Source organism: Brevundimonas sp. GCM10030266, from assembly GCF_042666595.1.
In the GTDB taxonomy this organism is placed as follows: domain Bacteria; phylum Pseudomonadota; class Alphaproteobacteria; order Caulobacterales; family Caulobacteraceae; genus Brevundimonas.
In genome coordinates this window covers 388,735-444,082 of record NZ_JBHTCY010000004.1, presented here as the reverse complement: position 1 = coordinate 444,082, position 55,348 = coordinate 388,735, and the positions used below count along the sequence as shown (strand labels likewise).

Below are 55,348 nucleotides of genomic sequence, written 5' to 3'. Positions count from 1 at the left end.
GCGCTGGTCGCCCCGGTCACCATCGGCGCGGGCGCCATGGTCGGCTCCGGCTCGGTGATCACGGCTGATGTCGCGCCGGGCGACCTCGCCCTGGCCCGCGCGCCGCAGACTGCGCGAACCGGCTGGGCGACGAAGTTCATGGACATGATGCGGGCGAAGAAGGCGCGGGGCTGATGGCCCTCCGGAAACTGCTCTTCGGCGGTGTCCTGTTGGTCGTAGTCGCCGGCTTGGCAGGCCTTGCTGTCGTCGTGGTGCGGGACGGCGCGGTATCAGAAGGGCTTGCTGATCCTCACAACGCCCTGCCTCTCGCGTTCGAACCACCCGTCCAGCCGGATGAGGTCGGGCCGGTGCGCGTTCGGTTCAACTGCCCAGAGAGACCCGGGCAGGGGGCGGTTACGGTCAAGGTGCTTTACGCCGGGCATCCGAACGAGGCTGGACGGCCCTATGCGAACGAGACCTTCGAAATCCTGCTGGACCCCGTCCATGCGACGGGCCGCCAAGGCGAGGTGATTGTCGTTCCGGCCAAGGCCATGGATCGACGCGTTCGAGATCTGGTCGACAAACCATTCGGGGCCGACGTGCATGTGACGGGTCAGAACGACCTTTCCGGACACCGCTACGTTCTCCCGGAGGAGGATGTGTCCGGTGTCATCGAGGTCAGTTGCCGGACGTCCTGATTCAGGTGTCGCCGTTCATAAGGTCGCGCCCCGCGCTTCCCCGTGGGTCGATCCCCCGATAAAGGCCCGTCTGCAAGCCGCGAATCCCTCCCACCCGCAAGCGAGCCGTCCATGTCCGATCTCCAGAAGAAGAACGCCGGCGAAGCCGCCGCCCTCCGGGTCGAGCCCGGCATGGTCGTGGGCCTTGGTACCGGCTCGACAGCGGCGTGGTTCGTCAAGGCGCTGGCGGCGCGAAAGCTGGAGGGGCTGCGCTGCGTCCCGACCTCGGAAGCCACCGCTGAACTGGCCCGCGAACTGGGCCTCACGCTTTCGACGCTGGAGGACACCCCGCGCATCGACCTGACCGTCGACGGCGCCGACGAGGTCGGTCCCGGTCTGGCCCTGATCAAGGGCGGTGGCGCGGCCCTGCTGCGCGAGAAGCTGGTGTGGGAGGCCTCGGCCCGCTGCATCTGCATCGCCGACAAGGCCAAGGTGGTGCCGGTGCTGGGCCAGTTCCCGCTGCCGATCGAGGTCGTCGCCTTCGGTCACAAGACCACGGGTAACCGTATCGCCGACGTCCTGATCGACCACGAGATCGACATGCCCGCCCGCGTCCGCATGGCCGAGCGCGGTCTGGTCCGCACCGACGGCGGCAATCTGATCTATGACGCCAAATGCGGCGCCATCCACGACCCGGTCCGCCTCGCCGACGATCTGAAGCTGATCACCGGCGTGGTCGAGCACGGCCTGTTCCTCGACCTCGCCGACGAAGCCATCATCGGCACGGACGACGGGGTTGAGGTGCTGCTGCCCTGACCCCAGATAGCCGGTTCAACCAAGCGAGACTGATATGGCCGACTATGACTACGATCTCTTCGTCATCGGCGCCGGTTCGGGCGGGGTGCGGGCGGCGCGGCTGACCTCGCTGGGCGGCAAGCGGGTCGCGATCGCGGAGGAGTACCGGGTCGGCGGCACCTGCGTGATCCAGGGCTGCGTGCCGAAGAAATTCATGGTCATGGCCTCGGAGGTCAGCCACAGCCTGCACATCGCCGAGGGCTACGGCTGGTCGTTCGACAATGCGAAATTCGACTGGCCGACCTTCCTTGAGGCCAAGGATGTCGAGATCGCCCGCCTGTCGGGAATCTACGCCGCCAACCTGGGCAAGGCGGGGGTCGATCTGGTCCATGGCCGCGCCGTGTTCAAGGACGCCCACACCGTTCAGATCCTGAAGAAGGACGGTAGCGTTGATCGCGAGATCACCGCCGACAAGATCCTGATCGCCACGGGCGGCCGTCCCTGGGTTCCGGAGGCCCTGCCGGGCATCGAGCACGCCATCACCTCGGAAGAGGCCTTCCACCTGCCGGAACTGCCCAGGCGCATCCTGATCGCTGGCGGCGGCTATATCGCGGTGGAGTTCGCGGGCATCTTCGCCGGTCTGGGCGTCGAGACGACCCTGATCTATCGCGGCCCCAACATCCTGCGCGGCTTCGACGACGACGTCCGCGCCCATCTGGCCGGCGAGATCGAGAAGCGCGGCATCAAGGTCATCCTGGGCTGTCAGCATGAGGCCATCGAGAAGACCGACACCGGTCTGGTGAACCGCCTCGAGAACGGCATGGTCATCGAGACCGACGTGGTCATGTTCGCCACCGGCCGCATTCCCTATGTGAAGGGTCTGAACGTCGAGAAGGCGGGCGTCGAACTGACGGAGCAGGGGGCGGTCAAGGTTGACGGCTTCTCGAAGACCAGCGCCGACAACATCTGGGCCATCGGCGATGTCACCGACCGGATGAACCTCACCCCCGTCGCCATCCGCGAGGCGGTCGCCTTCCACCAGACCGTCTTCAAGGACAATCCGCAGGCCTTCGACTACGAGGCGGTGGCCACCGCCGTGTTCAGCCAGCCGCCCGTCGGCGTCGTCGGTCTGACCGAGAGCGAGGCGCGTCACTCCTGCCCGGGGGAGGTCGATGTCTACATCACCCGGTTCCGTCCGATGAAATACGCCTTCACCGGCTCGGACGAGCGGGTGCTGATGAAGCTGGTTGTCGACGCCACCAGCCAGAAGGTCGTCGGCGTCCACATCGTCGGGCCCGAGGCGCCCGAGATGATCCAGCTCGCCGCCATCGCCGTGAAGGGTGGCCTGACCAAGGCCCAGTGGGACGCCACCTGCGCGGTCCACCCGACCATGGCCGAGGAGTTGGTGACCCTGCGCGAGAAGCAGTCGCCGGGCAATATGTCGGCGGGCTGAGCAGAACGCGGCAAAGCGTTCATTGTCCCGCCCGATTCATCGGCCTATCTTGGCGGCATGAATACGCGCTGGACCCCCGAGAGCTGGAGACAGAAACCCGTCGTGCAGATGCCGACGGACTATCCCGACATGGCCGAGCTGCTGCGTGTCGAGGATGAACTGCGGGCCATGCCCCCGCTCGTCTTCGCGGGCGAGGCGCGGCGGCTGACGTCCAAGCTGGCCGAGGTGGAGGCGGGCAACGCCTTCCTGCTTCAGGGCGGCGACTGCGCCGAGAGCTTCAAGGAGTTCTCGACCGACAACATCCGCGACACCTTCCGCCTGATCCTGCAGATGGCCGTGGTCCTGACCTTCGCGGGCCGCAAGCCCGTGGTGAAGGTCGGCCGCATCGCCGGCCAGTTCGCCAAGCCCCGCTCGTCCGGCGTGGAGATGATCGACGGCGTCGAGCTGCCCAGCTACCGCGGCGACATCATCAACGGCATGGCGTTCACGGCGGAGGAGCGGGTTCCCGATCCGCAGCGCCTGATCAAGGCCTACAACCAGTCGGCCTCGACGCTGAATCTCCTGCGCGCCTTCGCCGGCGGCGGCTATGCCGACCTGTACAACATCCACCGCTGGACCATGGGCTTTGCGGCCGACAGCGCGGCCGGCGCCCAGTACCGCGAACTGGCCGACAAGATCACCGAGGCCCTGGCCTTCATGGAGGCTGTCGGCGTCACGCCCGAGACCCATCCGGACCTGAGCCGGGTCGAGGTCTTCACCTCGCATGAGGCCCTGCTGCTGAACGTCGAGAGCGCCCTGACCCGTCTGGACGGCGCTTCGGGCGAGTGGTTCGACACCTCGGCGCACATGCTGTGGATCGGCGAGCGCACCCGCCAGCTGGACGGCGCCCACGTCGAGTTCATGCGCGGCGTGAAGAACCCCATCGGGGTGAAGTGCGGGCCGACCATGACGCCGGACGACCTGCTGCCGCTGATCGACGCCCTGAATCCGGACAACACCCCGGGGCGCCTGACCCTGATCGGCCGCTTCGGCTCGGACAAGGTCGGCGACCGTCTACCGGCGCTGATGAGCGCGGTGAAGGCGGCGGGCAAGCGCGTCATCTGGTCGATCGACCCGATGCACGGCAACACGCTGAAGGCCGGCAACGGCTACAAGACCCGCCCGTTCGAGCGGATCATGACCGAGGTGCGGACCTTCATCGACGTGGCCGAGGCCGAGGGCGTCCACCCCGGTGGCGTGCATCTGGAGATGACCGGCCAGAACGTGACGGAATGCCTTGGCGGGGCGCAGGCCCTGACCGAGGACGACCTGTCCAGCCGCTACCACACCCACTGCGACCCGCGCCTCAACGCTGATCAGGCGCTGGAGCTGGCCTTCCTCGTCGCCGAGCGGCTGAAGTCCGGCCGTCAGTCGCGGTCCGAGGCGGCCTGATCCGATGCAGAGCGTCGGGCGCCCGGACGGAGACAGGCCCGGCGGTCGCTGCGGTTACCAGGGCGCGCCCGGCGCCTTCAGTCACGAGGCCTGCCTCGACCTGCGTCCGTGGGACGAGGCGACGGCCTATGAGACCTTCGCCGAGGTGATCGACGCCCTCAAGGCCGGCGACATCGGCGCCGCCCTGATCCCGGTCGAGAACTCGACCATCGGCCGGGTCGAGCCCGCCGCGACCCTGATCGAGCAGTCCGGCCTGACCGTGGTCTCCGAGGTCTGGCGCCCGATCCGTCTGGCCCTGATGGCGCCGCACGGGGCCAGCCTCCGCACGGTGAAGACGGCCGAAAGCCACCCGATCGCCTTGCGCCAGTGCCCGAACTCGCTGGCTGCGCTGGGTGTGACCGCCGTCGAGGCGTTCGACACCGCCGGCGCCGCCCGCGCTGTGGCGGAGGCGGGGGACATAACCCGCGCCGCCGTCGCTCCGGCTCGCGCGGCTGAGGTCTATGACCTGTCTATTCTCCGCAACGACATTCAGGATTCCGGCGACAACCGCACGCGTTTCGTCCTCCTGAGCGCCGGAATCGCTTGACCGCGCACGATTGTTGCGGCTTTTGAGGCTCATGGTCCGTTCGCAAGCCATCGCTGCGACTTCTTTCGCCCGCTTCACCGCGGCCGCGGACCTGTATTTCTACGGCTTTCGATACGCCGGCTGAGGCGTCAGGCGCTGCGTCCTGACGGCCTCGCCGGCGACCGTCCCGTTAGGGGCGGCGGCTCGCAAAAGCTTCAAGTCGTATCGAAATCGAAAGTCCTCCTCCCGTGTCTCAATCCGCTACCCTGCAGCAGGTCTGGCCGCATTCCATGACCAATCCCGCTGAACTGTCCCCCGAACACATGGCCCTGGCCGCGCTGCGCCATGAGATCGACCTGCTCGATGACGAGCTGCTGGCGCTGTTCGAGCGCCGCCTCGCCATCGCCGCCCGCGTCGGTCAGGCCAAGGACGCCCCCGCCGGTCCGCACGTCAAGCTGCGCCCGGACCGTGAGAAGACGGTGCTGGACCGTCTGCTGGCCAAGGCCGCACCCGAAAACGCGGAGGCCGTCGAAAGCCTGTGGCGTCAGATCGTCGGCTGGGGTCTGGCCCGCCAGGGGCGGATGCAGGTGCAGGTCTGGGCGCCGACCGAGCCGACCCGCGCCTTCGACGGCGCCCGCCTGCGCTTCGGCGCCGCCGCCGACATGCGCGCCGTGCGCGATCCTCAGGCCGCGCTGAAGTGGGCCGCCGAGGGACATGGCGTCGCCGTCCTCGCCATCAACACCGAGGATGCCTGGTGGACCGGTCTGCGCCGCGAATGGACCGGCCTCAGCGTCTTCGACGGCTTCGGCGGCGGTGTCATCCCGACGGCGCTGGCGGTCGGCAAGATCGATCCCGCGGCCCTGCCGAACGGTCGTCGCGTGATCGTCGATGTCGGGGGCGATGCGGGCGATGGCGGCGGCGTTCGCCGTCAGGGCCTCGCGACCCACCACGGCTGGACCCTGTCCCTGACCGATGCGCCGCTCAGCGTCGGCGGCGCGGAAGGCTGCGTGGGGGCGCTGGGCTGAGAGAAAGGTTCCAGGCTAGAGGTTCTGGGTTCCAGGTTTCGCGGGCGGTCAAACCTGGAACCTGAAACCTGGAACCTCCCCCTTTCAGACGGCCATATTGTCGATCAGCCGCGTCCGTCCGATCTTCGCCGCCGCGAGGACGCGGGCAGGCGCATCCAGTTCGGTCTCGAACACCGACAGGTCGTCAGCCCGTCGGATCGCGACATAGTCCACGCTGTCGAAGCCGGCGGCCTTCAGCGCGGCCTCGGCCCATTGCTCGGCCTCGGCGACAGACCCGCCTCGCGCCCTGACCCCGGCCTCCGCCAGAACGCCGTTCAGCTTGCGGGCGATCTCCAGTTCGGCCTCGGACAGGTAGGCATTGCGGCTGGACAGGGCGAGGCCATGGCCGTCGCGGGCGGTGGGCAGACCGATGATCTCGACCGGCATGTCCAGATCGCGGACCATCCGGCGCACCACCATCAACTGCTGCCAGTCCTTCTCGCCGAAGACGGCCAGGTCCGGCTGCACCTGATGCAGCAGCTTGGACACCACCAGCGCCACCCCGCCGAACATCTGCGGCCGGAAGGCGCCTTCCAGCCCCTCGGCCGGGCCGCCGACGCTGATCGTGGTCGTCACGCCGCCCGGATACATCTCCGCCACCGCCGGGGCGTACATCAGGTCGCAGCCGGCGCCCGCCAGCAGCTCTGCGTCGCGTGCCTCCTGCCGGGGATAGGCGTCCAGATCCTCGGTCGGGGCGAACTGGGTCGGGTTGACGAAGACGCTGGCCACCACCTTGTCCGCCCGCCGTTTCGCCTCGCGGACCAGCGACAAGTGGCCGTCGTGCAACGCTCCCATGGTCGGAACGAACCCGACCGTGAACCCCTGACGCTTCCAGCCGCTTACGGTCTCGCGCAGGTCGGCGATGGTGCGGGCGGCGGGCAGGGGAAGGGCGTCTGGCATGGTGAACGTATTAACCTTGCGCGTTAGGCGTGTCTGTGAACCGTACGGCAAATGCTGCCGGGTAGGGTGTGGCTTATGACGCCGAGCCTCCTGATCCGTCCAGTGCTGGCCTTGTTCCTGACCGCGGGCGTCAGCGCCTGCGGTATGGTCGACAGCGATCCGAACCGTTTCGAGAACCTCGCCAACCGCATCGCCAGCGTGTCGCTGGACGGTTCCGCGCCCGCCACGGCCGAGACCGTGAGCCGCGCCGCGCCGCAGGAGCGCGCCGAGGCGAAGGGCCTTCGCCCGGCTCTGACCGTTGAAGTTCTTGAAGATGTCGAGCTTTGGGACGCCCGCTACGGCGCCATGGGCGATGTCGGGCCTGTGGTTGTTGACGCCGTCGCTGATGAAGCCCGCGCCCGCATTCAACAGGCGGTGGACCGGCCTCAACTGCGTGAAGCCGCGCCGCTGCGCGTGATGGAGGTCGAACGCCCCGCCGAGCCGGTGGCCCGACCCGTTGCGCGTCCCGCCGCTAACCGGACCCCGTCCGCTTCAGCCGGTCTGGTGCAACTGGGCGCCTTCTCCAATGAACAGTCGGCCCGCGCCGCCTGGACCCGGCTCAGGTCCGGCGCCGCCGGCTGGGCGCTGGACGGCCTGTCCCCGACCTTCGAGCCCGTGTCGGTCAACGGCCGTGATCTGGTGCGTCTGAAGGTCCGCGCGCCCGCCGCGGGCGCCGCGGCTGTCTGCGCCGCCGCCGGGATCGACGATCCCTGGTGTCGCCGCTCGGCCTGACCGCGCATCCACAGACCTGATGATCCCGTTCGTTGACGGTCGGTCCGGGTAGGCCAATTCTGCGTCCCCAAGGCCGCGCCTGAGTCGGCGGCTGTTTCAGGACTGAATTCCATGGCTGACCCCACGGTCATCGTCGTCGGCAACGAAAAGGGCGGGGCGGGCAAATCCACCCTGGCCATCCACATCGTCACCGGCCTGCTCCACGCCGGAAAGCGCGTGGCGATCATTGATCTGGACCTGCGCCAGCGCTCGATGAGCCGTTTCTTCACCAATCGCGGCGCCTGGGCGGCGGCCAACGGGCACATCCTGCCGATGCCGACCGAGCCCGACATGGGCGACGGCAAGGCCCTGGCCAAGGCCGAGACGGCCGAACAGCTGGCGCGGTTCGAGGCCGCCTTCACCGAGGCGCGCGCCAACGCTGACGTCATCCTGATCGACACCCCGGGGGGCGACACCGTCCTGTCCAACGCGGCGCACGGCCTGGCCGACCAGATCGTCACCCCGATGAACGACAGCTTCGTCGACTTCGACCTGCTGGGCACGGTCGATCCGGTCACCCTCGATCTGCTGAAGCCGTCCATCTATTCCGAGAGCGTCTGGGAGGCCCGCAAGCAGCGCGCCATCGCCCAAGGGCGTCACGCCCAAATCGACTGGATCGTGGTCACCAACCGCCTCGCCGTGGCCGAGGCCCGCAACCGCCGCCGTCTGGAAGAGCGGATGCAGAAGCTGGCCAAGCGCGTCGGCTTCCGGATGGGGCCGGGCCTGCGGGACCGGGTCATCTATCGCGAGCTCTTCCCCTTCGGTCTTACGGTGGCCGACCTGTCCAATGACGTGCGCCCCGTGGCCGTGTCGTTGGCCCATGTCGCCGCGCGTCAGGAACTGCGCAATCTGATGCAGGCGCTGGGCCTTGAGGGCGGGAAACTCGACAACCCGCTCGACGCCGCCGCTTGAGCCCGCTCTGGCTCGTTCTGGCGGCGATCGCCGTCTGGGCCCTGATCCGTCTCGGTCGTCAGGGTGAGCGGGCCGGGCGGGGCCACTGGCGCGTCACCGCCACCCTGTTCAGCGCCGTGATGATCGCTGGCGGCGTGCTGGCGCTCAGCAAGGGCTCATGGATGCTGGGCGGGGGTCTGGTCGCGGCCGGGCTCTGGCTGACCGTGGCCTCGCGCCAGCGCACCGTCGCCCCCCGCGCCGAGCGCATGACCGACAGCGAGGCCCGCTCGATCCTCGGCGTGTCCGCCGACGCCTCGAAAGCCGAGATCAACGCGGCCTGGAAGAAGGTCATGGCCCGGGCCCACCCTGACACCGGCGGCACCGAGGGGCTGGCCGCGCGGGTCAACGCCGCGCGGGATCAGCTGTTGGGACGGTAGGGCGGAGGATTACTCCTCCGCCGCAGCCTTCTTCTTCGCCGGGGCCTTCTTGGCGGCGGGCTTCTTCGCGGCCGCCTTCTTCGGCGCAGCCGCCTTCTTCGGAGCGGCCTTCTTCTTCGCCGCAGGGGCCTTGGCCGCGCGTTCGGCCAGCAGCGGGATGGCCGCCTCCAGCGTCATGTCTTCCGGCGCAGTGCCCTTCGGAATGGTGGCGTTGACCTTGCCCCATTTCACATAGGGGCCGAAGCGGCCGGCCATGACCTGAACGGGGGCCTTGTCCTCGGGGTGCTCGCCCAGTTCCTTCAGCGGCGCGGTGGCCGCGCCACGGCCCGGACGACCGGCGCGCTTCTCGGCCAGAAGGGCCACGGCGCGGTTCAGGCCGACCTCGAAAACCTCTTCGATGTCAGACACATTCGCGTAAGTCCCGGCATGGAGCACGAAGGGTCCGTAGCGGCCCAGGCCGGCCGTGATCATCTTCCCGTCCTCGGGGTGGACGCCCACCTCGCGCGGCAGGGCCAGCAGGCGCAGGGCCTGTTCCAGCTCCAGCGACGCCGGGCTCCAGCCCTTGGGCAGGGACGAGCGTTTCGGCTTGTCCGCGTCCAGCGGCATGGTCTCCACATACGGACCGAAGCGACCGATCTTCAGCTCGACCGGCTGGCCCGTGACCGGGTCGTTGCCGAGCGTGCGATCACCCCCGTCCGCCCCGCCGCCGTCCGCGTCCGGCGCCGCCACCGGGCGGGTGTATTTGCAGTCCGGATAGCGCGAGCAGCCGACGAAGGCGCCGAAGCGGCTGGTCTTCAGGCTCAGTTGGCCCTGATGGCACAGCGGGCATTCGCGCGGATCGGAACCGTCTTCCTTCATCGGGAAGATGTGCGGCCCGAGGCTCTCGTTCAGCGCGTCCAGGATGGCCGTGGTGCGCAGCTCGCCCGCGGCGCTCGTGGCCGCGTGGAAGTCGGTCCAGAAGTCGCGCAGCAGCACCTTCCAGTTCAGCTCGCCCGCCGACACCTCGTCGAGGCGCGTCTCCAGCGCGGCGGTGAAGTCGTACTCCACCCATTTGCGGAAGAACTGCTCCAGGAAGGCCGTGACCAGCCGGCCCTTGTCCTCGGGATAGAAGCGGTTCTTGTCGACGCGGACGTATTCGCGGTCGCGCAGGGTCGTCAGGATCGAGGCGTAGGTTGACGGACGGCCGATGCCCAGCTCTTCCAGCTTCTTGACCAGGGTCGCTTCCGAATAGCGCGGGGGCGGCTCGGTGAAGTGCTGCTCGGTGCGGATGGCCTCGACCTTGGCGGTCGAACCTTCCTTGAGCGCGGGCAGGCGGGTGGTGTCGTCCTCGTCGTCCTCGCCGGTCTTCTGCTTCTCGTCGCGGCCCTCTTCATAGACGGCCATGAAGCCGTCGAAGGTCACGACCTGACCGGTGGCGCGGAGCGCCGTCTGGCCGCTCGGCTCCTCGATCTCGACCGTGGTGCGGTCCAGCTTGGCGGACTCCATCTGGCTGGCGATGGTCCGCTTCCAGATCAGTTCGTAGAGCCGCTGAAGGTCACTCTCGAGACGCAGGGTCTCGGGCGCGCGGGTCATGTTGGTCGGACGAATGGCTTCGTGCGCTTCCTGAGCGTTCTTGGCTTTCGTCTTGTAATATTTGGGTTGTTCCGGAACGTAGGCCGGGCCGTAGCGCTGCGCGATCACCTCGCGCGCCTGGGCGATCCCCTCGGGGCTGACGTACAGGCCGTCGGTCCGCATGTAGGTGATCAGGCCGCCCTGATCGTCCACGCCCTCATACAGCTTCTGCGCCGCCTGCATGGTGCGCTGGGCGGTGAAGCCCAGCTTGCGCGAGGCTTCCTGCTGCAGGGTCGAAGTCATGAAGGGCGGGCTGGGCGAGCGCCGCACCGGCTTCTTCTCGACCGAGTTGATCGTGAACACCCCGGCGTTGATGGCGTCGCGCGCGGCGGTCGCCATGGCTTCGGAGATGATGTCCAGACGCTGCACCCGCTTGCCGGCGTGCTTGACCAGACGCGCGGTGAACGGCGGGCTGTCGGCGGCCAGGTCGGCCTCGACGGACCAGTATTCCTGCGCCTTGAACTTCTCGATCTCCATCTCGCGATCGACGACGATGCGCAGGGCGACCGATTGCACCCGACCGGCCGAGCGCGCGCCCGGCAGCTTGCGCCACAGAACGGGCGACAGGGTGAAGCCCACCAGATAGTCCAGCGCGCGGCGGGCCAGATAGGCCTCAACCAGCTCCATATCCACGTCGCGCGGCGCGGCCATGGCTTCCAGAACGGCGGACTTGGTGATGGCGTTGAAGGTGACGCGCTGGACGGTCGTGTCCTTCAGCGCCTTCTTCTTCTGCAATACCTCAAGCAGGTGCCAGCTGATCGCTTCTCCTTCGCGATCCGGGTCGGTCGCGAGAATGACGCGGTCGGACTTCTTGGCGATCTCGGCGATCTCGCTCAGCCGCTTGTTCGCCTTGGCGTCGACCTCCCAGGTCATGGCGAAATCGTCGTCGGGCAGCACCGACCCATCCTTCGACGGCAGGTCGCGGACGTGGCCGTAGGAGGCCAGGACCGTGTAGTCCGAGCCGAGGTATTTGTTGATGGTCTTGGCCTTTGCGGGGCTTTCGACAACGACGAGATTCATTAGGGGAGGCGCCTTTCGAAGGGGCGGGAACGTGGTTGGCCCAAGCCTCGCTGTCAATCGGGAGGCGAGCAAAGGCGGTCAAAGAGAGGCCATTCCGCCCGGAAGAAGTGTCGCACGGCCCGCCAGATCGAGCTCCAGCAGGGCCGCGGCGACCGCGCTGACCGGGGCGTTCGCCGCCCGGGCCAGTTCATCGCGCGGCGTCGGCGTCGGCGAGAGCAGGGCGGCCACCCGCTCGATCAGGGCCTGGTCCACCGCATCCGGCGCGCCCTCGAACGGATTGTCCGGCGCTGGTTCGCGCACCGACCGGACCCGTCCGAACTCCCGCTCGATGTCGTCCAGCCCCTCGCACAGGATGGCGCCCTGACGCAGCAGTTCGTTCGGCCCCTTGGCGCGGGGATCGAGCGGCGAACCCGGCACGGCGAAGACGTCGCGGCCCTGTTCGGCGGCCAGCCGGGCGGTGATCAGGGAGCCGGACCTGATCTCGGCCTCGACCACGACGACGCCACGCGACAGACCCGAGATGATCCGGTTGCGGCGCGGGAAGTCCTTGGCCTGCGCCCGATGGCCGACCGGGCTTTCCGACACGATACAGCCCTGTTCGACGATCTGCCGGTAGAGATCGGCGTTGTCGGGCGGATAGACGTCGTCCACCCCGCCGCCCAGCACGGCCACCGTGCCCGTCGGCAGGGCGCCGGTATGGGCAGCGCCGTCGATGCCGCGCGCCAGTCCCGACACCACCACATGCCCGGCCCCGCCCAGTTGCTGGGCCAGCCCGCGCGCAATTCTCTGTCCGCCCGCCGAGGCGATGCGGGCGCCGACCACGGCGATACAGGGGCGGTGCATCAGACCGGCGTCGCCCAAGGTCCACAGCACCGGCGGCGGCGGATCGACGGCGCCCAGCATCTCCGGATAGTCGTCATCCCCCAGCACGATCAGCCGGGCGCCGATCCGGGTTCCGGCGGCGATCTCGTTCTCGATCTCATCGACGGAGGGCAGGGCGTGGGCCGCGCCGCTCTTGCGGATGAGATCGGGCAGGGCCTCGACGGCCCGTTCGGCGCTTTGGAACCGGTCCAGCAACTGGCGGAAGGTGACAGGACCGATGCGGTCGGTGCGGGCGAGCCGCAGGCGGGCGAAACGTTCGGCCCGCGACAGGCTCACGCCTTCTTCGCGCCGATCCGGGGTTCGGCCCCCTTGAGCAGGCGGCCGATGTTCTCGGCGTGGCGGATCCAGATCAGCAGGGCGGTGAAGATCGCCAGCATGAGAATGGCCGGCGGCGCGGGCAGGCCCAGCGCGGCGAGTGGCAGCAGGGCGTAGATCGGTGCGGCCGCCGAGGCGACCAGGGCCGACAGCGACGAGATGCGGAACAGGGCGGCGACGAGGATCCAGGTCGCGCCCGCCAGCAGGCCCAGTGGCCAAGCGGCGGCCAGCAGCAGGCCGAAGAAGGTCGCCACCCCCTTGCCGCCCTTGAAGCCCAGCCAGACCGGGAACAGGTGGCCGAGGAAGGCCGCGCCGCCGGCGACGGCGGGGGCGATGTCATTGGGAAACAGGAAGCGCGCGATCAGCAGGGCGGCCGCGCCCTTGCCGGCGTCCAGCAGCAGGGTGGCCAGCGCCAGATCCTTGCGCCCGGTCCGCAACACGTTGGTCGCGCCGATGTTGCCGGAGCCGATGTTGCGAACGTCGCCGGCGCCCGCTGCGCGGGTCAGGACAACGCCGAACGGAATGGAGCCCAGCAGGTAGCCGCCGACCGCCACAAGGGCGAGCGTCCCGATAGCGGGTCCGACCAGATCCTGCACCTCAACCCCCATACATCCTGAGCGCGTATATCACGGCTTCACGCGCCGTGAAGGCCACAGTCTCGGATGATTCGCCACCGCGCCCTCAGAGGCGGATGTGAATGCATCGCCGATATTCTGTTTGGCGAGAATGAAGGGGCGCTTTTCACAGAACCGTGTTACGGTTGTGTTGTCGTCAGGGTGCAATCGGGAGTGGCCCGGCGCCTGACCGTCTTCGGGGGAGGACAGGATGAAGTTCGACAAGGACGGGCGGCTGAACACCGCAGCCTGGGTGGCGTCACCCAATTTCTACACCGCGCCGAACCCGCGCGAGATCATCGTGATGCACTATACGGCGGGCTACAGCGCCGCGTCGGCGATCAACACCTTCAAGGCGAAGACCTCGAAAGCCAGCGCCCACTTCGTGGTCGAGGTGGATGGGGCGATCACCCAGATGGTCTCGACCAACCATGCCGCCTGGCACGCGGGCGGCGCTGTCTATGAGGGGCGCGGTTCCGTGAACAGCTTCTCGATCGGGATCGAGATCGTGAACCCCGGCTATCACTTCAGCAACGGCGCGGGCGGCTACCTGAACTGGCAGCGCAAGCCGGTCAGCGCGACGCTGCTGAAGCCCTTCCCGGGCATGACAGAGGCGCACGACCCCTGGGCCGGTTCGGCCAAACTGTTCTGGCCCAACTATCCCGAAACCCAGCTGGCCGCGGTCGAGGCCCTGACCCGCGCCCTGTTGAAGGCCTATCCCTCGATCCGCGACGTCGTCGGCCACCGGGACGTGGATACGGTCCGCCGGCTGAAGGTCGATCCCGGGCCGGCCTTTCCGCTGCGCCGCTATCGTCTGCTGACCGACATTCGTTCGGATGAGACGCCCGCGCCCCTGACCATGCGGGTCAGGGCCGACGACGGCGTGCTGAATGTGCGCGGTGGACCGGGCACCAGCTTCGGCCTCATGGGCTGGGGGCCGCTGCGTAATGGCGACGAGGTGCAGGTGCTGGAGCGCACCGACAGCTGGTATCGCATCCAGCGCTGGTTCCAGGGTGCGGCGCGGCAGGGCTGGGTCTTCGCCCGATACCTTGAGCCGGTCGGCTAGGCCTCGAACACCGTCCGGCCGCCGACGACGGTGCGCCGGACCTTGCCCTGCAGCCGCCGCCCGTCGAACGGCGAGTTCTTGGACTTGGACTTCAGCGCCGCGGCGTCGACCACGATCGGGGCGCCGACATCAAACAGGACAAGATCCGCCGGAGCGCCGACCGCCAGGACTCCGGCCTCCAGGCCCAACAGGCCCGCCGGGCCGGAGGTGAGGGGACGCAGCACGTCCAGCAGGTCCAGCCCGTCCTCGTGATGCAGGCTGAGCGCGGCGGGCAGCAGGGTCTCCAGACCCACGGCGCCCGGCGCGGCCTCGGCGAAGGGACGGCGCTTGTCCTCGGCCGGAGCCGGGGCGTGGGCGCTGGTGATGGCGTCGATCAGGCCGTCGCGCACCGCCTCGATCAGCGCCTGACGGTCGCTCTCCGCCCGCAGCGGCGGGTCCAGCCGGTAGAAGGTACGGTAGTCGCCGATATCCAGCTCGTTGAAGCACAGGTGGTTGATCGACACCGAGGCGGCGACCTCCAGCCCCTTGCCGCGCGCCCGCGCCAGCGTTTCCAACCCGCCCTCGGTCGAGATCTGGTCGACCAGGAAGCGGGCTCCGGTCTGCTCGACCAGCGCCAGATCGCGCTCCAGCTGGATGCGCTCGGCGATGGCGGGCACGCCCGAAAGGCCCAGACGGGTCGCCAGCTCGCCCGAGGTCGCCACCGCGCCCTCCGAGAGCCAGGGATCGGCCGGACGACAGGCGATCAGGGCGTTGAAGGCGGCGGCGTAGCTCATCACCCGTTGCAGGGTGCGGGTGTTGGCGATGACCTTGTCGCCGTCGGTGAAGTAGAGGGCGCCGGCCTCGTCCATCAGGCCGATCTCGGCCATGCGCTGGCCGTCGCGCCCCTTGGTCGCCGCGCCCGCCGCGCGGACGTTGACGAGGTCCAGCGCCGCGCCGCGCCGCTGGATGTGGTCGATCATCGCCGGATCGTCGATGGCCGGATCGGTGTCGGGCTGGACCACGATGGTGGTCACCCCGCCCGCCGCCGCCGCCAGACTGGCCGACTTCAGAGTCTCCTTGGGCTCGTCGCCGGGCTCGCCGGTCTTGACCCGGATGTCGATCAGGCCGGGCGCCAGGCACAGGCCGCCCGCGTCGATGACCTCGACCCCTGCCGGGGCGCTGGCCTGCGTGCCGTGGATCACCTCGGTGATGACGCCGTCGACGATCAGCACGGCGCCGGGGCCGTCATAGTCAGTCGCCGGGTCCAGCAGGCGGGCGTTCAGAATGGCGAGGGCGCTCATTGGCTGGCTCCTTCGCGGCGAACGGACAGGGCGGCCAGCACGGCCATGCGCGCGGCGACCCCCATCTCGACCTGATCCTGAATGAGCGACACCGACAGGTCGTCGGCCACGTCCGAGTCGATCTCCACGCCCCGGTTCATCGGACCGGGGTGCATGACCTTGGCGCCCGGCTTGGCCCAGGCCAGCTTCTCGCGGTCCAGACCCCAGAAACGGAAATACTCGCGGGTCGAGGGCACCAGCGCGCCCTCCATCCGCTCCAGCTGCAGGCGCAGCATCATCGCGACGTCAACGCCTTGCAGGCCATCCTTCATGTCGTGGAAGACCTCGCAGCCCCAACGGTCGGCGTCGCCGGGCACCAGCGTCGGCGGGCCGATCAGGCGGACGCGCGCGCCCATCATCGACAGCAGGGCCACATTAGAGCGGGCCACCCGGCTGTGGGTGATGTCGCCGCAGATGGCGATGGTCAGGCCGCCCACGTCACCGAAGGCGCGACGCAGGCTCAGCAGGTCCAGCAGGGCCTGGGTCGGGTGCTCATGGCGTCCGTCGCCGGCGTTGACCACCGCGCAGCCGACCTTCTGCGACAGCAGGGCCGCCGCGCCGGAGGCCGAGTGGCGCACCACCAGCACGTCGGGCTTCATGGCGTTCAGGGTGGCGGCCGTGTCGATCAGGGTCTCGCCCTTGGCCACCGAGGAGGTCTTGGGCGTCAGCGAGGTCACGTCGGCGCCCAGCCGTTTAGCCGCGATCTCGAACGAGGCGCTGGTCCGCGTCGAGTTCTCGAAGAACAGGTTCATCACCGTGCGGCCACGCATGATGTCCAGCGACTTCGAACTCTGCCGGTTGAAATCGACGAAGGCGTCGGCGAGGTCCAGCAGGGCCGGGACGGTCGCGGCGTTCAGATCGCCTGCGGACAGGAAGTGATCGCGGGGAAACGGCGCCAGCCGTTCGTGAATCAGGTCGGTGACATCGGGCTGGGTCATCGAGACGCGGCTATAAGCGGTGATCACACCAAATGGAACAGCGCCAGCAGGATCGGAATGGTCAATGCGCTGCCGACCGTAGTCGAGGCCACGATCCCGGCCATCAGCGGGGCGTCGCCGCCCATCTGGCGGGCCAGCAGATAGGCTGCCGCCGCGCCGGGCGCCGCGCCGCACAGCAGGGCCGCGCCCTGGGCCGTCTCGTCGCCGCCGAACAGCACGCACAGCCCCCACATCAGCGGCGGCATGATCCCCAGCTTGACGAAGGTGACCGCCGCGATGGTGCCCTTGCGCCGCGCCACCTCGCCGAAGCTCAGCCCCGCGCCGGCCACGATCAGGCCCAGCGGCAGCGCCGCCGCGCCCAGCAGTTCCAGCGTATCGGACACGCCCGGGATGGGCGGGATCTTGAGGAAGTTCAGCGCCAACCCGGTCATGCAGGCGACGAGGATCGGATTGGCCAGCATCGCTCTGGTCAGGGCCAGCGGCGAGACGCCCCGCTGGTCGGCGCCCCAGCGGGCCAGAACGGCGACGCAGGCGATGTTGGTCACCGGAATGATCGAGGCGATCATCACCGCCGCCAGCGCCAGTCCCTCGGCCCCGAACGTCGCCTGGATGACCGGCAGGAAGACGAAGCTGTTCCAGCGGATCACGCCCTGGAAGACGCTGGTGTAGGCCGGGCCCTCGATCTTCAGGAACGGCTTGGCGGCCAGCGCGCAGGCGCCGACGATGATCACCGCCGTCACCGCCGCGCCCGCCGAGGCCGTCGCTCCGCCGCCGGAGAGGTCCGCCGCCCAGATCGAGGGGATCAGGAAGCCGGGATAGAGCAGGTTGATCGACAGCTTTTCGATCGGGCGCCAGGTCGCGTCCGGCAGGAAGTCGGACTTTCTCAGGCCGTAGCCGATGGCGATCAGGCAGAAGACGGGGATGATGCCCGCAAGCAGGCCGATCATCCGTTCAGGCGATCCAGCGCGCCCTGCAGGATCCAGGCGGCGGCGGTGCGGTCCACCACATCCGACCGGCGCTTGCGGGTCAGGTCCAGCTCGTCGATCAGGAACCGCTCGACCGCCGTGGTCGACAGCCGCTCATCCTGGAAGGTCACGGGCACCGCGCGCAGCCGCTGCAGATTGCGGGCGAAGGCGCGGCAGGACTGGGCGCGCGGCCCCTCGGTCCCGTCCATGTTCAGCGGCAGGCCGATCACCAGACCCGAGGCGTTCCGCCCGTCCATCAGTTTGAGGACCGCATTGGCGTCGTCCGTGAACTTGGTCTTGCGGATCAGCTGCAGCGGGCTGGCGATGATGCGGGTGGCGTCCGACGCAGCGACGCCGATGGTCTTCTCGCCCAGATCCAGCCCCAGCCAGGGGGTGTTGGGCGGCGTCTGGGCGGCGAGTTCTTCGAGGGTCAGGACGGTCACGGTGTCGCGGTAGGACTGGCGCGCGGCGAAGGCAAGGCGCAATGCTCTGCTATCGTTGATACGGGGAGTAGAGTGCGATGACGCGACCGATCCTGTTCGCCGCCGTCCTGATGACGCTGACCGCCTGCGATCCGGGGACTGAATCCCGGCAGGATGCCCGACCCCAGGCGCAGGCCCCGACGCTCGCCCTGCCGGCGTCCCAGGCCGCGCCCGCCGTCACACCGCTGGTCGCATCCGGCCCCGCCGCGACGGTCCAGCCCTCGACCGACATCGAAATTCAGCACGCCGCCTCGGTCGTGAAGCTGGACCTCCTCGCGAAGCAGGGCGGGGCGACGGTCAAGCTGTTCGGCACGGCGGGCGGCGATCCGGCCATGAACGGCCTCTACACGGACATTGCCTTCTTCAGATCCTCCGCCGAGGGCTGGGCCGTGTTCCGTATCGGCGACGTCCTGGACTACGAGATCCTGTCCGAGGCTCCGGGCCGGGTCGATCTGAAGGTCGAGGAGAGCGTGATGGATGATGCGACGGGCCAGATCGGCAAGCGCGAGCGTCGCCTGATCGTCAGCTGGACGCCCGGTGCGGACGAAGCGCCGCCGTCCGCCGTCACGGTCACGTCCGCCCGCTGACCGCGGTTCTGCGGTTAAGGCTGCGTCAAGTCTTTCCCGCCAAAGGTGCGCGCAGGACAAAATGTCCTGCGGCCGCACCCGCGTCCGCTCCGGAAAACTGGACGCACGTCGATGTCGCTTTTCAGCGTCAACACGAACGTGGGCGCCATGGTCGCCCTCCAGAGCCTCGCGGTCATCAACCGCGAGCTGATGACGGTTCAGCGCCGCATCTCCACCGGCCTCAAGATTTCCAGTCCCAAGGACAACGGCGCCATCTGGGCCATCGCCCAGGGGCAGCGCGCCGAGTCCAAGGCCTATGACGCCGTCATCGCCTCGCTCCAGCGCGGCCAGTCCGCCGTCGATGTCGGCATGGCCGCCGGCGAGACCGTCTCCGACCTGCTGATGCAGATGAAGGAGAAGATGGTCGCCATGTTCGATTCCAGCCTGACCACGGCGTCCCGCAAGGCGCTGGATCAGGACTACCGGATGCTGCGCGACCAGATCGATCGCACCGTCAACAACGCGGGCTTCAACGGACTGAACCTCGTCGGCCCGGCGGCCACCGCGCGCGGCGTTCAGGCCCTTGCCGACACCCGGGGCGAGACCACGGTCGATGTTGACGCCATCGACCTGTCCACCGGCGGTACGCTGCTGGCCGGCGTTCCGGCGGACCTGACCACACTGAACAATCTCGTCGACATCCCGGCCATCACCGCCGCCATCGACAATGTGAATGCGTCGCTGGGCCGTCTGGGCACGGGCTCAAAGGCGCTCGACACCCATCTGAACTTCGTCCGCAAGATGCAGGACACGCTGGATGCATCGGTGGGCCGTCTTGTGGACGCCGATCTGGCCAAGGAAAGCGCGCGTTTGCAGGCCTTGCAGGTCCAGCAGCAACTGGCGATCCAGGCCCTCGCCATCGCCAACCGCACGCCGACATTGCTCCTCCAGCTGTTCCGCTGACGGACTGCGACTGTCGCAATCCTTGTGAATCCGGGGAGGGGCGGTTAGGTGCTGCGGGTTCGCCCTTGCCCGCAAGGCGCGATTTCACTGACTCGTTGTTCGATTGGAGGGCCGCATGGCCGTCGACGTCGCGACCGTGCGCAAGGTGGCGCACCTCGCTCGCATCAAGACCCCCGAGGAGCGGCTGGAGCCGCTGGCCCAGGAGCTGAACGGCATTCTGGCGTGGATCGAACAGCTGAATGAGGTCGACGTCGATGGCGTCGAGCCCATGACCTCGAACGTGGCCCAGCCCCTGCGCCTGCGCGACGATGTCGTCACCGACGGCGCCAAGGTGGACGCCGTCCTGTCCAACGCTCCGAAGTCGGCGGACGGCTTCTTCGTCGTGCCCAAGGTGGTCGAGTAAGAACATGACCGACCTGACCAAACTGACCCTCAAGGCCGCCCTCGACGGCCTCAAGGCCCGCGACTTCTCCTCGGAAGAGATCACGAAAGCCTTCGTCGCCAACATCGACGCAGCGAACCCGAAGCTGAACGCCTACGTCGTCCAGACGACCGACAAGGCGCTGGAGATGGCCCGCGCCTCGGACGCCCGTCTGGCCAAGGGCGAGGGCGGGGCGCTGGAAGGCGCGCCGCTGGGCATCAAGGACCTGTTCTGCACCGACGGCGTCCAGACGACCGCCGGCTCCAACATGCTCAAGGGCTTCGTCCCGCCGTATGAGTCGACCGTGACCGCCAACCTGTGGGCGGACGGCGCGGTCATGCTGGGCAAGCTGAACATGGACGAGTTCGCCATGGGCTCGTCCAACGAGACCTCGGCCTATGGCTCGGTCGTGAACCCGTGGAAGTCCTCCAGCTCGAACGCCGAGCTGACCCCGGGCGGCTCGTCGGGCGGTTCGGCCTCGGCCGTCGCCGGCGACCTGTGTCTGGCGGCCACCGCGTCGGACACCGGCGGTTCGATCCGCCAGCCCGCTGCCTTCACCGGCACCGTCGGCATCAAGCCGACCTATGGCCGCGCCAGCCGCTTCGGCATGGTCGCCTTCGCCTCGTCGCTGGATCAGGCCGGGCCGATCACCAAGACGGTGGAAGACGCCGCCATCCTGCTGCGCTCCATGTGCTCCTTCGACCTGAGGGACTCGACCAGCCTCGACGTCGAGACGCCGGACTGGACCCAGTCGCTCGGCAAGGGCGTGAAGGGCCTGCGCATCGGCGTGCCCAGGGAATACGTCGTCGACGGCATGCCCGCCGAGATCCAGGCGCTCTGGGATCAGGGCGTCCAGTGGCTCAAGGCCGCCGGCGCCGAGATCGTCGAGATCAGCCTGCCGCACACCAAATACGCCCTGCCGACCTACTATATTGTCGCCCCGGCCGAGGCCTCGTCCAACCTGGCGCGCTACGACGGCATGCGCTTCGGCCACCGCGCCGAAGAGGCGAAGTCGCTGACCGACCTCTACGAGACCTCGCGCGCCGAGGGCTTCGGCAAGGAGGTCCAGCGCCGCCTGACCATCGGCGCCTACGTCCTGTCGGCGGGCTTCTATGACGCCTATTACGTCAAGGCCCTGAAGGTGCGCCGCCGCATCGCCCAGGACTTCGACAACGTCTGGGACCGCGTCGACGCCATCCTGACCCCGTCGACCCCGTCGGCCGCGTTTGCGCTGGGCGACAAGCAGATCGACCCGGTGACGATGTACCTGAACGACGTCTTCACCGTGACCGCCAACCTCGCCGGCCTGCCGGGCATCTCGGTGCCCGCCGGCGTCGATTCCGGCGGCCTGCCGCTCGGCCTTCAGGTCATCGGCAAGGCGCTGGACGAGGCGACCGTCTTCCAGGTCGCGGATGTTCTGGAACAGGCCGCCGGCTTCACGGCGCGGCCGAACAAGTGGTGGTAGGCTGAAGCCCGTCACCTGAAACATCACGGCCCGCCTGATCGCTCAGGCGGGCCGTTTGTCTTTCCGGATCAGCCCCCGCTGTTCTGCGCCCCGCGCGGCACCGGCTGGTAGCTGCGCACGAACTCCTCCAGCAGCCGCACGCTGAAGCCGGCCGAGCCCGCCGGCTTCCAGTCATTCGCCGCGCCGTACGACATGTTGGCGATGTCGAGGTGGGCCCAGGGGATGTCGCGGCTGACGAACTCGCCGATGAAGTGGGCGCCGGTGCCGGCCCCGGCGCCGCCCGAGCCGCTGTTCTGCAGATCGGCGATGGGGGACGATACGAAGCCGCCGTAGGTGGAGGCCAGCGGCAGGCGCCACAGCCGCTCGCCCGTCGCCTGTCCGGCGGCGTCCAACTGGTCCGCCAGGGCGTCGTGACGGCTGAACAGGCCCGCATAGTCATTGCCCAGCGCCCCGCCGACCGCGCCGGTCAGGGTGGCGACGTCCACGATCACCGCCGGGTTCACATTGCGCTCGGTCCAGACGAGAGCGTCGGCCAGCACCAGCCGTCCCTCGGCGTCGGTCGAGATGACCTCGATGGTCTTGCCGTTCATGGCGGTCAGCACGTCGCCGGGGCGGATGGCGTTTCCGTCCGGCATGTTCTCGGCCAGCGCCGCGACGGCGACCACATCCACCGGCGCGCCTGAGCGGGCGAGGGCGAGGACGGTGCCGGTCACGGCGGCGGCGCCGGACATGTCCATCTTCATATTGCCCATGTTGGTGCTGGGCTTGATGGAGATGCCGCCGGTGTCGAAGGTGATCCCCTTGCCGACGAGGGCGATCGGGCCGCCCTCCGGCGCCCCGGCGCCGCGATAGCGGACCACCAGCAGGCGCGGCGGCCGCTCCGAGCCCTGACCGACGCCCAGCAGGGCGCCCATGCCCAGCCGCTCCATCGCCGGCACGTCCAGCACCTCGATGGTCACGCCGCGCACGCCGCGGAAGGCCGCCTGCGCCCGGCTGACAAAGCTTTCCGGATACAGGATGTTCGCCGGTTCGTTGGACACGTCGCGGGCCCAGGTCATGGCCTCGACCAGCGCGGCGCCCCGGCCCTCGAACGCGGCCTGTGCGCCCGTCGCGGCGTCCGACACCACCGTCACCCCGCCTGGCGTCCCCTGACCGGCGCGGGTGGCGCGGTACAGGTCGGAGCGATAGTGGCCGACGCCCAATCCCGTGACGAAGCCCGCTGTCGCTTCCGCCGACAGGCCATTGGCCAGCACCGTCACCGGCGCGGCGTCATCCACCAGCGCCCGCCCGGCCACAGCGCCGCTCCAGTGCACATCGGCGGCGGAACCGTCTGCGCCCGTGCCGACGATCAGGATTCGGTCCGCCGCCCCGATGCCGCGCAGGCTCAGCGTCTGCCGTGCGCCATAGCTGAACCCGGCCGAGGTCAGGGCCCGCTCGATCGCCGCCCGGTCCGCTTCCGGCAGCGCCGCCGCCCGCGTCGCCAGATCGGTCGCCGCGCCCAGCGGCAGCACCAGCGTCCCGCCGGTCACGTTCGCCGTCGTCGCAAAGGTCACGGCGCGCGGGGCGGTCTGGGCGGCCTGCGCCGGGGTCGCCCGGGTCTGGGACTGGCTCTGGGCGGCAGCCATCGGGGCGGCGGCCAGCACGGCCATCAGCGCGGCGGGAGCGACGAAGGTACGGAAACGGCGGATCATTCTGGAAAACTCCCAAGGCTGGTCTGACCTTGACCTTGGGGGAGGGGGACGCCCTGTCCCATGCGACCAATCCGCGCCTTCCGACCTTGGTCGATTTGACGGGAGGGCGGGACAGGCGTCCTATCGCACCCCGAAATAACGCTCGGAGACACCGATGGGCGAACAGCGAGGACACGACCACGGCAGCCTGATCAAACAGGCGCTGGACGACGGCGCGGGACCGGCCCGGTCGGCGCTGGCGGCGTCGTGGCGGCGGTCGCTCAGCCTCTATGGCCTTGATCCCGAGACCAAGGGCCGGGCCAACACCCTGACCGAACAGCAGTTGCGCGAGGCGCGTCAGGCAATGGAGCCGATGACCCGCGCCGCCCAGCCGGTGCTGGATCGCCTGTTTCTGGCCGTGGGCGACACGGGCTGCTGCGTCCTGCTGACCAATGCCGACGGGGTGCCGGTCGAGCGGCGCGGCGCGGCTGTCGATGACGAGACCTTCCGGGCGTGGGGCCTTTGGCCCGGCGCCGTCTGGTCCGAGGCGGTCGAGGGCACCAACGGCATCGGCACGGCCCTGGCCGAGCACCGCCCCCTGACCATCCACCGCGACCAGCATTTTCACGCCCGCAACACGGCGCTCAGCTGCACCAGCCATCCGATCCACGATCCGCAGGGCAGGCTGGCGGGTCTGCTCGATGTCTCCTCGGCCCGCGCCGATGCGACCGAGGGCATGCTGGGCCTGATCGCCGCCGCCGTGGCCGACGCCGCCCGCGCCATCGAGGCCCAGACCTTCCGCCACGCCTTCGCCGACGCCCGGATCGTGCTGGCGGGCGATGTGGCCGAGCGCAACACCGCGGCCCTGCTGGCAGTGGATCGCGACGACCTGGTCATCGGCGCCACCCGCGCGGCCCGTCTGGCCCTGTCGATTACCGATGAGCGCATCGCCGGCCAGCTGGCGGCGTCCGAGGTGCTGGGCGCGGGCTCGGTCGAGGCCGATTTGCTGGAGGCCGAACGCGGCGCCGTGCGACGGGCGCTGGCCCTGAATGGCGGCAATGTCACCGCCGCCGCCCGGGCGCTGGGCGTCAGCCGCGCCACCCTGCACCGCAAGCTGAACCGGCTGGGACTGGGCTCCGACGCCCACTGACCGCCGCCCTGTCGCAACCTTGCGACAGGTGTGCGCTGCACCATGAGCTGGGGCTCTGGCGGCTTTTCCCGCCCGGGCCAAGTCTCCGATCCAACGACGCCGACAACCGGCGCCCGAGGAAAACAGGAGGCTATCGTGACCAAGCCCGAATTCATCCGCGCCGTGACCCCGAAGTTCAAGGCGCGCTACGACAACTTCATCGGCGGCCAGTGGGTCGCTCCGGTCAACGGCCGCTATTTCGAGAACACCTCCCCGGTGAATGGCCGCGTCCTGTGCGAGGTGGCTCGCTCGGACGCGGCCGACGTCGAGCTGGCGCTGGACGCCGCTCACGCCGCCAAGGACAGCTGGGGCAAGACCTCGGTCGCCCAGCGCGCTGTGATCCTCAACAAGATCGCCGACGTCATCGAGGCCAATCTGCAGGCCATCGCCGAGGCCGAAACCTGGGACAACGGCAAGCCGGTACGCGAGACGCTCGCCGCCGACATCCCGCTGGCCATCGACCATTTCCGCTACTTCGCCGGCTGCATCCGGGCGCAGGAAGGCGGTATCTCCGAGCTGGATAACGACACGGTCGCCTATCACTTCCACGAGCCGCTGGGCGTCGTCGGCCAGATCATTCCGTGGAACTTCCCCATCCTGATGGCCGCGTGGAAGATCGCCCCGGCGCTGGCGGCGGGGAACTGCATCGTGCTCAAGCCCGCCGAGCAGACCCCGGCCTCGATCCTCCTGGTCACCGAGCTCATTCAGGACCTTCTGCCCGCTGGCGTGTTCAACATCGTCTCGGGCACGGGCGTCGAGGTCGGCGAGCCGTTGGCCACCAATCCGCGCATCGCCAAGATCGCCTTCACCGGCTCGACCGCCGTCGGCCAGAAGATCATGGAGTACGCGACCCAGAACATCATCCCGGTCACGCTTGAGTTGGGCGGCAAGTCGCCGAACATCTTCTTCAAGGATGTGATGGATGAGGACGACGCCTTCCTCGACAAGGCGCTGGAAGGCTTCGCCATGTTCGCCCTCAACCAGGGCGAGGTCTGCACCTGCCCCAGCCGCGCGCTGGTGCACGAGGACATCTATGAGGCCTTCATCAAGAAGGCGATCGAGCGGGTGGAAGCCATCCGTCAGGGCGACCCGCTGGACCCGAACACCCAGGTCGGCGCCCAGGCCTCGGACCAGCAGTTGAAGAAGATCCTCGGCTACCTCCAGATCGGCAAGAACGAGGGCGCCGAAGTCCTCACCGGCGGCGAGCAGGCGGTGCTGCAGGACGATCTGTCGGGCGGCTATTACGTCAAGCCGACGGTCTTCAAGGGCCGCAACGACATGCGCATCTTCCAGGAGGAGATCTTTGGCCCGGTCCTCGCCGTGACGACGTTCAAGACCCTCGAGGAAGCCATTGAGATCGCCAATGACACCGAGTACGGCCTCGGCGCCGGTGTCTGGACCCGCGACATGAACACCGCCTACCGCGCCGGCCGCGCCATTCAGGCCGGTCGCGTCTGGACCAACTGCTACCACCAGTACCCGGCCCACGCGGCCTTCGGCGGCTACAAGAAGTCCGGCATCGGCCGCGAGAACCACCGCATGATGCTGGACCACTACCAGCAGACCAAGAACCTGCTGATCAGCTACAGCCCGGACAAACTCGGCTTCTTCTGATCTGCATCAAGGATGGCCGGTTCCGTAACGGCCATCCTGCACTTGCTCCGCGTATCACTCCCCGAGAGCAACGACCTCTACGGGGCGGCCGGTTCCTGCTTTCCGACCGCCCCGATTTTTCCTTCAGACCAGCCCGTCCAGCGTCGGCGCCTCGGCCGCGCTGCCGGGGAAGACCCGGTTGTCCAGCGCCGCCCGGTCAACGCCCAGATGGTCGCGCAGAACGCCCTTGAACACCGAGCGGACATCGATGGTCGGCGCCAGGTCGCGGCCCTCGAACAGCCGGTTGTCCGCCAGCGTCGGCCAGTCGCCGATCATCCCGCCGGGCTTCAGCGCGCCGCCCGCCACCAGCAGGGACGAGCCCGTGCCGTGGTCGGTCCCCTGCGTGCCATTGGCCCGCGCCGTCCGTCCGAACTCGGTGGCGACGACGACAATGGTGTTGGCCCACTGGTCGCCCAGCCCGTCGTGCACGCCGCCGATCACCTGATCCAGCCCGGTCAGCCGGGTCTGCATCTGGCCGTTCTGGCGCGCGTGGGTGTCCCAGCCGTCGATGCTCAGGGCCACGACGTCCGCGCCGTTGTCGCCGGTCATCAGCCGCGCCACCGTCTGGCCCAGCCCGTTGACGTCATTGCGGCGCAGGGACGTTCCGCCGGCCTCGGCGGCCATGGCCTCGGTCTCCAGCCCGCGCGCCAGATTGCCCTGCAGGAGGGGATCCTCGACATAGAGATCCTGCAGCAGGGAGGCGATCCGGTCCTCGCCCTTCACCTGACCACCGGGCGCCCAGCTGGACGTCTCCGCCGCCCCTCGCAGGATCAGCGGCGTCTGCGCCCCCACCGAAAGGCCCTTGAACGATCCGCCGCCCGCCGCCGCCAGCGCCCGGTTCAGCCAGCCGTCATTCTGCTGACGCAGGGCCTCGCCGCCGTTCTCCAGCACATCCTGCGCATCGAAGTGGGAGCGGACCCGCACCGGGATCGCCGCCGCCGGGGCGAAGCGCAGCTGGCCCGCGTCGTACATGGCCTTCAGGCCGGGCAGGGCGGGGTGCAGGCCAAAACCCTCCCGCATGGCCAGCGCATTGTCGATCGTCAGACCGCCGCGCAGGGCGCGATAGTTGGGATCGCCCGTCGGCACGGTGACGGACAGCCCGTCCATGGCGCCGCGCGCCACGATCACCACCAGCTTGGGCTTGGGGCCGCGTGTCTGCGCCTGCGTCTGGCCCGCGAAGGCCAGGCCGATCCCGGCCATGGAGCCGCCCAGCAGCAGGCGGCGGTTCATCATCAGATCGCTCATCGGCGTTGAAACTCCGGCGACATCAGGAAGAGGGTGACGGCTTCGGCGCGGCTTTCGGCCCGGGCCACGAACTGGCGGCTGCGGTCGCTCAGACGCTCGCCCAGCGCGCCTTCGGCCATGGCGACGGCGTCGGCGTTGGGGGCGGCGTCGCCCACGGTCTTGGCCCAGTTCAGTCGCTTGACCAGCGCATCGGGGCCCGCCCAGTCGGCGGCGGTGTCCGGCCATCCCTCGGGCGAGGGCGCGGCCCAGGCCGGCTGGCCCATCTGGATCAGCGCCTGCTGCAGCGGCTGCACCCGTCGCGGCGTTGTGCCCATGGCCCTGTGCGCCGAGACGATGAACTCATACGGCGTCTTCACCTTGTGGGCCTCGGGCGCCCAGCTGTCCGGATGGGTCGCCAGCGCCCTGGCCACCACGGCCAGATCGCCGCGCGAGCCGGTCCAGGCCTGCTCCAGCGCCGTCACCAGCGCCGGCGAGGGATCGTCCGCCACGAAATGCACGGCGATCTTCCGCGCCAGCCGCCGCGCGGTCTCCGGACGGTTGGCCAGATCCCTCAGGATCGCCTGTCCCTGTTCGGCGCCGCCCGCCGGATAGCGACGGCCCATCACCGTCCGCTCGCCCGGCTCATGCACCGTCGGGATGAAGGCGAAGCCGTTCTCGCCGGGCTCGCCTGCGCGCAGCCCCGCGCGCCGACCCCGACCTTGCCCCCGACCTTGTCCCTGGCCGCCGCGGCGGGGCAGGGACCAGCCCGTCAGGGCCCGCGCGAACTCGGGCACATCGGCCTGGGTGTAGCCGCCATCGGCGCCCACCGTGTGCAACTCCAGGATTTCTCTCGCCAGATTCTCGTTCAGTCCCGCCTGACGGCGCTCGCCGGCCGGACTGTTCGGCCCGATCGACTGGGCCTGATCCAGATACAGCAGCATGGCTGGGTGGCTTTCCGCCGCCAGCGCCAGATTCTCGAACCGGCCGAACACATGCGGCCGGATCGCCTCGCGCTCGTACTGGCCCATGAAGACCGCGGCCTGGAATTTGGTCGTCGAGGCGGTGAAGGCGTTGGCCCAGAACAGGGTCCAGCGCTCGGCGAAGCCCGCGTCCGTCGTCGCGCCGGTCTGCGCCCGGGCCAGAAACTCCTCCGCCGTCTCGCGGACCAGCGCCCGCCGGCTGTCGCGCCGGGCGTCAAAGGCGGCCTGGGCGGGATCGGCGGGCGCCTCGCCGCCGCCCATCATGGCGGGGCTGGATTCGGCCTGCCGCCGGACCCGCCGGGCCTGTCCCGCCTCGACCTGATAGGCCTGATAGCGTTCGACACGCTGTTCGGAGGTCTCGAACGCGCCCGCTGGCGTCGGGGCGCCGCCGGGCCGGGCCTGGGCCTCCAGCCAGCCCTTCGGGTCCGCCGAGACCGCGGCGATCTCTCCGGGTCTCGCGCCCAGCCCGAAGCGGGTCAGGGCGATGGCGGCGTCCAGGGGGGCGGGGCGGGGCATGAGGCGCTCGTGTCCGTTCGCGATGAAGGTTCAACGCTTCAAACGCCCGTGTCCGTCGATCGGCGCCTTCCCGTCAGGCCGCCTTGCGCAACAGCCTCTGGATCCGGCCCAGCAAATCGGTCTCGGCCTGGGCCTTCAGCACATAGTCGCGGGCGCCCAGCGAGATGGCGCGTTTCACATCGTCCTCATTGCGCCGCGCGCTCAACATCATGACCGGCAGCTTCAGGTCAGGATGATCCAGCCTCAGCGCTTCCAGCACCCCGAACCCGTCGAGCTCCGGCATGTTGATGTCCAGCACCAGCACATGGGGCTGCACCGTCAGGACGCGCTGCAAGGCCTCGGTACCGGTCCGCGCGACATGCACGTCATAGCCGGCGACGGACAATCGCGTCCGCAGCGTCTCCCTGACCAGCCCGTCATCCTCGGCGATCAGGACGCGCTTTCTGTCACTCCACTTCATCATGGCGAGACCTCGCACAACGGTGAGTTGCCGAAATCTAGCGCAGGTAGGCGTGGACAAAAGGTTGAGCACTTCGCCCGTCCTTGATGCGGCGCACGGCTCCGGGCTATAGCCGACGCATGACCGACACTGTTTCGACTGCAAAGACCATCAAGGGCCGCACCGGCGATTGGGAAATCGTCATGGGGCTGGAAATCCACGCCCAGGTGGCCTCGAAGGCCAAGCTGTTTTCCGGCGCCGCCGTCGGCTTCGGCGCGGGCCCGAACGAGCAGGTGTCGCTGGTCGACGCGGGCTTCCCCGGCATGCTGCCGACGCTGAACAAGCACTGCGTCGAACAAGCCGTGAAATCGGGTCTCGGCCTGAAGGCCCAGATCAACCTGCGCAGCCAGTTCGACCGCAAGAACTACTTCTACCCCGACCTGCCCACCGGCTATCAGATCAGCCAGCTCTTCTACCCGATCGTCGGTGAAGGCGTGGTTGAGGTCGAGGCCGAGGACGGCTCCTTCTTCAACGTCGGCATCGAGCGCCTGCACCTGGAACAGGACGCGGGCAAGCTGATCCACGACCTGTCGCCGACCGAATCCTTCGTCGACCTGAACCGCGCGGGCACCGCCCTGATGGAGATCGTCTCGCGTCCGGACATCCGCTCGCCGGAAGAGGCCGTCGCCTACGTCAAGAAGATCCGCACCATCCTGATGTACCTGGGCACCTGCGACGGGGACATGGAGAAGGGCAACCTGCGCGCCGACGTGAACGTCTCGGTCTGCCGCGCGGGCAACTACGACAAGTTCAAGGAAACCGGCGACTTCAGCTTCCTGGGCACCCGCTGCGAGATCAAGAACGTCAACTCGTTCCGCTTCATCTCGCAGGCCATCCAGTACGAGGCGCGCCGCCAGATCGAGATCATCGAGGACGGCGGCAAGATTGATCAGGAGACCCGTCTCTACGATCCGAACGCCGGCGAAACCCGCTCGATGCGCTCCAAGGAAGAGGCGATGGACTATCGCTACTTCCCCGACCCCGACCTGCTGCCGCTCGAACTTGAGCAGGCCTGGATCGACGAGATTCGCGCCAACCTGCCCGAACTGCCTGACGAGAAGCGCCGCCGCCTGATGAGCCAGTACGGCCTGTCGCAGTACGACGCCGTGGTGCTGATCTCGGATCAGGCCAAGGCCGACTATTTCGAGGAAGCCGCCAAGGGGCGTGACGCCAAGCTGGTGTCCAACTGGGTGACCAACGAGCTGTCGGCCCGCCTGACCGCCGACGGCAAGGAGTTCAGCGAGAACCCGCTGCCCGCCGCCCACGTCAACCAGCTGGTCGAGCTGATCGAGACCAACGTCATCTCGTCCAAGATCGCCAAGGAGGTCTTCGACCACGTCTGGAACGGCGAGGGCAGCCCCGCCGAGGTCGTCGAGAAGCACGGCCTCAAGCAGGTCACCGACACCGGCGCCATCGAGAAGGCCGTCGACGAGATCATCGCCGCCAACCCGGACAAGGCCGCCGCCGTCGCCGAGAAGCCCCAGGCCATCGGCTGGTTCGTCGGCCAGGTCATGAAGGCCACCGGCGGCAAGGCCAATCCGGCCGCGGTGAACGACATTCTGAAGGCCAAGCTGGGGCTGTAACCCCTCCGTCGCGGCGCGAAGGCGCGCCGCGCCACCTCCCCACTGCGTGGAGAGGTGAACCATACCCTCACCTCTCCACGCAGTGGGGAGGGGGACCATGCGAGCCTTCAGGCGAAGCATGGTGGAGGGGTACGCCGCCGCCGACCCCAAGAAAAAGCCCGCCCGGGTCTCCCCGGGCGGGCTCTTTTCATCTCACAGCGCGCTTAGCGGCTCAGCAGCGACAGCACCACGCCGGTGGCGATTGCCGCCAGCACTACGTCACCCGTGTCGGTCCGATAGTAACCGTAGCCGCGCGGGGGCGGGGCGTAGCCGTAGCGGCGGTAGTCGTTCACATACCAGCGGCTGCGATACTCACGCGGCACGACCGAGCCACGCTGCCAGCGGCGGTAATCCCGGCGCTGGTCACGCTCCCAACGGCGTTGATCCGCCCGGCGGTCACGCTCCCAGCGGCGGTAGTCGCGACGGTCCTCGCGGTAGTCGCGGCGGTCTTCGCGACGCTCCCAGCGCTCGTAACGGCCATCGCGGTCACGGTCGCCGCGCCACGACTGGGCGGAAGCGGCCATCGGCGCCGACAGGGCCATCAGACCGGCCAGACCGGCGATCAGGGGCTTGTTCATCTTCATCCTGCGTCTCCTGTTCAGGACCCGACTGAGGGTCGCAGACTGAAACCCGCGCCATGAACCCGGCCTGAACGGGGGTGTCAGGGTTAAGACGGTTCGGGGGCGTCGTTACCGAACCGCGACCGTTCTTCCGTCTGCTGTGAAGCTTGCCCAAAAAAGGTCGCGACCGGGGACGTAGATCGGTTTCGGGTGGATGGCGGGGCTGAACCCGCGCCTTTGGGGGGCTTGGATGAACACGCGTGCGGGGGCTCGGCCGTGGGCCGTGGCGATGGTCGTGGTGTCGATGTTGTTCATGGCCGCCTGCTCAGGGCGTCCCGAGCCGGACCGGCAGCCCCGGGCTGGCGAGGTCCGGACCAGCACCCATTATCTGCTCTCCGGCCTGTCGATTATCTCCTATGAGCTGGGCCATATCTATGTGCCCGAGAACCGCGCCCGGTCGGACAGCCGCCTGATCGCGGTCCGTTATATGCGGATCAAGGGCACAGCCCCTGAAGGGACGCCGCCGGTGTTCATGCTGCCCGGCGGACCGGGAGACAGCTATATCGAGGCCTTCACCAAAGCCGGGCCGAGCTGGTTCGGCGCGGGCAGGCAACGCGCCGACGTCCTTCGTTTCCGACGTGCGGGGGACGTCGTCGTCATGGATCAACGGGGCGCATCGGGCCCCGAGGAGCGTCTGGGGTTCAACTACAATCCCGACGGGCAGCCGCTCGACCGGCCGGCACGCCTGGACGACGAACTTGCGGCCGCTCCCTCCGTGGTGCGCCGGGCGCTCGCCCGCTATCCGGATCATGATCTCGCCGGATACACCGTCCTGCAGTGCGTTGATGATCTGAACGACCTGCGCCGGGCGCTCGGCTACGCCAAGATCAACCTCTTCGGCCTCAGCTATGGCTCGCAGTGGAGCTTCGCGGTCATGCGGCTTCATCCGGAGACGGTCAGCCGCGTGCTCCTTTCAGGCGTCGAGCCGCTCGACAATGGCTACGACATGCCGTCCCACGTCTGGGCCGCCTTGATGCGCATCGCCGCGGAGGCCGAGGCCGACCCGCAGATCCGGGCGTCGCTTCCACCGGGCGGCTTCCGGCAGGCCGTCGAAGACATCCTGGCCCGGCTCGAAACGGCGCCGGTCACCGTCCGGCTGAAGTCCGGCGAACAGATCGTCTTGGGCCCGGACGATTTCCGACTCAGCCTCGTCGCCCGTCCGTCGGAATGGCCGGCGCGCATCATCGACATTTATCGGGGACGCTACGCGGCGTGGGCGGAAGAGGTTGCGGCCAGTCGGCGCCCCCTCGGATCTGCATCGTCCGCGCTGATCGGTCCGTTGATCGACACCAGCCTGAACGTGTCCGAGGCGCGTGGCCGACGTCTGATCAATGACCCTGCTGTCCGGTATCTGGGCGCTTGGGGCTTCGCGCCCTCGATGGCCGCCGCATCCCTGTGGCCCACGCCGGACATGGGGGACGCGCTTCGCCTGCCGGCCGGGAGCCCGATCCCCGTGGTCTTCCTTCACGGCGACTGGGACACCTCCACGCCCATCGAAAACTCACGGGAGATCCAGCCCTATTTCCCGAACAGCCGGTTGATCGTCATCCGCCGCGGCGGCCACGGGGCGATCTACGATCTGGCTGACCAGAACCCCGAGCTGCTGGACCGGCTTCTCGACTATCTCCGGACGGGGGACATGACCGGCCTGCCGTCAGAGGTCGTCCTGGCGCCGCCGGGGTTCACCGCGCCGGCGTCCTGACATCAGACACCTGAACGGCTCACTCGAACAGCTCTCCGTTCTCATCCGCGCTCTCCAGCGCCTCCCGCGCCTGCGCCCGCGTGAGCACCTGATCAGAGGCAAGCGCCGTAGACGCCGCACACGAACGCGAGGGACCAGCCTAACACGACGACACCGACAGCGGGCAGGTACAGGGCGGCGATCAGAAGCCTCGCCAGGCGGCTGACCGGCAGCAGGGCCACGCCGCAACAGCCGACCAGAACAGCCAGGACAAGGGCGACGTAGTCCGCCTCGTAGGGGAGCCCCGGCACAAGGCGTCGCAGGACGAGATAGCCCGTGTACAGGGCGACCGGACTTGCCATCACAGCGAGGGCGAACCAGCCTCGGGCGGCAGGGCGTTTCCGCGTCGGCGCTCCGCTACTCAAACAACTCACCGCTCTCATCCCCGCCTTCCAGCGCCTCTCGCGCCAGCGCACGCGTCACCGGCCGGTGCAGGGCGTCCAGACGTTCCGCCACGGCCTCCGCCGCCGCCGCTGATCGGTCGATGCGGCGCAGCAGATAGGGGATGACGTCCTTGGCCGGGCGGATGCCGCGTTCGGCGAAGCGGGCTTCCAGCATCGCGGCCAGCACCGCGTCGTCCGGCGCCTCGACCGGCACGCTGATCACCGCGTCCAGCCGCGAGCGCAGGTCCGGCAGCTCGACCGCCCAGGCAGACGGGGCAGGGCGCGAGATCATCAGCATGGCCCCGCCGGGAAGCTGGGCCAGGTTGATCAGGTGGAACAGGGTCTCGTCGTCGGCGTCCATGGCCCGGTCCAGCAGGACGGGACGGCCCTCGATCTCCATCGGGTCGATCAGGGCCGCCTCCGCACCGTGGAAGGCGACGGCGCCGACCCGTTCAGCCCACATCTGGCCCAGTCGGCTCTTGCCGCTGCCCGCCGGGCCGCAGATGGCCATGACCCCGCCGATCAGATTGGGCCAGTCGGCCAGCGCCTCGACCGCCGCCTGATTACAATCGGACACGACAAACGGTCCCTCGGGCAGGTCGCTCTGGAGGGGCAGACGCATCTGGTCAAAGGCGGGCAGGCGGCTCGTCATCCCGTTCACCATAGCAGATGCGGCGCTGTGGCGATTGTGCGGCGGCGTTCGTCCGTGGACGGAACGGCAGGGACTGTGGATCGACGCGATACTCCCGACACCTTCCAACCCTGCCAGATCGTGTCGTGTGACGCTGCCATCCCTGTGTCTCTCCCACTGCTATCGTCATCCCGGCGAAGGCCGGGACCCAGCGGCGCCGCGACGGCGGCGAAACACTGAGGATCGAAAGTCCGGCGCCGGCGCTCCCGGCAGCTTCGCGCTCCCGCGCGCCGCTGGGTCCCGGATCGCGCGCCCGCTTGGCGAGCGCTTGTCCGGGATGACGATAGCAGAAAGCGAGTACGTCCATTTCTGACGCACCGGCATGCCATCCTGCCGTTCACGGTCTTTGACATCCCAATCCACGCCCGCCCGATGTGTCGGGAGTCTCGACATGGCAGGGTTTCGGCATTTTTCGGACGGCAGGGTTCGGCGCCCTCCGGAACCCGCCCGCACCTTGACTTTCAGGGGGGATAATGCGCCTTTCCGCCCCTCCCGAATTCCGCCCTTCGTGGGCCCGAATCCAGAACGAACCGACCATGCACGCCTATCGCACCCACACCTGCGGCGCCCTCCGTTCCTCGGACGCCGGCGCCAATGTCCGCCTGTCGGGCTGGGTGCACCGCAAGCGCGACCTCGGCGGCCTGCTGTTCGTCGATCTGCGCGACCACTACGGCATCACCCAGCTGGTGCTGCACCCGTCGACCCCGGGCTTCGCCATCGTCGAGCGCCTGCGCGCCGAGAGCGTCATCAAGATCGACGGTGAGGCCGTCATGCGCGACGCCTCGACCGTGAACCCGCTGCTGCCGACCGGCGAAGTGGAAGTCCGCGTGGCCGGGCTCGAGGTCCTGTCGGAAGCCGCCGAACTGCCGATGCCGGTCTTCGGCGATCAGGAGTACCCGGAGGAAATCCGCCTCGCCAACCGCTTCCTCGACCTGCGTCGCGAGCGTCTGCACAAGAACATCGTCCTGCGCTCGAAGGTGATCTCCTCGATCCGCCAGCGCATGGTCGGCCAGGGCTTCCTGGAGTACCAGACCCCGATCCTGACGGCTTCGTCGCCGGAAGGCGCGCGCGACTTCCTGGTCCCGTCGCGCATGCACCCGGGCAAGTTCTACGCCCTCCCGCAGGCCCCGCAGCAGTTCAAGCAACTGCTCATGGTCTCGGGCTTCGACCGCTATTTCCAGATCGCGCCCTGCTTCCGCGATGAAGACCTGCGCGCCGACCGTTCGCTGGAGTTCTACCAGCTCGACGTCGAGATGAGCTTCGTCACCCAGGAAGACGTCTTCGCCGCCATCGAGCCCGTCATGCACGGCGTGTTCGAGGAGTTCGCCGAGGGCAAGCCGGTGTCGCCGATCAACGGCAAGCACACCTTCACCAACGACTTCGGCGAGCAGTTCGAGCACGGCGGCTTCGAGCGCCTGACCTTCGCCCAGTCGATGGCCTGGTACGGCACCGACAAGCCGGACACCCGCAACCCGATCAAGATGCAGGTCGTCTCGGACCATTTCCGCGACGGCGGCTTCGGCCTGTTCAACAAGATCCTCGCGGCGGACGACAAGAACGCCGTGTGGGCCATCCCGGCCCCGACCGGCGGCTCGCGCGCCTTCTGCGACCGCATGAACTCCTGGGCCCAGGGCGAAGGCCAGCCGGGCCTCGGCTACATCTTCTGGTCAGATGACCAGAACGCCTGGGGCGGCCCGATCGCCAAGAACCTTGGTCAGGAGCCGACCGAGGCCCTGATGACCGCGCTGGGTCTGGGCAAGGGCGACGCCGCCTTCTTCGTCGCCGGCAACCCGGGCGTCTTCGCCAAATTCGCCGGTCTGGCCCGCACGCGCGTCGGCACGGAGCTGAAGCTGGTCGACGAGAACCAGTTCAAATTCTGCTGGATCGTCGACTTCCCGATGTTCGAATGGTCGGAAGAAGAGAAGAAGGTCGACTTCTCGCACAACCCGTTCTCGATGCCGCAGGGCGGTCTGGAGGCCCTGGAGACCCAGGACCCGCTGACCATCCGCGCCTATCAGTACGACATCGTCTGCAACGGCTATGAGCTGTGCTCGGGCGCGATCCGGAACCACAAGGCCGAGATCATGCTCAAGGCCTTCAACATCGCCGGCTACGACAGCTCGGTCGTCGAGGAGCAGTTCGGCGGCATGCTCAACGCCTTCCGCTACGGCGCCCCGCCGCACGGCGGTCTGGCCCCCGGCATCGACCGCATCGTCATGCTGCTGGCCGGTGAAACCGCCATCCGCGAGGTGATCGCTTTCCCGCTGAACCAGCAGGGCGAAGACCTGCTGATGAACGCCCCGACCGAGGCGCAGGAGCGTCAGTTGAAGGACGTGCACATCCGCACGGCCCTGCCGATCAAGGTGTGATTATTGCCGTAAGGCTTTGATCAAAAACAAAAGGCCCTCGTCTGTGACGGGGGCCTTTTTGCTGGCTCAGTGGCCGCTTGCGATGACGAGATTTCGGACCCGCGGCGGAACCGGAGGCGCGGGCGGGGCCGGCGCGGGGCGCGGGGCAGGGGCGGCCCGCGCGCCGCTCAGACCCCGGCAGGTGCGGGCGCTCAGGTTCCCTGGCAGCCGGGTGTTGGCGTCGCCGCAGGCCCGGCCGACCTGATCCTGCGTCAGGCCGCGGGCGGCGGACAGGTCCGCCCCCCGGATATCGGCCCGGTTCATTTCCGCCTCGTCGAAATTGGCCCCCGCGAACTGGCCGCCGGTCAGCCGGGCGCCGTTCATCTCGCTGTGGCTGAAGTTGGCGTTGCGGAAGTCGCCGTTCGACAGGTTGGACATGCCGATCTCGGCGGCGCTGAAATTGGCGTTGCCGGCGCTGACATTGGCCAGGGTGGCGGCGTTCAGCTCGGCGCCGCTGAAGTTGGCGCCGGAGAGCACCGCGCCGTTCATATTGGCGCCGTTCAGCTCGGCCCCGCTCAGGCTGGCGCGGGCCATGCGGACCCGGACCAGGGTCGCACCCATGGCCGAGACACCGGTCATCTCGGCGTTGGAGAAGTTGGCGCCGGTGAAGTTGGCCCCGACCAGTTCCGCGCCGGACAGGTTGGCCCGCGAGAAGTCGCTGCCCGAGAAGTTCGAGCCCACCAGCTCGGCCCCGCGCAGATTGGCGCCGACCAGGGTGGCGTTGGTGAAGCTGGCGCCGGTGAAGACCGCGCCGGTCAGGTCGCGTCCCGAGAGCTCGCAGCGATTGCAGGAGCCGCCCAGGGACACCATCCGGGCCACGTCGCCGCGTTCCTGGAACTGGATCGAAACCTCGGCCGCCGCCGGAACCGCGACGCAAAGGGCCAGACCGGCGGCGCCGGTGGCCAGGACGCGACGGAAGAAGGGGCGGGCGATCTGTTTCACGAGACCTTCATGCCGCCAATCCCCGGGGAACCCTACTTAAATCGACGTAACGTCAGTGGCGGATCAGCAGCGACGAATGGACAGGCCGCGCGGCAGCTTGGTCGCCTCGTCCCCGCAGGCCTGATTGAGGCGGGCCTGCGTCAGGCCGGTCGCGCGCTCAAGCGACGCGCCGGAGAAGTTGGCGCCGGTCAGGGTCGCGCCGCCGAAGGCCGAGCCGTCCAGATAGGCGCCGACGAAGCTGGCGTTGGTCAGGTCCGCGCCCGAGAAGTTCGAGCTGGAGAAGACGCCGCCATAGGCTTCCACATCGCGCAGGTCGGCGTTGGCGAAGCGGGTCCGGTTCATCACCGACAGGCTCAGGTCGGCCTGACGCAGCCGCGCGCCGGTCAGGTTCAGCCCGTTGCGCTCCAGTCCCGACAGGCCCGCCTGGAACAGGTTGCAGCCGGGGCAGCTGGCGCCGCGCTGGACGCTGGCGATCTGCCCGGCGTTCTGGGCCATGGCGGGGGCGGCGAGGGCGACCGCGACAACGGCGGCAGTCAGGAACAGCTTCATCTCAGGCTCCGGCGCTCAGGTGAGCGGCCGCAAGCCTGACAGCAATTCGTTGATTAACCCTGCATGGACGGCGCTGCGCCGCAGGTGTCGCACACCCAGCCGCCGCCGCGCTCCTGCAGGGCCAGGTCGCCACAGGCCGGGCAGGCGGTGGCCTCGGTGTTGGCCACGGACGGCGGGGGTGCGGCGTCCTTCTTCTGGCCGAAGGGCAGGACCACCAGATTGTCCGGCGCCGCCCCGCGGGCGAAGCCCTTGGAGATGAACCGCGCGGCCGGGACCGCTTCGGGCGTCTCGCCGACGCCGGCGCCCAAGCCCGAACCCAGCCCGTCGCCCGCCGCCGGCTCGGCGTTGGCCAATTCCTGACGGTCCAGATAGGAGACGCCCAGCTCGCGGAAGATGTAGTCGAGGATCGAGGTCGCCGACCGGATCGAGTCGTTGCCGGTGACACGTCCGGCGGGCTCGAAGCGGGTGAAGACGAAGGCGTCCACAAACTCGTCCAGCGGCACGCCGTATTGAAGTCCGATGGAAATCGCGATGGCGAAGTTGTTCATAAGACTGCGGAAAGCGGCGCCTTCCTTGTGCATGTCGATGAAGATTTCGCCGAGCTCGCCGTCCTCGTACTCCCCGGTGTGGATATAGACCTTGTGGCCGCCCACGGCCGCTTTCTGGATATAGCCCTTGCGGCGATCCGGCAGCTTGCGGCGGGTGCGATCGCGCTCGATGACCTTCTCGACCACCCGCTCCACGGCCTTCACCTCAGGCTCCCGGCGGCGCTCCCGCTCCGGGCTCAGGGCCTCGGGCAGGTCCAGCAGGGGCCCCGACGGCGCGGCCGCCCGCCGCAGGCGCACGGCGCGACGGCCGTCCCGCGCGGCGTCGGCGAGCAGGCGCGTCGCCTGGGCGGACGTGGCGTTCCAGTCGAGCGGCAGGGGCGTCAGGTCGGGCGTGGCGCTGAACGGCTCCAGCGCGCCGCGCAGCGCGGCCTCAAACCCCTCGGGATCGGCCAGAACCTCGGCCAGACCGTCCGGCGCCTCAGCCCAGCCGGACAGGACGCCAGCGCCGAAGGCATAAACCTGCGCGGCATCAATATCTTCCGTCGTGAAGCCGAGATGGTCCAGCAGGTCGAGCTCGCCGTCCGCCTCGACGCCCAGCACGTCGTGCAGGAAGCCGGCGTCCAGAACCGGGGCGCGGAAGGCGTCTTCCAGTCGATCAACCACGGCCAGGGCCAGTTCGATCCCTTCCAGCTCCACCTCGGTGAAGCCGTGACCGCGCAGGGCGGCGTGATCGATCCCCGGCGCCCCGACCAGGGTCCGGCGTCCGAACAGATGGCGCTCGGCGGCCTCGACATCGCCGCCGGCCGCGCGGATGGCCCGGGCCAGCGACGGGCGCAGCCGCGCTTCGGTCTCGGCGTCCGCCGTCTCGAACCGGTCGATCGCCGCCAGCGGCGAGGCGCCCAGCCGCAGCAGGGCTTCCCGGTCATCAACAAACAGGCTCGCGCCGGACGCCGCTTCGGCCAGGATCCGCCCGATCTCGCCGGCGCGGGCCACCGGATCGATCGCGCCTTCGGCCAGCACCAGATCCGCCAGATCGGCCAGCCCGATCGAGAGGGGGGCGCCGTTGATCGACAGGCTCTGCGCCCACAGGGCGGCGAGGTCCGCCAGCGCGGCCTCGAAGCTGTCGCCGGTCAGATCGCGCAGGGCGGTCAGGCTGATCAGCACCCCCGCGCCGCGCGCCGCTTCGGCGATCCGCTCGGCGGTGTCTGGCTCGAAGCCCAGGATCAGATCGCCGTCCAGCGCCCCCTCGGCGGCGAGGACGACCTCCGGCGCGCCCGAGGCGGCGAGCGCGCGGTCGGCCACGGCGACCCATGGCGCCTGCGGGCGCGCGGGCAGGGGGGCGGCCTCGAATGATTCGCCCGCGATGGCCCGCAGGATGTCGGCGTCGGAGGCTCCGGCCCTGCGCGCCGCCAGCGCCACGCGCGCAAGGGCGGGGTTGCGGGCGGGATCTGCGCAGTCGCCGCGCGGTCCTTCACACCGGGTGACAGCCTCGCTAACGGCGGCCAGGGCGGCGGCCACGGCGTCCACGGCCCCGGCCGACAGGCGCACGGCCCGCCGGCGCGCCGTCTCGGCCTGCACCAGCCGTTCGGCGGCCGGGTCGGACAGGTTCAGGGCGTCTCCGCCCGCCACCGCCTGCGGCCTGGCCGGCGTGACCAGTCCCAGACGCAAGGTGGCGGCCAGTTCCGCCGCGATGGGCTCATCCCCCGCCAGTGTCGCCGCGAAAGCGTGGGCGGCCTCGATGATCGGGTCGGCGCCGTCCAGGGACAGCCCCTGTCCAGCGGCCCAGTCCAGCCAGGCCTCGGCGCGGGCGTCAGACCAGTCCTCGGGGGCGATGACCTCGACCAGACGCCCGGCATGCTCGATCTCGCGCGGGGATCGGCGGACGGCGGCGGCAAGGACGGCGAAGCGGAGCTGGGGACGCATGCAGGTCTCTGGGCGGCTCTCAGGGCGGCGTTCGCCGATGCTAACGACGGATCGGGACCGCCTGCAATAAATCTGGTGGACCGCGTAAAGGTTACCCCCAAGATGTTGAGTGCAGATCGCGCTGCGTTCCGCTGGACGGAAGGCCTTGCGGTTTCTATGATCGCGCCGCTGTCGCCGGGGCGTTCCGGCCGACATGAGACGAGTGGAATTCCCGACGTGCTAGGCAGAATCTTCGGTTGGACCAGCGGCGCCACCATCGGCACCTTCTTCACCATCGCCAAGCGTGGCGAGAAGATCGGCACGGACGAGTTCGGCAACACCTACTACCAGTCGAAGGACACCGTCTCCTACGACGGTCGTCGCCGCCGTTGGGTGATCTACAACGGTTACGCCGACGCCTCGAAGGTGCCGCCGGACTGGCACGGCTGGCTGCACTACACCTACGACGAACCGCCAACCGAGCAGCCGCTGCTGCGCCGTGCGTGGGAAAAGGATCACCTGCCGAACCTGACCGGCACGCCGATGGCCTGGCGTCCGCAGGGTTCGCTGAGCGCCGAGGGCCAACGCCCCGCCGCCACCGGCGACTATGAGGCCTGGCGTCCGGAATGAAACCGCGTGGGCTGATCCTCGCAGGGCTGTCGGCCACGGCGATTCTCGCCGGGGGCGCTGTCGTCGCGTCCGCGCTGAACGACGTGCCCCAGGACGCCCGGCCGGTGCAGGACACCACGGCGGAGCTGAACCGCCAGTCGACCCCGCCTGCTGAGCAGGCTCCGGAGGCCGCGCCCGCGCCGGCCGCCCCCATCGCCATCACCGCCCCCGCCATCCCGACGACGCCCGCCGCCGAAACGCCGGCCGAGGAAGAGGCCGACGAGGAAGAGGCTGCGCCGACCGAGGTCGCCGCCGCCGCGCCCGAGCCCTCGACCACGCCCGGTCGCCGCCAGCGTCGCCGCGTCGCCATCGTCGAAGCCATCGACAAGATCACCGCCGAGCGGATGCGCTTCGAGGTCGAGGTCGGCGGACGTCCGGTGCGGTTCAATCAGGCGCTGATCTTCACCGCCCGCGCCTGCGAGGTCTCCGCCTCCGACGAACAGGTCGAGGACGCCATCGCCTATCTGGAAGTCAGCGTGCAGCCGCGCGGGACCACCCAGCAGACGGATCCGCGCCAGATCTTCCGGGGCTGGATGTTCGCCTCGTCGCCGGCCGTCAGCGGCCTGCAACACCCGATCTACGACGCCTGGGTGGTGGGCTGCAGGGCGTAATAGACCGCCTCGGTCCCGGTCATCGGTTCGAACAGTGAACGGGCATTGGGCCTGACCGGCAACGCGGCGGCCAGCCGTCTCAGATAAGCCGGTTGCGGCGTCTCGACCGCGCCGAACTGACTCAGGTGTTCGGTCAGGAACTGGGCGTCCAGCAACCGCCAGCCGCCGCGCTTCAGCCGCGCCACCAGATGCACCAGCGCCACCTTTGAGGCGTCGCGCTCGCGCGTGAACATGCTCTCGCCGAAGAAGGCTCCGCCCAGCGTGACGCCATACAGGCCTCCGACCAGACGCTCCTCGCGCCAGCACTCGATGGAATGGGCGTGGCCCCGCGCCTGCAGTTCCAGATACAGGCTGCGGATCGGGGCGTTGATCCAGGTGTCCTCACGCCCCGGCATGGAGGTGGCGCAGGCGTCCAGAACCGCGTCGAAGGCCGTGCTGACGCGCACCTCGAACGGCTCGCCGCGCACGGTCTTTCTCAGGCGTGTGGGGATGTGGAAGCCGTCCAGCGGGATGACGCCCCGCTGGTCCGGTTCGACGAGGAAGACGCGCGGATCATCACGCGCCTCGCCCATGGGAAAGACGCCCGTCGCGTAGCAGTTCAGCAGTTCGTCCGGGCCGAAACGGCCGGAGGAGGTGCTGGCGCTGAAGCCCGGCTCCTCCACGCGGCCTTACGCTTCGCCCTTCTGGCGCTTCTGCCAGTTTTCCAGCCAGTGGATGTCGTAGTCGCCCGACAGGATGTCCGGCTCGGCCAGCAGCTTCTGGAACAGCGGGATGGTCGTATCGACGCCGCCGACGACCATTTCGCCGAGCGAACGCTTCAGGCGCGCGATGCACTCCTCGCGGTCGCGACCGTGCACGATCAGCTTGCCGATCAGGCTGTCGTAATAGGGCGGGATCGAATAGCCGGCGTAGATGGCGCTATCCAGACGCACGCCCAGACCGCCCGGCGCGTGGAAGTCCGTGACCGTGCCAGGCGACGGGGTGAAGGTCTCGGAGTTCTCGGCGTTGATCCGGCACTCGATGGCGTGGCCTTCGAAGGTCACGTCGTCCTGGGTGAACGACAGCGGCAGACCGGCGGCGATGCGCACCTGTTCGCGGACCAGATCGACGCCCGTGATCATCTCGGTGACCGGGTGTTCGACCTGCAGGCGGGTGTTCATCTCGATGAAGAAGAACTCGCCGTCCTCCCAGAGGAACTCGATGGTGCCGACGCCCAGATAGCCGATGGCGGCGATGGCCTTGTTGACCGTCTCGCCGATCTTCTTGCGACCCTCTGCCGACAGGGCGGGCGAGGGGGCCTCTTCCAGCACCTTCTGGTGACGACGCTGCAGCGAGCAGTCGCGTTCGCCCAGGTGGACGACGTTGCCGTGGCTGTCGGCGATGACCTGGATCTCGATGTGACGCGGCTTCTGGAGGTAGCGCTCCATGTAGACGGCGCCGTTGCCAAAGGCGGCCTTGGCCTCGGTCTGGGCGGTCTGGACCGCTTCGACCAGATCGTCAGCGGTCAGGGCGACCTTCATGCCGCGTCCGCCACCGCCGGCGGCGGCCTTGACGATCAGCGGGAAGCCGATGGACTTCGACGCCTCGATGGCGTCCTCGATAGTCTCGACCTCGCCGTCCGAACCCGGAACGCAGGGGATGCCCGCGGCCAGAACGGTCTGTTTGGCGCTGATCTTGTCGCCCATGACCCGGATGTGCTCGGGCTTCGGCCCGATGAAGGTCATGCCGTGGGCTTCGACGATCTCGGCGAAGCGCGCGTTTTCCGACAGGAAGCCATAGCCCGGGTGGATCGCCTGGGCGCCAGTGATCTCGGCGGCGGCGATGATCGACGGGATGTTCAGATACGACTTGGCGGCCGGGGCCGGGCCGATGCAGACGCTCTCGTCGGCCAGACGCACCCACATGGCGCCGCGATCGGCTTCGGAGTGCACGGCGACGGTGGAGATGCCCATCTCCTTGCACGCGCGGTGAATCCGCAGGGCGATCTCGCCGCGGTTCGCGATCAGGACCTTGCTGAACATGGCTTTACGCCTCAAGCAGGACGAGCGGCTCGCCGAACTCGACCGGCTGGGCGTCGCCGACGAGGACCTCGGCCACCACGCCGTCGCGCGGCGCCTGGATCGGGTTCATCGTCTTCATGGCCTCGACGATCAGCAGGGTCTGGCCCTTCTTCACCTTGTCGCCCGGCTGGACGAACTTCGGCGCTTCCGGCGAGGCCTGCAGATAGGCGGTGCCGACCATCGGCGACTTCACCTCTTCACCCGAGCGGGCGACGATCGTGGCCGGGTCCGAGGCCATGGCGGCCGGAGCGGCGGCGGCGACCGGTGCGGCGGCGACCGGGGCCGGGGCGGCGGCGTAGGCCACCGGCGCGGCCGAAACCGTCACCTCGCGGGCCACGCGGACGCGCAGTTCGCCGCGCTCGACCTCGATCTCGGTCAGGTCGGTGTCGTTCAGGATGTCGGCGAGCTGGCGGACCAGGGTCGCGTCGATGTCGTATTCGTTCTTTTTCGGATCGGCCATGTGGAGCCTCTTGTTGTCCTTTAAACCGAACGGGCCACGGACGGGCTGCGTTCCTGCGCCAGTCCGAGGGCGGCCTTGACCGCAAGTTCGTAACTCATCGGGCCGAAGCCCGAAACCACGCCGGCGGCGATCGCCGACACATAGGTGCGATGCCGGAAGCGCTCGCGCGCCGCCGGATTCGACAGGTGACACTCGACGATCGGAACCGTCAGCGTTTTCAGGGCGTCCAGCAAGGCCACGGAGGTGTGGCCATAGCCGGCGGGATTGATCACAACCGCGTCAGCCTTCTCCCGGGCCTCCTGGACCCAGTCGATCAGTTCGCCCTCGTGATTGGTCTGGCGGAACACCACGGTCGCGCCCGGGGCCGTGCGTTCGCACAGGGCCTGGATGTCCGCCAGCGTCTCGCGTCCGTAGATTTCAGGCTCGCGCACCCCAAGCAGGTTGAGGTTCGGGCCGTTCAGGACGTAGAGGACGGGGCTGTCGGGCATTCGCTCGCAGAGGTGACGTTCCGACGGAATCGGATCGGGCCTTTTAGCTGAGGCGTGGCGTCAGGCAAGCGCGCGCCGCAAGAAGATTGACGCAAGGTCATGCAGATTCAGGTCAACGGCGAGCTTCGCGAGGTCCGGTCGGACACCATCCTGGCCCTGGTGGAGGAGCTGGGGCTGGACGTGCGCAAGGTCGCCGTCGAACGGAATCTGGAGATCGTCCCCAAGTCGCAGCACGCGGTCACCCCCGTCGCCGAGGGCGACCGCATCGAGGTCGTCCAGTTCGTCGGCGGCGGTTGATCCCGCCTATTTCGGCGGGCAGACGCCCCGGTCGTAGGCGCCGACGCGGCGGATGATCTCATTGTCCGTCGGCTCGATCCGGCGGCCCGAGATCTGGCTGTCCAGCACCCGGCGCAGCAGGCTGTCGAGGCGGGTGACGACGTAGCATTTCACCTCGGGCGTGGCGTGCGGATTGCCGATGCCGCTGTCGTCGGTCAGGAACAGATAGCGGCTCTGGGTCGCGGCGGCGGCGGCCCGCATCACGAACTCGGCCCGGTGTCCGACGCCGCTGGCGGCGACGGGGGTGATCTGGATGCGCCGCTCGCGCGCCTCCTGCACCTGCTCCCAGGTGGCGCCGATCCGGTCGTCATGCGGCGGGGCGTCGGCGACCAGCACGATCGAGCGCACGGCGTCGTCCCGCCACGGATAGTCCATCGCCCGCGTCAGGGCCTGATCCATGGCCTCGGGATAGTCGCCGCCGCCGTCGGCCCGCTGGGCCTCCAGCTGGCGCACCAGCTCTCCGACATTGGCGGTGAAGGGGAAGTCGCGCACGACATACTGGTCGCCGTTGTCGCGATAGACGATCAGCCCGATGCGGGTGCTCACACCCGGGTGGCGCTCGGCCAGCGAGGCCATGATCGAGGCGATCTCGCGCTTCAGATACTCCATCTCGTCGCCCATGCTGCCGGTGGCGTCGATCACCATCAGCAGGTCGAAGGCCCGCACAGCGGCGGCGCGGCGGGCGGTGCGGATCTCCACCCGGCTGTCCGGACCGACCGTCAGGCGGCGGGTGGAGCCCTCGACGGTGACATCGGCGGTGCGGCCCAGTCGATCCAGTTGCGGGAACAGGACGACCGTCCCGTCCGCCAGGGTGCGAAGCCGCAGCGGGCCGCCGTCAGGGCGGGAGACGGACACCTCCACAAAAGGCGCCGGACGGCCGTCAGCATCGCGCACCGAGACGGTGATCGCCTGGCGGGTGTCGACCCAGGGCAGGTCGTCTTCGTCCTGATCCTGCAGATAGCGGCCGACATAATCGGCATACCAGGTCGGGTTCAGCAGGTCGTCATAGTCGGCGGCGGTCAGCAGGCCTGCCTGCGCGGCCGGCGGCGTGGCCGGAGGCGTCTCCCGCGGCCCGGGCGTGGCCACGGGCGTCGGCGCGGCGATGCGCGCGTCGCCATACAGTTCGCCGGCTCCTTCCGCCCGGATCCGACTTCCGGTGACGACGACCTCGTCGACCGCGACAGCCTCATCGCTCGCGGCGGGCGGGGGCGGCGGCGGCGGCGGCGGCGGCGGCGGCGGCGGCGGGGGAGGTGGCGGAACCGGGGCCGTGGCGATGGTCGGCGCGGTCGAGGTCGAGCAGCTGATCGTGGTGATCGCGGTCGTGGTCAGCAGGACCGCGATCGCGCTTCTGACGATGAGAGACCGGACACGCATGACGACACTCCTGCACTGACGACTCGGGAGGACAGTCACGCACGTCCGCCGCCCTTTCGAAAACTGACGAAAGGCGCCGGGATTTGTACCGATAACCCCGCGTTTTGTACAAACTAACCCAATGTGAGCACGTATCAGCAACAGGGGTGTTCGCGTACGGAACCGCAAACGGGATGAGGGGTTGCGCTGGCAAATCCACAGTCACGCTGGAGGCGTGCAAATGTCCGTAGAGCGCAAACCCGGAGGCTTCGCGGGAGGCCTGATCATCGCCCTGGGGGTCGTTCTGGCCCTGATCGGTCTCACGCTCACCATAGGCGGCGGCTGGCTGATCAGCCTGGGCGGGTCCTGGTACTATCTGCTCGCCGGATTGGGCCTGCTGGCCAGCGGCGTGCTGTTGATCCGCCGCAGCTTGCTGGGCGCCGTCATCTACATCGGCGTCTTCATCCTGACGGTGCTCTGGGCGCTGTGGGAGGTCGGCATCGATGGTTGGGGGCTGGTGCCCCGCGTCATCGCCCCGGCGGTCCTGCTGATCTTCGTACTGGCCGCCTTGCCCGCGCTCAAGCCGGGACGCGGCAAGGTCTGGGCCGCCGGCGGCGCGGTCGGACTGGTCGCCCTGTTGCTGGTCGGCGGGGTCGCTTCGGCCAATGCCGCAAGGATTCGCGTGAACGGCCCGATCCCGGACGCGCAGCAGGTCGCGTCCAGCGATCCCGACGCCCTCCCGGTCGGCGCCGACTGGCCGGCCTATGGCGGCACCTACCACGCCCAGCGCTATTCGCCCCTGACCCAGATCACCCCGGAGAACGTGGGGCGGCTGGAACGGGTCTGGAGCCTGCACACCGGCGACCTGCCCGGCGACCGGCCTCTGGCCCAGAACAAGTATGCCTCCGAGAACACCCCGCTGAAGATCGGGAACACCCTCTACATCTGCACCGGCAAGAACATGGTGCTGGCGGTGGATGCGGCGACCGGCCGGAACCTGTGGAAGCACGATCCGCAGGTCAGCGATGAGTCGATCCCCTATACGGCCGCCTGTCGGGGCGTCAGCTACTACGTCGTCCCCAACGTCGCGGTGACCGAGCCCTGCGCAACCCGGATCATCTGGGGCACGCTGGACGCCCGCCTGATCGCCGTGGACGCCCGCACCGGCCAGCGCTGCGCCGGCTTCGGCCAGAACGGCCAGGTCAACACGGCCGAGAACATGGGGCCGACGGTGCCCGGCATGATCTCGATCACCTCGGCCCCGACCATCGTGCGCGGGGTGGTGGTGACGGGTCACCAGATCCTTGATGGTCAGCGCCGCAACGCGCCGTCGGGCGTGATCAAGGGCTTTGACGCCGTCACCGGCCAGCTGCGCTGGGCCTGGGACATGCTGCGGCCCGACATCGACACCACGCCGCCGGAAGGCCAGTTCTACAGCCTCGGCACGCCGAACATGTGGACCACGGCCTCGGGCGACGAGCGTCTGGGGCTGGTCTATCTGCCGATGGGCAACTCGGCCGCCGACTATGTCAGCAACAGCCGTCAACCGATCGAGCTGGACTACGCCACCTCGCTGGTGGCGCTGGATGTCACGACCGGCAAGCCGCGCTGGCATTTCCAGACCGTGCGCCACGACGTCTGGGACTATGACCTGGGCTCGCAGGCGACGCTGATCGACTTCCCCGTCAATGGCGGGACCACGCCGGCGCTGATCCTGCCGTCCAAACAGGGCGACATGTATGTGCTGGACCGCGCGACCGGCCGTCCGCTGGTTCCGGTCGTGGACATCCAGGCGCCGGGCGGCGGCGTCGAGCCGCAGATGCGCAGCCCGACCCAGCCGACCAGCCGCTATCACACCCTGCGTCGTCCGGATGATCTGGGCGAGAAGCAGATGTGGGGCATGTCGCCGATCGACCAGATGATCTGCCGCATCCAGTTCCGCAGCGCCTCCTATGACGGCTTCTACACCGCCCCGACGGCGGATCGTCGCTGGATCCAGTATCCGGGCTACAACGGCGGCTCTGACTGGGGCGGCATCGCCATCGACCCGGCGCGCGGCGTGATCGTCGCCAACTACAATGACATGCCCAACTACAACAGGCTGGTCCCGCGCGCGGAAGCCGACCGCAAGGGCTGGGCGCCGCGGGGCGAGGAGGGCGCCCGCAAGGGCGGCGCCGAGGGGGCAGGGGACCCGCAGGCCGGGACCCCCTATGCGGTGGACGTCAACGCCGGCTGGCGCATGCCCTTCACTGGCCTGCTGTGCAAGGAGCCCCCGTACGGCGGCATCCGCGCCATCGACCTGCGCTCGGGCCGGACCCTCTGGGACCGCCCGCTGGGGCAGGCCCTGAAGAACGGACCGTTCGGCATCCCGTCGATGCTGCCCATCGAGATCGGCACCCCGAACAACGGCGGGGCGGTCGTGACGGCGGGCGGGGTGGTCTTCATCGCCGCGGCCACGGATGACCTGATCCGCGCCATCGACCTGCGCACCGGCGAGACCCTGTGGACCGACAAGCTGCCGGGCGGCGGTCAGGCCAATCCGATGGTCTATGAGGTCGGCGGCCGTCAGTTCCTGGTCATCGCACCGGGCGGCCACCACTTCATGGAGACCCCCGTGTCGGATGAAGTGATCGCCTACGCGCTGCCGCAAGGCGCGTAAGGGTTCAAACGACGCCGTTGAAGGCGTAGGGACGGGGGCATGAACGCACATGCCCCCGTTTCCGCCTCCACGAACGACAGCTGGACCGTCGCCGGCCGCACCTTCAACAGCCGCCTGATCGTCGGCACCGGCAAGTATGCGACCTATCAGCAGAACGCCGAGGCGGCCGAGGCCGCGGGGGCCGAGATCGTCACCGTGGCCGTGCGCCGGGTGAATCTGACCGACCCGAACCAGCCCCTGCTGGTCGACTATGTGAAGCCGGACCGCTTCACCTTCCTGCCCAACACCGCCGGCTGCTTCACCGGCGAGGACGCCGTGCGCACCCTGCGGCTGGCGCGCGAGGCCGGCGGCTGGGATCTGGTCAAGCTGGAGGTCCTGTCCGACACCGCCCACCTGTACCCGGACATGGTCGAGACCCTGCGGGCGCTGGACCTGCTGATCAAGGACGGCTTCCAGGTCATGGTCTACTGCACCGACGACGTGGTCATGGCCAAGCGTCTGGAAGACGCCGGCGCCGCCGCCATCATGCCCGCCGCCGCCCCGATCGGCTCGGGTCTGGGCATCCAGAACAAGGTCAATGTCCGCCTGATCATCGAACAGGCCAGGGTGCCGGTTCTGGTCGACGCGGGCGTCGGCACGCCGTCCGACGCCACCCTGGCCATGGAACTGGGCTGCGACGCCGTCCTGATGAACACGGCCATCGCCGGCGCCAACGACCCCATCCTGATGGCTTCAGCGATGAAGCACGCCGTCATTGCCGGACGTCAGGGCTATCTGGCGGGCCGCATGCCGAAGCGGATGTACGCCAGCGCCAGCTCGCCGCTGTCGGGACTGATCTGAGGCCTCGGGCTGACAGCTCACCTCTCCATTCGCCCTCAAGCGAATGGAGAGGACAGACCGGCGCGCATACGTCCAAATCTGACGCACCGGCATGCGATCCTGTCCGGCATGGACCGCGACCGCTTTTCCAGCCAGTGCGCCGATCTTCGGGAGAAGCATCGCTTCGCCCTGACGCAGCAGGCCCTCGCCCGTCGTCAGGGCGACACCCGCCGCGTCCGCTCTTTCCATCGTGTGATCGTCAAATACCTGCGCGCCCTGCGTTTCGCGGCCCGCCTCGAGGCCGGCAAGGCGGGGAAATGGGTCTTCGACGACAGCCTGTGCCGGACCCATCCGCACTGTTCGCACCCGAATTTTTCCGGCGCTGCGAAAAATGCGTGCGACGCCTCGCCGCCGCCCGCCGCCCCGGGAACCAACCGCCGCCGCACCTTCCACGAACGGCCCCGACGATGGTGAAGCCGCTCCAGAACCCACATTCGCGCACTGCCTCACCTCCCCATCGCCCCTTCAGGGACGATGCACGCTCTCCCCTTGCTTTCGTCATCCTCCGGCAAGCCGCGCAGCGGCGCAGACCGGGGGACCCAGCGGCGCGCGGGAGCGCGACACTGTCGGGAGCAGAGGCGCGTCAACCTCGGCCTCCAGTATTTCGCCGCCGTCGCGGCGCCGCTGGGTCCCCCGGTCTCGCTGCGCTCGCCGGAGGATGACGACAGCAGGAGGATTTGATCGACTCCCCCCGGCCCGCTAGAGCATCGCTTCCCATCCAAGAGACCAGAGCCATGCACGACATCCGCGCCATCCGTGACAATCCCGCCGCCTTCGTCAGCGGCTGGTCGTCGCGCGGGGTCGAGGAGGCCGACGGGCTGGTCGCCGACCTGCTGCGCCTCGACGGCGAGCTGCGCGCGGCCCAGACGACGGCGCAGGACGGGCTGACGAAGCGCAACGCCGCCTCCAAGCTGATCGGCGCCGCCATGGCGAAGAAGGACATGGCCGAGGCCGACCGCCTGAAGGCCGAGGTCGAGGCGCTCAAGGCTGACATCGCCGCCGCCGAAGTCGTCGAGGCCAACGTCGGCAAGGAGCTGCGCGACCTGCTGGCCGGGCTGAAGAACATCGCCGCCGACGACGTTCCGGACGGCGAGGACGAGGCGGGCAATGTCGAGGTCAGCCGCTGGGGCACGCCCCGCGACGGCGGCCCGGCCAAGGATCACGCCGACCTCGGCGAGGCCCTCGGCCTGCTCGACTTCGAGGCCGCCGCGAAGATGAGTGGCTCGCGTTTCGCCGTCATCAAGGGCCAGCTGGCCCGTCTGGAGCGGGCGGTCGCCCAGTTCATGCTGGACACCCAGACCGACAAGAACGGCTATCTGGAGGTCAACTCGCCCTACATGGTGAAGGCCGAGGCCATGTTCGGCACCGGTCAGCTTCCGAAGTTCGAGGAAGACCTGTTCAAGGCGGGCGAGCACTACCTCATCCCCACCGCCGAAGTCTCCCTGACCAACCTCGTCCGCGAGCAGATCCTGCCCGAGAGCGAGCTGGCCGAGCCGATCCGCATGACCGCCCTGACACCGTGCTTCCGCGCCGAGGCGGGCTCGGCGGGGCGTGACACCCGCGGCCTGATCCGCCAGCACCAGTTCACCAAGGTCGAGTTGGTCTCCGTCACCCGCCCGGAGGACTCCGACGCCGAACACGAGCGGATGGTCGGCTGCGCCGAGGCCATCCTGCAGGCGCTGGAACTGCCCTACCGCAAGATGCTGCTGTGCAAGGGCGACATGGGCTTCTCGGCGCAGAAGACCTACGACCTCGAGGTCTGGCTGCCGTCGCAGAACATGTACCGCGAGATCAGCTCCTGCTCGAACTGCGGCGACTTCCAAGCCCGGCGCATGGACGCCCGCTTCAAGCGCGACGGCGAGAAGAAGACAGAGTTCGTCCACACCCTGAACGGCTCGGGCCTCGCGGTCGGCCGGACCTTGGTGGCCATCATGGAGAACTACCAGCAGGCCGACGGCTCAATCCGCGTGCCGGACGTTCTGGTCCCCTATATGGGCGGCCTGACCTCCGTCGGCGGCTGACCCGCGACCGGGACGGGGAGGGCGTCCGCCGGTCGGCGGCGTCCTGTCAGCGGAGACGGAACGACGGCGTCATCAGGATGTTACGTCGTTCCGGTCCATAAGCCGAAGGCCCTGTCCGGGCTGCCCCGAAAGACTGCCGTAAGGAATACGCCAATGCGCCTGATCGCCCTTGCTCCCGCCGCCCTGCTGCTGGCCCTCGGCGCCTGTGCGACCACGGGCGATAACGTCTCGCCGCCGCCGTCCTGGTTCAACACCTCCGGCCCGGCCTTCGAGGGCTGGGCGAAGGTGGAGGGTGACGAAATCCGCCTGTACGAGACCCGTCACGATCCGGCCCGCGGCTTCCCCAGCGACTGCGTCAGCGCCGCCCTGCCGCGCCCGGCCCAGGAAACCGTCCGCGACGTCTCGGGCCGAAAGGTCCGCGTCACCGGCCGCGCCGTCGCCTGGGCCGACCGTGACGGCGGCGAGACCTGGAACTGGCAGGGCTCGCGCATCGCCAACCTGTGCAGCCGCGACATCATCATCCTGGGCGACCGCATCGAGGTCCTCCAGTAGACCCTGGCCCGCTCGTCCCGCCGGGATCAGCTTGCCGCGTCCCGGATTTTTCGGATGCGCGACGGCCAGGTTCGCTCTAGTCAGAACCGGATCATGAGAATCCTTCTGACCAACGACGACGGCATCGAAGCCGAGGGCCTGGAGTGTCTGGAGCGTATCGCCCGCACCCTGTCCGATGACATCTGGGTCTGCGCGCCCCAGACCGAGCAGTCCGCCAAGGGCCGGGGCATCACCCTGACCGAGCCGCTGCGGGTGAACCGGCTGGGGGACAAGCGGTTCGCGGTGACCGGCACCCCGACCGACTGCGTCATCCTGGCGGTCAACGACCTGATGCCGGAGAAGCCCGATCTGGTGCTGTCCGGCGTCAATCGCGGCCACAATGTCGGCGAGGACGTCAGCTATTCCGGCACCGTCGCCGGCGCCCTGCAGGGCATGGCCTTCGGCATCCGCTCGATCGCCCTGTCCCAGAGCCTCGAGCGCTTCCACGACGAGGTGTCGGCCCACTGGGAGACCGCCGAAGCCTTCGCCCCCGGCATCATCAGCCGCCTGCTGGAGCAGAAATGGGCGCCGGGCGTGGTGATGAACCTGAACTTCCCCAACCGTCCGCCCGAGGCGGTGACCCAGGTCGAGATCACCCGGCAGGGCTTCCGTGACATCGGCGAGATGCACGCCATCCGCCGCACCGACCTGCGCGGCCGCGACTACTACTGGATGAGCTTCCGGGGCGAGAAGCAGGAGCATGCCGAAGGCACCGACCTGCGCGCCATGGACGAGGGCCGCATCTCGGTGACGCCCCTGCACATCGACCTGACCCACATGGCCAGCGTCAATGACCTCAAGAAGGTGCTGGGCGGCGCTCCGCCCAAGGCTGTGGCGGCCGAATGAAGCTGAACGACGACCGCGCCGGCCGACTGATCCTGGGCCTTCGGCAGCAGGGTGTGACCGATCCCCGCGTGCTGACGGCCATGGAGTCGATCGACCGCGCCGTCTTCGTGCACGAGAAATTCCTTGATCAGGCCTGGGAAGACCAGGCCCTGCCGATCGACTGCGCCCAGACCATCAGCCAGCCCTATATCGTCGGCCTGATGACCCAGGCGCTGGACGTGCAGCAGCGTCACCGGGTGCTCGAGATCGGCACCGGCAGCGGCTATCAGGCCGCGGTGCTGAGCCGGCTGGCCCGCTACGTCTATTCCGTCGAGCGCTATCGCAGCCTGCTCACCGAGGCCGAGAACCGGCTGCGCGAACTGGACATCGACAATGTCATCACCCGCCACGGCGACGGCGGCCTCGGCTGGCCCGAGCAGGCGCCGTTCGACCGCATCATGGTCACCGCCGCCGCGCCCGGCGAGCCGACCGAACTGCTGAAGCAACTGAAGCCCGGCGGAGTTCTGGTCTGTCCGGTCGGACGCAGCTCCGTCCAGATGCTGCACCGTTACGTCGGCCAGCCCGACGGCTCCTTCCGCCGCGAGAGCCTGACCGAGGTTCGCTTCGTGCCGCTGGTCGAGGGAACGGCCAAGGAAGGGTAGGGCGCGGGGCGATCTTGCCGCCCGGCAAGCTTTGATTAACCTTCCCGCCCAACTTTGGCGCGGTTTTCCGGGTCAGGTCGGCCCACAGGACGGGCGCTGAATCGGAGCGGGCGAATGAGACGAATGGGCGGCGCTGTGCGCATCCTGACACTGGTGGGGGCGGTCAGCCTGCTGGCGGCATGCTCCAGCTATCCCAGCGAGCCGCGCTATTCGATCTACGCCGACCAGCCGCCGGGACCGGCGCCGACCGGCCCAACCGCGCCCGCCTATCCGACCCGCCCGGTTCCGACCGGTGAGGGCGTGCGTGGCCCGACCAATCCCGCCAATGAGGCCCCTCCGCCGCGCGGCGCCCCGGTGGAGTCGATCGAGGGCGGCGAACTGGCCCCGACGGTGACGGTCGGCCCGCGCCCCTACAATGACGTTCCGACCCGGCCCTACACCGAGGTGCCCAACACCTCCTACAACGAGCCCGCCCGCCCGTACGGCAATCCGGCCGCCGGACCGGCATCGGAGGGCTTCACCTCGCCCCCGCCCCCCGCGCGCGGTCCCGCCGTGGCCGGCGCGGCCTACGAGATCCAGCCGGGCGACACCATTTCGGGCATCGGGCGCCGGTTCCAGACGCCGGTGCAGTCCCTGATCGATCTGAACGGCCTGGGCCCGCGCGCGGCCATCACGCCGGGCCAGCGCATCATCCTGCCCGAGGGCGCGATCGATATCGGCGGCGATCCTTACGCCACCGGCCCGTCGCCCCACGGTGTGACCGTGCCCAATGACGGCGTTCCGCCGCCGCCTCCGCCGCCTCCGGCCAATCTTCCGGCGCCCCCGCGTCAGCCTGCCGCAAGCGCTCCGCCGGTCACCGTGGCCGGTCCCTCTGTCGGTCTGGACTGGCCGATCCGCGGCGACATCCTGCGGCGTTTCGGCCCGGTGGGCATGGGTGAGCGCAACAATGGCGTCAACATCGGCGCTCC

Annotated in this window: 54 protein-coding genes (2 of these 54 running past the window's edge); 31 read left to right on the top strand and 23 right to left on the bottom strand. The window is 68.9% G+C overall.

Annotated features, from left to right (window positions below):
* From glmU to ACFQQC_RS14455, 7 genes are all read left to right on the top strand, one after another.
* Positions 1-174: the 3' end of a bifunctional UDP-N-acetylglucosamine diphosphorylase/glucosamine-1-phosphate N-acetyltransferase GlmU gene (gene glmU / locus ACFQQC_RS14485; RefSeq protein WP_376863157.1), read on the top strand. 1,176 nt of this gene lie to the left of the window's left edge; 174 of the gene's 1,350 nt are visible here — the last part of the coding sequence; its start codon lies off the left edge, out of view; its stop codon occupies positions 172-174.
* Positions 174-677: a hypothetical protein gene (locus tag ACFQQC_RS14480; protein WP_376863156.1), complete on the top strand. Its 504-nt coding sequence runs from the start codon at positions 174-176 to the stop codon at positions 675-677. The genes glmU and ACFQQC_RS14480 overlap by 1 nt, the downstream gene beginning before the upstream one ends.
* 111 nt (positions 678-788) lie before the next feature.
* Entirely contained in the window at positions 789-1,472 is a 684-nt protein-coding gene (gene rpiA, locus ACFQQC_RS14475; RefSeq protein ID WP_376863155.1) for a ribose-5-phosphate isomerase RpiA, read from the top strand.
* Between the two features lie 34 nt (positions 1,473-1,506).
* The gene (gor, locus tag ACFQQC_RS14470; protein WP_376863154.1) at positions 1,507-2,904 is read left to right on the top strand and encodes a glutathione-disulfide reductase; all 1,398 of its coding nucleotides are present in this window, start codon (positions 1,507-1,509) and stop codon (positions 2,902-2,904) included.
* A 57-nt stretch (positions 2,905-2,961) separates the two neighbouring features.
* The gene (locus ACFQQC_RS14465; RefSeq protein WP_376863153.1) at positions 2,962-4,335 is read left to right on the top strand and encodes a class II 3-deoxy-7-phosphoheptulonate synthase; all 1,374 of its coding nucleotides are present in this window, start codon (positions 2,962-2,964) and stop codon (positions 4,333-4,335) included.
* 4 nt (positions 4,336-4,339) lie between these two features.
* Entirely contained in the window at positions 4,340-4,921 is a 582-nt protein-coding gene (locus tag ACFQQC_RS14460; RefSeq protein ID WP_376863152.1) for a prephenate dehydratase domain-containing protein, read from the top strand.
* Positions 4,922-5,190: 269 nt separating this feature from the next.
* The gene (locus ACFQQC_RS14455) at positions 5,191-5,925 is read left to right on the top strand and encodes a chorismate mutase (protein WP_376863151.1); all 735 of its coding nucleotides are present in this window, start codon (positions 5,191-5,193) and stop codon (positions 5,923-5,925) included.
* Between the two features lie 84 nt (positions 5,926-6,009).
* Here ACFQQC_RS14455 and panC read toward each other — a convergent pair whose 3' ends face one another.
* Positions 6,010-6,864 (bottom strand): pantoate--beta-alanine ligase, encoded by an 855-nt coding sequence (gene panC / locus ACFQQC_RS14450; RefSeq protein WP_376863150.1) that lies wholly within the window; start codon positions 6,862-6,864, stop codon positions 6,010-6,012.
* Between the two features lie 75 nt (positions 6,865-6,939).
* Between panC and ACFQQC_RS14445 the strand changes: the two genes are divergently transcribed.
* The 3 genes from ACFQQC_RS14445 (at position 6,940) to ACFQQC_RS14435 (ending at position 9,002) form a co-directional block, all read left to right on the top strand.
* The gene (locus ACFQQC_RS14445; protein WP_376863149.1) at positions 6,940-7,635 is read left to right on the top strand and encodes a hypothetical protein; all 696 of its coding nucleotides are present in this window, start codon (positions 6,940-6,942) and stop codon (positions 7,633-7,635) included.
* 111 nt (positions 7,636-7,746) lie between these two features.
* Positions 7,747-8,586: a division plane positioning ATPase MipZ gene (locus ACFQQC_RS14440; RefSeq protein WP_376863148.1), complete on the top strand. Its 840-nt coding sequence runs from the start codon at positions 7,747-7,749 to the stop codon at positions 8,584-8,586.
* Complete coding sequence (locus ACFQQC_RS14435; RefSeq protein ID WP_376863146.1) at positions 8,583-9,002, top strand: molecular chaperone DnaJ; 420 nt, start codon at positions 8,583-8,585, stop codon at positions 9,000-9,002. Before ACFQQC_RS14440 ends, ACFQQC_RS14435 begins: the two co-directional genes overlap by 4 nt.
* Positions 9,003-9,011: 9 nt before the next feature.
* Here ACFQQC_RS14435 and topA read toward each other — a convergent pair whose 3' ends face one another.
* The 3 genes from topA to plsY all read right to left on the bottom strand — a co-directional run bounded on the left by topA (position 9,012) and on the right by plsY (position 13,426).
* Entirely contained in the window at positions 9,012-11,633 is a 2,622-nt protein-coding gene (gene topA / locus ACFQQC_RS14430) for a type I DNA topoisomerase (protein WP_376863145.1), read from the bottom strand.
* Between the two features lie 78 nt (positions 11,634-11,711).
* Positions 11,712-12,791, bottom strand: a complete 1,080-nt coding sequence (gene dprA / locus ACFQQC_RS14425; RefSeq protein WP_376863143.1) for a DNA-processing protein DprA — start codon at positions 12,789-12,791, stop codon at positions 11,712-11,714.
* Positions 12,788-13,426, bottom strand: a complete 639-nt coding sequence (gene plsY / locus ACFQQC_RS14420) for a glycerol-3-phosphate 1-O-acyltransferase PlsY (protein WP_376863243.1) — start codon at positions 13,424-13,426, stop codon at positions 12,788-12,790. The genes dprA and plsY overlap by 4 nt, the downstream gene beginning before the upstream one ends.
* A 229-nt stretch (positions 13,427-13,655) precedes the next feature.
* On the opposite strand from plsY, the gene ACFQQC_RS14415 reads away from it, so the two are divergent.
* The gene (locus tag ACFQQC_RS14415) at positions 13,656-14,510 is read left to right on the top strand and encodes an N-acetylmuramoyl-L-alanine amidase (RefSeq protein WP_376863142.1); all 855 of its coding nucleotides are present in this window, start codon (positions 13,656-13,658) and stop codon (positions 14,508-14,510) included.
* Here the strand turns inward: ACFQQC_RS14415 and pyrC are convergent.
* The 4 genes from pyrC to ruvX are packed head-to-tail and all read right to left on the bottom strand — an operon-like array spanning position 14,507 to position 18,175.
* The gene (gene pyrC, locus ACFQQC_RS14410; protein ID WP_376863140.1) at positions 14,507-15,790 is read right to left on the bottom strand and encodes a dihydroorotase; all 1,284 of its coding nucleotides are present in this window, start codon (positions 15,788-15,790) and stop codon (positions 14,507-14,509) included. The genes ACFQQC_RS14415 and pyrC overlap by 4 nt on opposite strands.
* Positions 15,787-16,767, bottom strand: coding sequence for an aspartate carbamoyltransferase catalytic subunit (locus ACFQQC_RS14405; RefSeq protein ID WP_376863138.1), 981 nt, complete (start codon positions 16,765-16,767; stop codon positions 15,787-15,789). The genes pyrC and ACFQQC_RS14405 overlap by 4 nt, the downstream gene beginning before the upstream one ends.
* Positions 16,768-16,790: 23 nt before the next feature.
* Positions 16,791-17,714, bottom strand: a complete 924-nt coding sequence (locus tag ACFQQC_RS14400) for an AEC family transporter (protein ID WP_376863137.1) — start codon at positions 17,712-17,714, stop codon at positions 16,791-16,793.
* Positions 17,711-18,175 carry a Holliday junction resolvase RuvX gene (gene ruvX, locus ACFQQC_RS14395; RefSeq protein ID WP_376863242.1) on the bottom strand — a complete coding sequence of 155 codons (465 nt, stop codon included), beginning with the start codon at positions 18,173-18,175 and terminating at the stop codon, positions 17,711-17,713. Before ruvX ends, ACFQQC_RS14400 begins: the two co-directional genes overlap by 4 nt.
* A 77-nt stretch (positions 18,176-18,252) precedes the next feature.
* Between ruvX and ACFQQC_RS14390 the strand changes: the two genes are divergently transcribed.
* From ACFQQC_RS14390 to gatA, 4 genes are all read left to right on the top strand, one after another.
* Positions 18,253-18,801, top strand: coding sequence for a hypothetical protein (locus ACFQQC_RS14390; RefSeq protein ID WP_376863136.1), 549 nt, complete (start codon positions 18,253-18,255; stop codon positions 18,799-18,801).
* Positions 18,802-18,912: 111 nt separating this feature from the next.
* Positions 18,913-19,743 (top strand): flagellin, encoded by an 831-nt coding sequence (locus ACFQQC_RS14385; RefSeq protein WP_376863135.1) that lies wholly within the window; start codon positions 18,913-18,915, stop codon positions 19,741-19,743.
* Positions 19,744-19,858: 115 nt separating this feature from the next.
* Positions 19,859-20,146 (top strand): Asp-tRNA(Asn)/Glu-tRNA(Gln) amidotransferase subunit GatC, encoded by a 288-nt coding sequence (gene gatC, locus ACFQQC_RS14380; RefSeq protein WP_141626729.1) that lies wholly within the window; start codon positions 19,859-19,861, stop codon positions 20,144-20,146.
* A 4-nt stretch (positions 20,147-20,150) separates the two neighbouring features.
* Complete coding sequence (gene gatA / locus ACFQQC_RS14375) at positions 20,151-21,629, top strand: Asp-tRNA(Asn)/Glu-tRNA(Gln) amidotransferase subunit GatA (RefSeq protein ID WP_376863133.1); 1,479 nt, start codon at positions 20,151-20,153, stop codon at positions 21,627-21,629.
* A 68-nt stretch (positions 21,630-21,697) separates the two neighbouring features.
* Here the strand turns inward: gatA and ACFQQC_RS14370 are convergent, their stop codons facing one another.
* A complete protein-coding gene (locus ACFQQC_RS14370; RefSeq protein ID WP_376863132.1) occupies positions 21,698-23,320 on the bottom strand; it encodes a leucyl aminopeptidase in 1,623 nt (540 codons plus the stop codon).
* A gap of 154 nt (positions 23,321-23,474) precedes the next feature.
* Here ACFQQC_RS14370 and ACFQQC_RS14365 point away from each other — a divergent pair, with 154 nt between their 5' ends.
* Both ACFQQC_RS14365 and ACFQQC_RS14360 read left to right on the top strand, forming a co-directional pair.
* Positions 23,475-24,449, top strand: a complete 975-nt coding sequence (locus ACFQQC_RS14365) for a GAF domain-containing protein (RefSeq protein ID WP_376863130.1) — start codon at positions 23,475-23,477, stop codon at positions 24,447-24,449.
* 135 nt (positions 24,450-24,584) lie between these two features.
* Positions 24,585-26,102: an aldehyde dehydrogenase family protein gene (locus ACFQQC_RS14360; RefSeq protein WP_376863129.1), complete on the top strand. Its 1,518-nt coding sequence runs from the start codon at positions 24,585-24,587 to the stop codon at positions 26,100-26,102.
* 123 nt (positions 26,103-26,225) lie between these two features.
* Here ACFQQC_RS14360 and ACFQQC_RS14355 read toward each other — a convergent pair whose 3' ends face one another.
* The 3 genes from ACFQQC_RS14355 to ACFQQC_RS14345 all read right to left on the bottom strand — a co-directional run bounded on the left by ACFQQC_RS14355 (position 26,226) and on the right by ACFQQC_RS14345 (position 29,324).
* On the bottom strand, positions 26,226-27,386 hold the full coding sequence (locus ACFQQC_RS14355) for a DUF1501 domain-containing protein (protein ID WP_376863127.1): 1,161 nt from the start codon (positions 27,384-27,386) through the stop codon (positions 26,226-26,228).
* Positions 27,383-28,861 carry a DUF1800 family protein gene (locus ACFQQC_RS14350; RefSeq protein WP_376863126.1) on the bottom strand — a complete coding sequence of 493 codons (1,479 nt, stop codon included), beginning with the start codon at positions 28,859-28,861 and terminating at the stop codon, positions 27,383-27,385. Before ACFQQC_RS14350 ends, ACFQQC_RS14355 begins: the two co-directional genes overlap by 4 nt.
* Before the next feature lie 73 nt (positions 28,862-28,934).
* On the bottom strand, positions 28,935-29,324 hold the full coding sequence (locus ACFQQC_RS14345; RefSeq protein WP_376863124.1) for a response regulator transcription factor: 390 nt from the start codon (positions 29,322-29,324) through the stop codon (positions 28,935-28,937).
* A 116-nt stretch (positions 29,325-29,440) separates the two neighbouring features.
* Here ACFQQC_RS14345 and gatB point away from each other — a divergent pair, with 116 nt between their 5' ends.
* Positions 29,441-30,943: an Asp-tRNA(Asn)/Glu-tRNA(Gln) amidotransferase subunit GatB gene (gene gatB / locus ACFQQC_RS14340; protein WP_376863123.1), complete on the top strand. Its 1,503-nt coding sequence runs from the start codon at positions 29,441-29,443 to the stop codon at positions 30,941-30,943.
* Positions 30,944-31,146: 203 nt separating this feature from the next.
* Here the strand turns inward: gatB and ACFQQC_RS14335 are convergent, their stop codons facing one another.
* Entirely contained in the window at positions 31,147-31,566 is a 420-nt protein-coding gene (locus ACFQQC_RS14335; RefSeq protein WP_376863122.1) for an RcnB family protein, read from the bottom strand.
* Between the two features lie 226 nt (positions 31,567-31,792).
* Here ACFQQC_RS14335 and ACFQQC_RS14330 point away from each other — a divergent pair, with 226 nt between their 5' ends.
* Complete coding sequence (locus ACFQQC_RS14330) at positions 31,793-33,304, top strand: alpha/beta fold hydrolase (RefSeq protein WP_376863121.1); 1,512 nt, start codon at positions 31,793-31,795, stop codon at positions 33,302-33,304.
* A 92-nt stretch (positions 33,305-33,396) separates the two neighbouring features.
* Here ACFQQC_RS14330 and ACFQQC_RS14325 read toward each other — a convergent pair whose 3' ends face one another.
* Both ACFQQC_RS14325 and ACFQQC_RS14320 read right to left on the bottom strand, forming a co-directional pair.
* Entirely contained in the window at positions 33,397-33,645 is a 249-nt protein-coding gene (locus tag ACFQQC_RS14325; RefSeq protein ID WP_376863120.1) for a hypothetical protein, read from the bottom strand.
* Positions 33,646-33,700: 55 nt separating this feature from the next.
* Positions 33,701-34,378 (bottom strand): chromosomal replication initiator DnaA, encoded by a 678-nt coding sequence (locus ACFQQC_RS14320; RefSeq protein WP_376863118.1) that lies wholly within the window; start codon positions 34,376-34,378, stop codon positions 33,701-33,703.
* 575 nt (positions 34,379-34,953) lie between these two features.
* Here ACFQQC_RS14320 and aspS point away from each other — a divergent pair.
* Positions 34,954-36,786: an aspartate--tRNA ligase gene (aspS, locus tag ACFQQC_RS14315; RefSeq protein ID WP_376863117.1), complete on the top strand. Its 1,833-nt coding sequence runs from the start codon at positions 34,954-34,956 to the stop codon at positions 36,784-36,786.
* Positions 36,787-36,852: 66 nt separating this feature from the next.
* On the opposite strand, the gene ACFQQC_RS14310 is transcribed toward aspS, so the two are convergent.
* From ACFQQC_RS14310 to ACFQQC_RS14300, 3 genes are all read right to left on the bottom strand, one after another.
* On the bottom strand, positions 36,853-37,767 hold the full coding sequence (locus tag ACFQQC_RS14310; RefSeq protein ID WP_376863116.1) for a pentapeptide repeat-containing protein: 915 nt from the start codon (positions 37,765-37,767) through the stop codon (positions 36,853-36,855).
* A 63-nt stretch (positions 37,768-37,830) separates the two neighbouring features.
* Complete coding sequence (locus ACFQQC_RS14305) at positions 37,831-38,316, bottom strand: pentapeptide repeat-containing protein (RefSeq protein WP_376863115.1); 486 nt, start codon at positions 38,314-38,316, stop codon at positions 37,831-37,833.
* Between the two features lie 53 nt (positions 38,317-38,369).
* Positions 38,370-40,787, bottom strand: coding sequence for a TSCPD domain-containing protein (locus ACFQQC_RS14300; protein WP_376863114.1), 2,418 nt, complete (start codon positions 40,785-40,787; stop codon positions 38,370-38,372).
* Between the two features lie 216 nt (positions 40,788-41,003).
* Between ACFQQC_RS14300 and ACFQQC_RS14295 the strand changes: the two genes are divergently transcribed.
* Together ACFQQC_RS14295 and ACFQQC_RS14290 are read left to right on the top strand one after the other, a co-directional pair.
* Positions 41,004-41,396, top strand: coding sequence for an NADH:ubiquinone oxidoreductase subunit NDUFA12 (locus tag ACFQQC_RS14295; RefSeq protein WP_376863113.1), 393 nt, complete (start codon positions 41,004-41,006; stop codon positions 41,394-41,396).
* Positions 41,393-42,046 (top strand): DUF2155 domain-containing protein, encoded by a 654-nt coding sequence (locus tag ACFQQC_RS14290; protein WP_376863112.1) that lies wholly within the window; start codon positions 41,393-41,395, stop codon positions 42,044-42,046. The genes ACFQQC_RS14295 and ACFQQC_RS14290 overlap by 4 nt, the downstream gene beginning before the upstream one ends.
* Here the strand turns inward: ACFQQC_RS14290 and aat are convergent.
* Genes aat through ACFQQC_RS14270 form a run of 4 tightly spaced genes read right to left on the bottom strand, consistent with a single transcriptional unit; the run spans position 42,013 to position 45,054 of the window.
* A complete protein-coding gene (gene aat / locus ACFQQC_RS14285) occupies positions 42,013-42,708 on the bottom strand; it encodes a leucyl/phenylalanyl-tRNA--protein transferase (RefSeq protein ID WP_376863110.1) in 696 nt (231 codons plus the stop codon). The two genes, ACFQQC_RS14290 and aat, sit on opposite strands and share 34 nt — an antisense overlap.
* A gap of 6 nt (positions 42,709-42,714) precedes the next feature.
* Positions 42,715-44,067, bottom strand: coding sequence for an acetyl-CoA carboxylase biotin carboxylase subunit (gene accC / locus ACFQQC_RS14280; protein WP_376863109.1), 1,353 nt, complete (start codon positions 44,065-44,067; stop codon positions 42,715-42,717).
* A gap of 4 nt (positions 44,068-44,071) precedes the next feature.
* On the bottom strand, positions 44,072-44,566 hold the full coding sequence (gene accB, locus ACFQQC_RS14275) for an acetyl-CoA carboxylase biotin carboxyl carrier protein (protein ID WP_376863108.1): 495 nt from the start codon (positions 44,564-44,566) through the stop codon (positions 44,072-44,074).
* A gap of 20 nt (positions 44,567-44,586) precedes the next feature.
* The gene (locus ACFQQC_RS14270) at positions 44,587-45,054 is read right to left on the bottom strand and encodes a type II 3-dehydroquinate dehydratase (RefSeq protein WP_376863107.1); all 468 of its coding nucleotides are present in this window, start codon (positions 45,052-45,054) and stop codon (positions 44,587-44,589) included.
* 99 nt (positions 45,055-45,153) lie between these two features.
* On the opposite strand from ACFQQC_RS14270, the gene thiS reads away from it, so the two are divergent.
* A complete protein-coding gene (gene thiS / locus ACFQQC_RS14265; RefSeq protein ID WP_331045993.1) occupies positions 45,154-45,351 on the top strand; it encodes a sulfur carrier protein ThiS in 198 nt (65 codons plus the stop codon).
* A gap of 6 nt (positions 45,352-45,357) precedes the next feature.
* On the opposite strand, the gene ACFQQC_RS14260 is transcribed toward thiS, so the two are convergent.
* A complete protein-coding gene (locus tag ACFQQC_RS14260; RefSeq protein WP_376863106.1) occupies positions 45,358-46,764 on the bottom strand; it encodes a VWA domain-containing protein in 1,407 nt (468 codons plus the stop codon).
* A gap of 220 nt (positions 46,765-46,984) precedes the next feature.
* Between ACFQQC_RS14260 and ACFQQC_RS14255 the strand changes: the two genes are divergently transcribed.
* The 8 genes from ACFQQC_RS14255 to ACFQQC_RS14220 all read left to right on the top strand — a co-directional run.
* Positions 46,985-49,402: a membrane-bound PQQ-dependent dehydrogenase, glucose/quinate/shikimate family gene (locus ACFQQC_RS14255; RefSeq protein ID WP_376863105.1), complete on the top strand. Its 2,418-nt coding sequence runs from the start codon at positions 46,985-46,987 to the stop codon at positions 49,400-49,402.
* Between the two features lie 39 nt (positions 49,403-49,441).
* The gene (locus ACFQQC_RS14250) at positions 49,442-50,242 is read left to right on the top strand and encodes a thiazole synthase (protein ID WP_376863104.1); all 801 of its coding nucleotides are present in this window, start codon (positions 49,442-49,444) and stop codon (positions 50,240-50,242) included.
* Between the two features lie 108 nt (positions 50,243-50,350).
* Positions 50,351-50,695, top strand: coding sequence for a hypothetical protein (locus tag ACFQQC_RS14245; protein ID WP_376863103.1), 345 nt, complete (start codon positions 50,351-50,353; stop codon positions 50,693-50,695).
* Positions 50,696-51,015: 320 nt separating this feature from the next.
* Positions 51,016-52,302: a serine--tRNA ligase gene (gene serS, locus ACFQQC_RS14240; protein ID WP_376863102.1), complete on the top strand. Its 1,287-nt coding sequence runs from the start codon at positions 51,016-51,018 to the stop codon at positions 52,300-52,302.
* A 153-nt stretch (positions 52,303-52,455) separates the two neighbouring features.
* Positions 52,456-52,854, top strand: coding sequence for a hypothetical protein (locus ACFQQC_RS14235; RefSeq protein WP_376863101.1), 399 nt, complete (start codon positions 52,456-52,458; stop codon positions 52,852-52,854).
* A 93-nt stretch (positions 52,855-52,947) separates the two neighbouring features.
* Complete coding sequence (gene surE, locus ACFQQC_RS14230; protein WP_376863100.1) at positions 52,948-53,739, top strand: 5'/3'-nucleotidase SurE; 792 nt, start codon at positions 52,948-52,950, stop codon at positions 53,737-53,739.
* Positions 53,736-54,380: a protein-L-isoaspartate(D-aspartate) O-methyltransferase gene (locus ACFQQC_RS14225; protein ID WP_376863099.1), complete on the top strand. Its 645-nt coding sequence runs from the start codon at positions 53,736-53,738 to the stop codon at positions 54,378-54,380. Before surE ends, ACFQQC_RS14225 begins: the two co-directional genes overlap by 4 nt.
* Before the next feature lie 114 nt (positions 54,381-54,494).
* Positions 54,495-55,348, top strand: partial view of a peptidoglycan DD-metalloendopeptidase family protein gene (locus tag ACFQQC_RS14220; protein ID WP_376863098.1) — the 5' portion only. 292 nt of this gene lie beyond the right edge of the window; only the first 854 of its 1,146 coding nucleotides appear in the window; its start codon is at positions 54,495-54,497; its stop codon lies off the right edge, out of view.

Excerpts from the sequence above, each read along its gene's own strand:
- ACFQQC_RS14480 (WP_376863156.1), top strand. The coding sequence starts at position 174 with ATGGCCCTCCGGAAACTGCTCTTCGGCGGTGTCCTGTTGGTCGTAGTC.
- rpiA (WP_376863155.1), top strand. The coding sequence starts at position 789 with ATGTCCGATCTCCAGAAGAAGAACGCCGGCGAAGCCGCCGCCCTCCGG.
- gor (WP_376863154.1), top strand. The coding sequence starts at position 1,507 with ATGGCCGACTATGACTACGATCTCTTCGTCATCGGCGCCGGTTCGGGC.
- ACFQQC_RS14465 (WP_376863153.1), top strand. The coding sequence starts at position 2,962 with ATGAATACGCGCTGGACCCCCGAGAGCTGGAGACAGAAACCCGTCGTG.
- ACFQQC_RS14460 (WP_376863152.1), top strand. The coding sequence starts at position 4,340 with ATGCAGAGCGTCGGGCGCCCGGACGGAGACAGGCCCGGCGGTCGCTGC.
- ACFQQC_RS14455 (WP_376863151.1), top strand. The coding sequence starts at position 5,191 with ATGACCAATCCCGCTGAACTGTCCCCCGAACACATGGCCCTGGCCGCG.
- panC (WP_376863150.1), bottom strand. The coding sequence starts at position 6,864 with ATGCCAGACGCCCTTCCCCTGCCCGCCGCCCGCACCATCGCCGACCTG.
- ACFQQC_RS14445 (WP_376863149.1), top strand. The coding sequence starts at position 6,940 with ATGACGCCGAGCCTCCTGATCCGTCCAGTGCTGGCCTTGTTCCTGACC.
- ACFQQC_RS14440 (WP_376863148.1), top strand. The coding sequence starts at position 7,747 with ATGGCTGACCCCACGGTCATCGTCGTCGGCAACGAAAAGGGCGGGGCG.
- topA (WP_376863145.1), bottom strand. The coding sequence starts at position 11,633 with ATGAATCTCGTCGTTGTCGAAAGCCCCGCAAAGGCCAAGACCATCAAC.
- ACFQQC_RS14415 (WP_376863142.1), top strand. The coding sequence starts at position 13,656 with ATGAAGTTCGACAAGGACGGGCGGCTGAACACCGCAGCCTGGGTGGCG.
- pyrC (WP_376863140.1), bottom strand. The coding sequence starts at position 15,790 with ATGAGCGCCCTCGCCATTCTGAACGCCCGCCTGCTGGACCCGGCGACT.
- ACFQQC_RS14405 (WP_376863138.1), bottom strand. The coding sequence starts at position 16,767 with ATGACCCAGCCCGATGTCACCGACCTGATTCACGAACGGCTGGCGCCG.
- ACFQQC_RS14400 (WP_376863137.1), bottom strand. The coding sequence starts at position 17,714 with ATGATCGGCCTGCTTGCGGGCATCATCCCCGTCTTCTGCCTGATCGCC.
- ACFQQC_RS14390 (WP_376863136.1), top strand. The coding sequence starts at position 18,253 with ATGACGCGACCGATCCTGTTCGCCGCCGTCCTGATGACGCTGACCGCC.
- ACFQQC_RS14385 (WP_376863135.1), top strand. The coding sequence starts at position 18,913 with ATGTCGCTTTTCAGCGTCAACACGAACGTGGGCGCCATGGTCGCCCTC.
- gatC (WP_141626729.1), top strand. The coding sequence starts at position 19,859 with ATGGCCGTCGACGTCGCGACCGTGCGCAAGGTGGCGCACCTCGCTCGC.
- gatA (WP_376863133.1), top strand. The coding sequence starts at position 20,151 with ATGACCGACCTGACCAAACTGACCCTCAAGGCCGCCCTCGACGGCCTC.
- ACFQQC_RS14370 (WP_376863132.1), bottom strand. The coding sequence starts at position 23,320 with ATGATCCGCCGTTTCCGTACCTTCGTCGCTCCCGCCGCGCTGATGGCC.
- ACFQQC_RS14365 (WP_376863130.1), top strand. The coding sequence starts at position 23,475 with ATGGGCGAACAGCGAGGACACGACCACGGCAGCCTGATCAAACAGGCG.
- ACFQQC_RS14355 (WP_376863127.1), bottom strand. The coding sequence starts at position 27,386 with ATGAGCGATCTGATGATGAACCGCCGCCTGCTGCTGGGCGGCTCCATG.
- ACFQQC_RS14350 (WP_376863126.1), bottom strand. The coding sequence starts at position 28,861 with ATGCCCCGCCCCGCCCCCCTGGACGCCGCCATCGCCCTGACCCGCTTC.
- ACFQQC_RS14345 (WP_376863124.1), bottom strand. The coding sequence starts at position 29,324 with ATGATGAAGTGGAGTGACAGAAAGCGCGTCCTGATCGCCGAGGATGAC.
- gatB (WP_376863123.1), top strand. The coding sequence starts at position 29,441 with ATGACCGACACTGTTTCGACTGCAAAGACCATCAAGGGCCGCACCGGC.
- ACFQQC_RS14335 (WP_376863122.1), bottom strand. The coding sequence starts at position 31,566 with ATGAAGATGAACAAGCCCCTGATCGCCGGTCTGGCCGGTCTGATGGCC.
- ACFQQC_RS14330 (WP_376863121.1), top strand. The coding sequence starts at position 31,793 with ATGAACACGCGTGCGGGGGCTCGGCCGTGGGCCGTGGCGATGGTCGTG.
- ACFQQC_RS14325 (WP_376863120.1), bottom strand. The coding sequence starts at position 33,645 with ATGGCAAGTCCGGTCGCCCTGTACACGGGCTATCTCGTCCTGCGACGC.
- ACFQQC_RS14320 (WP_376863118.1), bottom strand. The coding sequence starts at position 34,378 with ATGACGAGCCGCCTGCCCGCCTTTGACCAGATGCGTCTGCCCCTCCAG.
- aspS (WP_376863117.1), top strand. The coding sequence starts at position 34,954 with ATGCACGCCTATCGCACCCACACCTGCGGCGCCCTCCGTTCCTCGGAC.
- ACFQQC_RS14305 (WP_376863115.1), bottom strand. The coding sequence starts at position 38,316 with ATGAAGCTGTTCCTGACTGCCGCCGTTGTCGCGGTCGCCCTCGCCGCC.
- ACFQQC_RS14300 (WP_376863114.1), bottom strand. The coding sequence starts at position 40,787 with ATGCGTCCCCAGCTCCGCTTCGCCGTCCTTGCCGCCGCCGTCCGCCGA.
- ACFQQC_RS14290 (WP_376863112.1), top strand. The coding sequence starts at position 41,393 with ATGAAACCGCGTGGGCTGATCCTCGCAGGGCTGTCGGCCACGGCGATT.
- accC (WP_376863109.1), bottom strand. The coding sequence starts at position 44,067 with ATGTTCAGCAAGGTCCTGATCGCGAACCGCGGCGAGATCGCCCTGCGG.
- accB (WP_376863108.1), bottom strand. The coding sequence starts at position 44,566 with ATGGCCGATCCGAAAAAGAACGAATACGACATCGACGCGACCCTGGTC.
- ACFQQC_RS14270 (WP_376863107.1), bottom strand. The coding sequence starts at position 45,054 with ATGCCCGACAGCCCCGTCCTCTACGTCCTGAACGGCCCGAACCTCAAC.
- thiS (WP_331045993.1), top strand. The coding sequence starts at position 45,154 with ATGCAGATTCAGGTCAACGGCGAGCTTCGCGAGGTCCGGTCGGACACC.
- ACFQQC_RS14260 (WP_376863106.1), bottom strand. The coding sequence starts at position 46,764 with ATGCGTGTCCGGTCTCTCATCGTCAGAAGCGCGATCGCGGTCCTGCTG.
- ACFQQC_RS14255 (WP_376863105.1), top strand. The coding sequence starts at position 46,985 with ATGTCCGTAGAGCGCAAACCCGGAGGCTTCGCGGGAGGCCTGATCATC.
- ACFQQC_RS14250 (WP_376863104.1), top strand. The coding sequence starts at position 49,442 with ATGAACGCACATGCCCCCGTTTCCGCCTCCACGAACGACAGCTGGACC.
- ACFQQC_RS14245 (WP_376863103.1), top strand. The coding sequence starts at position 50,351 with ATGGACCGCGACCGCTTTTCCAGCCAGTGCGCCGATCTTCGGGAGAAG.
- serS (WP_376863102.1), top strand. The coding sequence starts at position 51,016 with ATGCACGACATCCGCGCCATCCGTGACAATCCCGCCGCCTTCGTCAGC.
- ACFQQC_RS14235 (WP_376863101.1), top strand. The coding sequence starts at position 52,456 with ATGCGCCTGATCGCCCTTGCTCCCGCCGCCCTGCTGCTGGCCCTCGGC.
- surE (WP_376863100.1), top strand. The coding sequence starts at position 52,948 with ATGAGAATCCTTCTGACCAACGACGACGGCATCGAAGCCGAGGGCCTG.
- ACFQQC_RS14225 (WP_376863099.1), top strand. The coding sequence starts at position 53,736 with ATGAAGCTGAACGACGACCGCGCCGGCCGACTGATCCTGGGCCTTCGG.